51 protein-coding genes and 3 pseudogenes (1 of these 54 only partly in view) are annotated in these 56808 nt (G+C 68.3%); 25 read left to right on the top strand and 29 right to left on the bottom strand.

Going from position 1 to position 56808, the window contains the following annotated elements:
• Positions 1 to 1171 carry the 5' portion of a phosphotransferase family protein gene (locus tag ACFVT5_RS15150; RefSeq protein WP_389886476.1) on the bottom strand. The gene continues 119 nt to the left of window position 1, outside the view, so only the first 1171 of its 1290 coding nucleotides appear in the window; the start codon lies at positions 1169 to 1171; the stop codon falls past the left edge of the window.
• A gap of 30 nt (positions 1172 to 1201) precedes the next feature.
• Complete coding sequence (locus tag ACFVT5_RS15155) at positions 1202 to 2716, bottom strand: AMP-binding protein (RefSeq protein WP_389886479.1); 1515 nt, start codon at positions 2714 to 2716, stop codon at positions 1202 to 1204.
• Between the two features lie 293 nt (positions 2717 to 3009).
• Between ACFVT5_RS15155 and ACFVT5_RS15160 the strand changes: the two genes are divergently transcribed.
• The 3 genes from ACFVT5_RS15160 (at position 3010) to ACFVT5_RS15170 (ending at position 4319) form a co-directional block, all read left to right on the top strand.
• Positions 3010 to 3441, top strand: coding sequence for a nuclear transport factor 2 family protein (locus tag ACFVT5_RS15160; protein ID WP_389886482.1), 432 nt, complete (start codon positions 3010 to 3012; stop codon positions 3439 to 3441).
• A gap of 172 nt (positions 3442 to 3613) precedes the next feature.
• Positions 3614 to 3805 carry a 4Fe-4S binding protein gene (locus ACFVT5_RS15165; protein ID WP_389886696.1) on the top strand — a complete coding sequence of 64 codons (192 nt, stop codon included), beginning with the start codon at positions 3614 to 3616 and terminating at the stop codon, positions 3803 to 3805.
• Between the two features lies 1 nt (position 3806).
• On the top strand, positions 3807 to 4319 hold the full coding sequence (locus ACFVT5_RS15170; RefSeq protein ID WP_389886485.1) for an FAD/NAD(P)-binding protein: 513 nt from the start codon (positions 3807 to 3809) through the stop codon (positions 4317 to 4319).
• Here ACFVT5_RS15170 and ACFVT5_RS15175 read toward each other — a convergent pair.
• Genes ACFVT5_RS15175 through ACFVT5_RS15185 form a run of 3 tightly spaced genes read right to left on the bottom strand, consistent with a single transcriptional unit; the run spans position 4250 to position 6915 of the window.
• A complete protein-coding gene (locus tag ACFVT5_RS15175) occupies positions 4250 to 5359 on the bottom strand; it encodes an acyl-CoA dehydrogenase family protein (protein ID WP_389886488.1) in 1110 nt (369 codons plus the stop codon). The two genes, ACFVT5_RS15170 and ACFVT5_RS15175, sit on opposite strands and share 70 nt — an antisense overlap.
• A 24-nt stretch (positions 5360 to 5383) precedes the next feature.
• The gene (locus ACFVT5_RS15180) at positions 5384 to 6151 is read right to left on the bottom strand and encodes a crotonase/enoyl-CoA hydratase family protein (RefSeq protein ID WP_389886490.1); all 768 of its coding nucleotides are present in this window, start codon (positions 6149 to 6151) and stop codon (positions 5384 to 5386) included.
• Positions 6148 to 6915, bottom strand: a complete 768-nt coding sequence (locus tag ACFVT5_RS15185; protein ID WP_389886493.1) for an SDR family NAD(P)-dependent oxidoreductase — start codon at positions 6913 to 6915, stop codon at positions 6148 to 6150. The genes ACFVT5_RS15180 and ACFVT5_RS15185 overlap by 4 nt, the downstream gene beginning before the upstream one ends.
• A gap of 181 nt (positions 6916 to 7096) precedes the next feature.
• Here ACFVT5_RS15185 and ACFVT5_RS15190 point away from each other — a divergent pair, with 181 nt between their 5' ends.
• From ACFVT5_RS15190 to ACFVT5_RS15200, 3 genes are all read left to right on the top strand, one after another.
• Positions 7097 to 8263, top strand: a complete 1167-nt coding sequence (locus ACFVT5_RS15190; protein ID WP_389886496.1) for a CaiB/BaiF CoA transferase family protein — start codon at positions 7097 to 7099, stop codon at positions 8261 to 8263.
• A gap of 122 nt (positions 8264 to 8385) precedes the next feature.
• Entirely contained in the window at positions 8386 to 10047 is a 1662-nt protein-coding gene (locus ACFVT5_RS15195) for an AMP-binding protein (protein ID WP_389886498.1), read from the top strand.
• The gene (locus tag ACFVT5_RS15200) at positions 10044 to 10646 is read left to right on the top strand and encodes a PaaI family thioesterase (protein WP_389886500.1); all 603 of its coding nucleotides are present in this window, start codon (positions 10044 to 10046) and stop codon (positions 10644 to 10646) included. Before ACFVT5_RS15195 ends, ACFVT5_RS15200 begins: the two co-directional genes overlap by 4 nt.
• Positions 10647 to 10772: 126 nt before the next feature.
• Here ACFVT5_RS15200 and ACFVT5_RS15205 read toward each other — a convergent pair whose 3' ends face one another.
• The 3 genes from ACFVT5_RS15205 to ACFVT5_RS15215 form a co-directional block, all read right to left on the bottom strand.
• The gene (locus ACFVT5_RS15205; RefSeq protein WP_389886502.1) at positions 10773 to 11513 is read right to left on the bottom strand and encodes an SDR family oxidoreductase; all 741 of its coding nucleotides are present in this window, start codon (positions 11511 to 11513) and stop codon (positions 10773 to 10775) included.
• Entirely contained in the window at positions 11513 to 12445 is a 933-nt protein-coding gene (locus tag ACFVT5_RS15210) for a hypothetical protein (protein WP_389886504.1), read from the bottom strand. Before ACFVT5_RS15210 ends, ACFVT5_RS15205 begins: the two co-directional genes overlap by 1 nt.
• A gap of 70 nt (positions 12446 to 12515) precedes the next feature.
• Complete coding sequence (locus ACFVT5_RS15215) at positions 12516 to 15203, bottom strand: PEP/pyruvate-binding domain-containing protein (RefSeq protein ID WP_389886506.1); 2688 nt, start codon at positions 15201 to 15203, stop codon at positions 12516 to 12518.
• A 385-nt stretch (positions 15204 to 15588) separates the two neighbouring features.
• Between ACFVT5_RS15215 and ACFVT5_RS15220 the strand changes: the two genes are divergently transcribed.
• From ACFVT5_RS15220 to ACFVT5_RS15230, 3 genes are all read left to right on the top strand, one after another.
• Positions 15589 to 17448, top strand: a complete 1860-nt coding sequence (locus tag ACFVT5_RS15220) for an AMP-dependent synthetase/ligase (RefSeq protein WP_389886508.1) — start codon at positions 15589 to 15591, stop codon at positions 17446 to 17448.
• Between the two features lie 224 nt (positions 17449 to 17672).
• Positions 17673 to 18500, top strand: a complete 828-nt coding sequence (locus tag ACFVT5_RS15225; protein ID WP_389886510.1) for a mycofactocin-coupled SDR family oxidoreductase — start codon at positions 17673 to 17675, stop codon at positions 18498 to 18500.
• Between the two features lie 160 nt (positions 18501 to 18660).
• Entirely contained in the window at positions 18661 to 20157 is a 1497-nt protein-coding gene (locus tag ACFVT5_RS15230; RefSeq protein ID WP_389886512.1) for a carotenoid oxygenase family protein, read from the top strand.
• A gap of 124 nt (positions 20158 to 20281) precedes the next feature.
• On the opposite strand, the gene ACFVT5_RS15235 is transcribed toward ACFVT5_RS15230, so the two are convergent.
• Both ACFVT5_RS15235 and ACFVT5_RS15240 read right to left on the bottom strand, forming a co-directional pair.
• Entirely contained in the window at positions 20282 to 20701 is a 420-nt protein-coding gene (locus ACFVT5_RS15235; RefSeq protein ID WP_389886515.1) for a nuclear transport factor 2 family protein, read from the bottom strand.
• Positions 20698 to 21126, bottom strand: a complete 429-nt coding sequence (locus tag ACFVT5_RS15240) for an ester cyclase (RefSeq protein WP_389886518.1) — start codon at positions 21124 to 21126, stop codon at positions 20698 to 20700. The genes ACFVT5_RS15235 and ACFVT5_RS15240 overlap by 4 nt, the downstream gene beginning before the upstream one ends.
• 226 nt (positions 21127 to 21352) lie before the next feature.
• On the opposite strand from ACFVT5_RS15240, the gene ACFVT5_RS15245 reads away from it, so the two are divergent.
• The 3 genes from ACFVT5_RS15245 to ACFVT5_RS15255 are packed head-to-tail and all read left to right on the top strand — an operon-like array spanning position 21353 to position 24437.
• Positions 21353 to 22453, top strand: coding sequence for a hypothetical protein (locus ACFVT5_RS15245; RefSeq protein WP_389886521.1), 1101 nt, complete (start codon positions 21353 to 21355; stop codon positions 22451 to 22453).
• A complete protein-coding gene (locus ACFVT5_RS15250; RefSeq protein WP_389886524.1) occupies positions 22437 to 23576 on the top strand; it encodes an LLM class flavin-dependent oxidoreductase in 1140 nt (379 codons plus the stop codon). Before ACFVT5_RS15245 ends, ACFVT5_RS15250 begins: the two co-directional genes overlap by 17 nt.
• A gap of 45 nt (positions 23577 to 23621) precedes the next feature.
• Positions 23622 to 24437 carry an SDR family NAD(P)-dependent oxidoreductase gene (locus ACFVT5_RS15255; protein ID WP_389886527.1) on the top strand — a complete coding sequence of 272 codons (816 nt, stop codon included), beginning with the start codon at positions 23622 to 23624 and terminating at the stop codon, positions 24435 to 24437.
• A 70-nt stretch (positions 24438 to 24507) separates the two neighbouring features.
• Here the strand turns inward: ACFVT5_RS15255 and ACFVT5_RS15260 are convergent, their stop codons facing one another.
• Positions 24508 to 25410 carry an SMP-30/gluconolactonase/LRE family protein gene (locus ACFVT5_RS15260; RefSeq protein WP_389886529.1) on the bottom strand — a complete coding sequence of 301 codons (903 nt, stop codon included), beginning with the start codon at positions 25408 to 25410 and terminating at the stop codon, positions 24508 to 24510.
• Positions 25411 to 25482: 72 nt separating this feature from the next.
• Entirely contained in the window at positions 25483 to 27096 is a 1614-nt protein-coding gene (locus tag ACFVT5_RS15265) for an AMP-binding protein (RefSeq protein ID WP_389886532.1), read from the bottom strand.
• Positions 27097 to 27415: 319 nt separating this feature from the next.
• Between ACFVT5_RS15265 and ACFVT5_RS15270 the strand changes: the two genes are divergently transcribed.
• Positions 27416 to 28573 carry an acyl-CoA dehydrogenase family protein gene (locus tag ACFVT5_RS15270; RefSeq protein WP_389886534.1) on the top strand — a complete coding sequence of 386 codons (1158 nt, stop codon included), beginning with the start codon at positions 27416 to 27418 and terminating at the stop codon, positions 28571 to 28573.
• Here ACFVT5_RS15270 and ACFVT5_RS15275 read toward each other — a convergent pair.
• Positions 28558 to 29175, bottom strand: a complete 618-nt coding sequence (locus tag ACFVT5_RS15275; protein ID WP_389886537.1) for a TetR/AcrR family transcriptional regulator — start codon at positions 29173 to 29175, stop codon at positions 28558 to 28560. The genes ACFVT5_RS15270 and ACFVT5_RS15275 overlap by 16 nt on opposite strands.
• A 137-nt stretch (positions 29176 to 29312) precedes the next feature.
• Here ACFVT5_RS15275 and ACFVT5_RS15280 point away from each other — a divergent pair, with 137 nt between their 5' ends.
• The gene (locus tag ACFVT5_RS15280; protein ID WP_389886540.1) at positions 29313 to 30209 is read left to right on the top strand and encodes an enoyl-CoA hydratase; all 897 of its coding nucleotides are present in this window, start codon (positions 29313 to 29315) and stop codon (positions 30207 to 30209) included.
• Positions 30209 to 31357, top strand: a complete 1149-nt coding sequence (locus ACFVT5_RS15285; RefSeq protein ID WP_389886543.1) for a CaiB/BaiF CoA transferase family protein — start codon at positions 30209 to 30211, stop codon at positions 31355 to 31357. Before ACFVT5_RS15280 ends, ACFVT5_RS15285 begins: the two co-directional genes overlap by 1 nt.
• Before the next feature lie 63 nt (positions 31358 to 31420).
• Here the strand turns inward: ACFVT5_RS15285 and ACFVT5_RS15290 are convergent, their stop codons facing one another.
• Positions 31421 to 31834: a nuclear transport factor 2 family protein gene (locus ACFVT5_RS15290; RefSeq protein WP_389886546.1), complete on the bottom strand. Its 414-nt coding sequence runs from the start codon at positions 31832 to 31834 to the stop codon at positions 31421 to 31423.
• A complete protein-coding gene (locus ACFVT5_RS15295) occupies positions 31831 to 33762 on the bottom strand; it encodes a flavin-containing monooxygenase (protein ID WP_389886549.1) in 1932 nt (643 codons plus the stop codon). The genes ACFVT5_RS15290 and ACFVT5_RS15295 overlap by 4 nt, the downstream gene beginning before the upstream one ends.
• A 609-nt stretch (positions 33763 to 34371) precedes the next feature.
• On the opposite strand from ACFVT5_RS15295, the gene ACFVT5_RS15300 reads away from it, so the two are divergent.
• Positions 34372 to 35757, top strand: coding sequence for an MFS transporter (locus tag ACFVT5_RS15300; protein WP_389886552.1), 1386 nt, complete (start codon positions 34372 to 34374; stop codon positions 35755 to 35757).
• A gap of 63 nt (positions 35758 to 35820) precedes the next feature.
• On the opposite strand, the gene ACFVT5_RS15305 is transcribed toward ACFVT5_RS15300, so the two are convergent.
• The 4 genes from ACFVT5_RS15305 to ACFVT5_RS15320 form a co-directional block, all read right to left on the bottom strand.
• Positions 35821 to 37002, bottom strand: a complete 1182-nt coding sequence (locus ACFVT5_RS15305) for a thiolase family protein (protein WP_389886555.1) — start codon at positions 37000 to 37002, stop codon at positions 35821 to 35823.
• Positions 37003 to 37123: 121 nt separating this feature from the next.
• Positions 37124 to 37918, bottom strand: coding sequence for an enoyl-CoA hydratase/isomerase family protein (locus ACFVT5_RS15310; protein WP_389886558.1), 795 nt, complete (start codon positions 37916 to 37918; stop codon positions 37124 to 37126).
• A 157-nt stretch (positions 37919 to 38075) separates the two neighbouring features.
• Entirely contained in the window at positions 38076 to 38717 is a 642-nt protein-coding gene (locus tag ACFVT5_RS15315) for a TetR/AcrR family transcriptional regulator (protein ID WP_389886561.1), read from the bottom strand.
• Between the two features lie 107 nt (positions 38718 to 38824).
• Positions 38825 to 39586: an enoyl-CoA hydratase/isomerase family protein gene (locus ACFVT5_RS15320; RefSeq protein WP_389886564.1), complete on the bottom strand. Its 762-nt coding sequence runs from the start codon at positions 39584 to 39586 to the stop codon at positions 38825 to 38827.
• Between the two features lie 83 nt (positions 39587 to 39669).
• Between ACFVT5_RS15320 and ACFVT5_RS15325 the strand changes: the two genes are divergently transcribed.
• Positions 39670 to 40401, top strand: coding sequence for a hypothetical protein (locus ACFVT5_RS15325; RefSeq protein WP_389886567.1), 732 nt, complete (start codon positions 39670 to 39672; stop codon positions 40399 to 40401).
• Positions 40296 to 40592 (top strand): annotated as a pseudogene (locus tag ACFVT5_RS15330) (transposase); the annotation flags it as partial. The gene ACFVT5_RS15325 and the pseudogene ACFVT5_RS15330, both read left to right, overlap by 106 nt.
• A gap of 52 nt (positions 40593 to 40644) precedes the next feature.
• Here the strand turns inward: ACFVT5_RS15330 and ACFVT5_RS15335 are convergent.
• Positions 40645 to 41274: a TetR/AcrR family transcriptional regulator gene (locus tag ACFVT5_RS15335; RefSeq protein ID WP_389886570.1), complete on the bottom strand. Its 630-nt coding sequence runs from the start codon at positions 41272 to 41274 to the stop codon at positions 40645 to 40647.
• Between the two features lie 75 nt (positions 41275 to 41349).
• On the opposite strand from ACFVT5_RS15335, the gene ACFVT5_RS15340 reads away from it, so the two are divergent.
• Both ACFVT5_RS15340 and ACFVT5_RS15345 read left to right on the top strand, forming a co-directional pair.
• A complete protein-coding gene (locus tag ACFVT5_RS15340) occupies positions 41350 to 41844 on the top strand; it encodes a Dabb family protein (protein WP_389886573.1) in 495 nt (164 codons plus the stop codon).
• 341 nt (positions 41845 to 42185) lie between these two features.
• Positions 42186 to 42518 carry a protein kinase gene (locus tag ACFVT5_RS15345; protein ID WP_389886576.1) on the top strand — a complete coding sequence of 111 codons (333 nt, stop codon included), beginning with the start codon at positions 42186 to 42188 and terminating at the stop codon, positions 42516 to 42518.
• 725 nt (positions 42519 to 43243) lie between these two features.
• Here ACFVT5_RS15345 and ACFVT5_RS15350 read toward each other — a convergent pair.
• From ACFVT5_RS15350 to ACFVT5_RS15360, 3 genes are all read right to left on the bottom strand, one after another.
• Positions 43244 to 44032 carry an IclR family transcriptional regulator gene (locus ACFVT5_RS15350; RefSeq protein WP_389886579.1) on the bottom strand — a complete coding sequence of 263 codons (789 nt, stop codon included), beginning with the start codon at positions 44030 to 44032 and terminating at the stop codon, positions 43244 to 43246.
• Between the two features lie 127 nt (positions 44033 to 44159).
• Positions 44160 to 45263, bottom strand: a complete 1104-nt coding sequence (locus ACFVT5_RS15355; RefSeq protein ID WP_389886699.1) for a mandelate racemase/muconate lactonizing enzyme family protein — start codon at positions 45261 to 45263, stop codon at positions 44160 to 44162.
• A gap of 155 nt (positions 45264 to 45418) precedes the next feature.
• Entirely contained in the window at positions 45419 to 46828 is a 1410-nt protein-coding gene (locus ACFVT5_RS15360) for an MFS transporter (RefSeq protein ID WP_389886581.1), read from the bottom strand.
• A 228-nt stretch (positions 46829 to 47056) separates the two neighbouring features.
• Between ACFVT5_RS15360 and ACFVT5_RS15365 the strand changes: the two genes are divergently transcribed.
• Genes ACFVT5_RS15365 through ACFVT5_RS15380 form a run of 4 tightly spaced genes read left to right on the top strand, consistent with a single transcriptional unit; the run spans position 47057 to position 50833 of the window.
• The gene (locus ACFVT5_RS15365) at positions 47057 to 47851 is read left to right on the top strand and encodes a ribonuclease activity regulator RraA (protein ID WP_389886584.1); all 795 of its coding nucleotides are present in this window, start codon (positions 47057 to 47059) and stop codon (positions 47849 to 47851) included.
• Positions 47848 to 48345: a nuclear transport factor 2 family protein gene (locus ACFVT5_RS15370; RefSeq protein WP_389886587.1), complete on the top strand. Its 498-nt coding sequence runs from the start codon at positions 47848 to 47850 to the stop codon at positions 48343 to 48345. The genes ACFVT5_RS15365 and ACFVT5_RS15370 overlap by 4 nt, the downstream gene beginning before the upstream one ends.
• Positions 48346 to 48377: 32 nt before the next feature.
• Positions 48378 to 49913 (top strand): aldehyde dehydrogenase (NADP(+)), encoded by a 1536-nt coding sequence (locus tag ACFVT5_RS15375; protein ID WP_389886590.1) that lies wholly within the window; start codon positions 48378 to 48380, stop codon positions 49911 to 49913.
• The gene (locus ACFVT5_RS15380; RefSeq protein WP_389886593.1) at positions 49910 to 50833 is read left to right on the top strand and encodes a fumarylacetoacetate hydrolase family protein; all 924 of its coding nucleotides are present in this window, start codon (positions 49910 to 49912) and stop codon (positions 50831 to 50833) included. The genes ACFVT5_RS15375 and ACFVT5_RS15380 overlap by 4 nt, the downstream gene beginning before the upstream one ends.
• Here the strand turns inward: ACFVT5_RS15380 and ACFVT5_RS15385 are convergent.
• The 3 genes and pseudogenes from ACFVT5_RS15385 to ACFVT5_RS15395 all read right to left on the bottom strand — a co-directional run bounded on the left by ACFVT5_RS15385 (position 50762) and on the right by ACFVT5_RS15395 (position 52918).
• Positions 50762 to 51816, bottom strand: a pseudogene (locus tag ACFVT5_RS15385) (Nramp family divalent metal transporter). The gene ACFVT5_RS15380 and the pseudogene ACFVT5_RS15385 sit on opposite strands and share 72 nt — an antisense overlap.
• Before the next feature lie 178 nt (positions 51817 to 51994).
• A complete protein-coding gene (locus tag ACFVT5_RS15390) occupies positions 51995 to 52696 on the bottom strand; it encodes a class II aldolase/adducin family protein (protein WP_389886596.1) in 702 nt (233 codons plus the stop codon).
• 3 nt (positions 52697 to 52699) lie between these two features.
• Positions 52700 to 52918 (bottom strand): hypothetical protein, encoded by a 219-nt coding sequence (locus tag ACFVT5_RS15395; RefSeq protein WP_389886599.1) that lies wholly within the window; start codon positions 52916 to 52918, stop codon positions 52700 to 52702.
• A gap of 879 nt (positions 52919 to 53797) precedes the next feature.
• On the opposite strand from ACFVT5_RS15395, the gene ACFVT5_RS15400 reads away from it, so the two are divergent.
• Positions 53798 to 54028: a helix-turn-helix domain-containing protein gene (locus tag ACFVT5_RS15400; protein ID WP_389886702.1), complete on the top strand. Its 231-nt coding sequence runs from the start codon at positions 53798 to 53800 to the stop codon at positions 54026 to 54028.
• Between the two features lie 40 nt (positions 54029 to 54068).
• Here ACFVT5_RS15400 and ACFVT5_RS15405 read toward each other — a convergent pair whose 3' ends face one another.
• From ACFVT5_RS15405 to ACFVT5_RS15415, 3 genes and pseudogenes are all read right to left on the bottom strand, one after another.
• Positions 54069 to 54644 carry a hypothetical protein gene (locus ACFVT5_RS15405; protein ID WP_389886601.1) on the bottom strand — a complete coding sequence of 192 codons (576 nt, stop codon included), beginning with the start codon at positions 54642 to 54644 and terminating at the stop codon, positions 54069 to 54071.
• Between the two features lie 379 nt (positions 54645 to 55023).
• Positions 55024 to 55374, bottom strand: coding sequence for a hypothetical protein (locus tag ACFVT5_RS15410; protein WP_389886603.1), 351 nt, complete (start codon positions 55372 to 55374; stop codon positions 55024 to 55026).
• Positions 55375 to 55682: 308 nt separating this feature from the next.
• Positions 55683 to 56506, bottom strand: a pseudogene (locus ACFVT5_RS15415) (LysR family substrate-binding domain-containing protein).
• Positions 56507 to 56808 lie beyond the last annotated feature (302 nt).

Here is a 56808-nt window from a genome sequence, read left to right on the forward strand (position 1 = left end):
AGCCGATGTGCCGCCAGACGTGGGCCCACACCTCGAAGAACCGCATGGCCGGCGGCGCCGGAGCTGCGCCGCCGGATGCCGTGTACCGGTCGAGGAAGTCCTCCCACGGCAGCACCGGCTCGACCGACGGACGGAGGTAGGCGAGTTCCTCGGCGGGATTTCCGATGTGCGCGGCCTCCCAGTCGAGAACGGCGGTGACCTGGTCGTCCTGGATCAGGAGGTTGGAGAACGCCGCGTCACCGTGGAGGAGCGACCGGCGGGGCGATGCCTCGGGCACGTGGGCACGCAGCCAGCTCAGCAGCGCGGCGAGCACGGGCTCGACCACGATCCCGCGCTTGGCGAGCGTGGCTTCCTGCCAGTCGATCATCTCGTGCAGCTCGGCGGAGGTGCCGCGCGGCGAGACCGGTGTCGTGATGCCCGCGGGGTCGAGCCGGTGCAGCCGCGCGTAGATCGAGGCGACTTCCAGGCAGACGTCCTTGGACACCGTGCCGGCCCCCCACACATCGCCGACGTTGCGTCCCGGAGCACGCCGCGTCACGAAGAACGCTCCGCCCAGCGCGTTGTCGTCCGGCTCGATCCACAGCGGCTCCGGTACGGGCAGGCCCGCCCCGTGCACCGCCTTGACCACCTCGAACTCCGGCTGAAGCGCTCGCGCCCTGCGACCGGCGGGGATCTGACGGAGCACGATGTCCTGGAGGATCCCGTCGATCGTGGCGGACACCAGCAGAGTCCGCTTGGAGTACCCGCCGAGGATGGCGCGCACGTCGTGTGCCTCGTCGCCGGAACCAGGTCGGAGGGTCCGCAGGTAGCCGGTGACCTCGGCGGGTGTGAGCGGCTGGTCGCTCGGCGGCTGATCGGTCGCGTCCGACTGGCCGGACCGCGTGGTGCGGTCCGCCGCGAGAAGGCGGTGCACGGCGGCCGAGAGAGGAGCGGTGCCCTCCTCGTCGACGGAGTGCGTCAGGCGCGTCACCTCGCGGGCCATGCCGGCGACCGTTTCCTCGTCCGCATCCAGGCGTCCGCGTACCCAGTCCAGCAGGACCGTGGCGCGTTCGAGGCGGGCGGCGACGCCGGTGTCACCGACGGTGGCGGCGAGGGCGGCCAGTTCCTCGGCCACCGAGCCGAGCAGCCTGCTCGTGACCGGTGCCGGGGACTGCGGTGCGGGGACAGACACGTCGAACTCCGTTCAGTGGATGGTGCGGGTTCAGCGGCGGCGGGGGCGGATACCGGCGGTCTCCCGGTCCCAGGTGTCCTCGGTGACCCCGTCCTGGCGAAGCCTGTATTTCTGGATCTTGTTCGTGGGCGTACGGGGAAGCTCGTCGCGGAACTCGATGTAGCGGGGGACGGCGAAGTGGGGGATGCGGTCGAGCGCCCACCGGCACAGCTCTTCCTCGGTGAGGTGGTGCCCTTCGTTCAGCACCGCGGTGATCTTGAGGCTGTCCTCGGCCACCCCGCCGTCGGCGGGGTGGGCGGCCACCTCTCGCAGTGCGGGGTGCGCGAGGAAGGCGCGTTCGACCTCGAAGCTGGAGATGTTCTCCCCTCGGCTGCGGAGGTAGTCCTTCTTCCGGTCCACGAAGAACAGATAGCCGTTCTCGATACGGCCGTAGTCACCGGTGTGCATCCACAGGTTGCGCCAGGCGTGGACGGTGTCGGCGGGGCGGCGCCAGTAGCCGGCGAACATGACGTGGGGCCCGCGGGGGCGGAAGGCGATCTCGCCCAGCTGGCCGTCGGGCAGAAGGTTGTCGTCCTCGTCGAGGACGGCAACCTCGTAGGAGTCGTCGGCGATACGGCCGCAGGAGTCCTCCGGTGGCAGTGGGTCGCCGAGGCGGTGCATGCTCAGCCGCACACCCTCGGACTGGCCGTAGGCGAAGCTGCTGGCGAACTCGACACCGAACCGTTCCTTCCAGACGCGGCGCAGTTCCGCCCAGAAGTCGGTGACCGAGAACCGCTCCGCGATGGCCACCCGCGTGTGTGAGAGGAGGGCGCTGAGGGCCACGTCGAGTGCTGCGGTATGGAAGAGCGGCAGTGGGGTGTACATGACCTCGTCGGGTCGCGGAGGGATGCACTCGTTGGACTGGCGGGCCTGGTTGCAGATGTAGTTGTGGCTGATCATGCAGCCCTTGGACGGTCCCGTGGTGCCGGAGGTGTAGATCAGCAGCGAGGGGTCGCCAGGCCGCGCGGTGACGGGGATGGGGGTCTCGTCGGTGCCGCGGTGGTCGTCCAGGCTCTTCACGGGTACGAAGCAGGGCGGCGGGTTGTCATTCTGGCTGGAGCCCCGCCGCAGGACGAGTCGCAGGTGGGGCAGCTGCTCGCTGATGTCGGCGACGTGCGTCAGGTACTTCTGGTCGACCACGGCGATCGATGCCAGTGAGTCGTCCAGTTGGTGGCGCAGGAACTCTCCGCGGTAGGCGGTGTTCAGCGGGACCCACACCGCGCCGGCCTTGTTGATCGCGAGCCAGCTGACGATCTGGTCGATGTTGTTGTCCAGTACCGAGGCGACGGTCTGCCCGGGGGTCACACCCAGCCGCAGCAGCTCGTGAGCGAAGCGGGTGGCTCGCCGGTCGACGTCGGCGTATGTGTGCAGTTCGCCGGAGAAGTCCAGGAACACCTGGTCCGGGACCGTGGCCAGGGCTCGTGCCAGAGCGTGCAGCACGGTGTCCGTATGCGGTACGGGCGGGATGTGACCGGAGCGCCGCTGGGATGCGAGAACCTGCTCCACCACGAACCTCCTCGTTCGATGACGGCCTGCCGCTCCGGCGTCGCCGAAGTGTGGAGAGACCGCTGCAGAGTTTTTGTCTTCCCTGTCTCAGAAACTTAGGCGGTGTCGGTCCGGCTTGTCCATGCTCGCGTTCCGGTGAGTTTCCGGGACGTTGTCGATCCTCGGCTGACGGTTCGGGTGGTGCTGTGTCGGGTGTCTTGACCGTACCCTGACTCACATTTACTGTCTCAATCGTCTCAAAAAAAGGCCCCGACCCGGACTGGGGCCCGGCAACGAGAGCAGGTGCTGCCACCATGACCGAGATTTCGCCAGAGGTGACGCCCGAGTCGGTCGTCCTCGGGTTCTACGACGCCTGGAACACCATAGGTTTCGACGCCGCGTACAAGAAGTTCCTGCACCAGGACGTCGTGGTGTGGAACCCGGGGCTGGGGGACTGGAACGGGTTCGACGCCGTCATCGCGGGGCTCACCGCGTACTTGGCGGTCTTCGGCCGACCGTACGCGTCGGTCGACCTCAAGCACATCGCGGTCAACGGCGATGTCGTGCTCACCGAGCGCGTGGAGACCAACCGCAGCGAGGACGGACAGGACACCTACCAGGGTCCGCTGATGTCCCGGTTCGTGGTGGAGGGCGACAAGATCGTCCAGTGGGCCGAGTACTACGACCCGGCGCCCTACCAGTTCGGTGCCGCACTGCCGACCAAGCAGCTGGCCTGGAAGAACTGAGGACGCAGGACGGTCGGGCGGCTGCACGGAACCGCGCGGTGCCCGGCCCGGTACATCACGTTCCCGGCTCCGTTGCGGCGGTGATCCTCGGCCGGAGCGTCATCGCGAACCAACACGACCATGAGGAAGTGAAGCGGACACATGGCGTACGTGATCGCAGCCCCTTGTATGCATCAGTCCCGCACCGCACGAGGACGAGTTCGACGCGGCCGAGCAGATGTACATCAACCCTGACGCCTGCATCAACTGTGGAGCGTGCCGGGACGTGTGCCCGGTGCTGGCCATCTACGCGGAGGGTGGCCTTCCGCCACAGTGGGCGCACTACGCCGAGGTCAACCGTGAGTACTTCACGGTGAGGGGCTGACGTGGTCGGGCGGTCCTTACGCGTCGCCGTCGTCGGGTGCGGCCCCGCCGGCCTCTACGCCACCGAGCACCTGCTCGAACAACGGCGCGTCGCGGTGGAGATCGACCTGTACGAGCGCCTGCGCACCCCATGGGGACTGGTGCGGTCGGGGGTGGCACCGGACCATCCGGAGAAGCGGCTCGTCATCGACCGGCACTTCGTCTTCCTGCTACGGGATCCGCGGGTGAGGTACCTCGGCAACGTCGCGGTCGGCACCCACGTAAGTCATGCCGAACTGACCTCGTGGTACGACGTCGTGCTGTACGCCTCTGGAGCCACCGGCGACGCCCGGCTGGACCTCCCGGGAGAAGACCTCCCGGGATGCTGGTCGGCGCGGGAATTCGTGGGGTACTACAACGGACACTGTGATAGGCGGCGTCCGGACGGGCTTGCGACGGCACGTGTTCACAGCCCCAGCCCGACGGCCAGGACCTCCTTCATGTCCTCGCTGCTGCCGCCGTGCAGCCGCAGATAACGGGCGTCCGCGTACGCCTGCGCGATCGGGTACTCGCGCATGTAGCCGTAACCGCCGTGCAGTTGCATGCCCTGGTCGACCGCGCGTCCGAAGAGTTCGGTGCAGCGCAGCTTGGCGGCCGCGGCCCGTCCGCGGCTGAACCGCCCCGCGAGGCGGTCGCGGGTGCAGGCGTCCAGATAGGTGTCCGCCAGGGCGATATCGGCGGCCACGTCCGCCAGGGCGAAGCGGGTGTTCTCGAACTCGGCGAGGGTTCTGCCGAACACCTTGCGCTGCCGGACATGGTCGAGGGTCCAGGCCAGTGCCGCGCGGGCGCCTTCGACGCCGATGGTGGCCAGGGCGAGATGCTCGTCGGCACACAGCGCGCGGATCTGCTCGACGGCGTCACCCCGCAGGACACACGCGGCGGACACCTTGACACCCTCCAGATGAATGTCGGCCAGGTCCGCGCCGTGCATGCCGAGCAGCTCCGGGCCTTGCTCGCGGCTCACACCCTCGGTGGCGGCGTCGACCACCACGACGGCGCACTCACCGGAGCCGGAGCGTGCGGCCACGACCAGCAGGCCCGCCGTGGTGCCGTTGACCACGCCTTTCGCTGTGCCCTTCAGCCGCAACCCGCCGGTGCAGGGCTCGTACGGTATGGGGTCCGACGTCCCGACGACGGCGGTGAGTGTTCGGCCGGACGCCAGATCCGGCAGCCAGGTGCTCTGCTGACCGGTGTCGGCCCAGGAGGTCAGCACGGGAACCGCCACATTGGTGTGGGCGGTGAACGCCAAGGCGGCGCCGACCAACCCGGCCCTGGTGAGTTCCGCCGCGGCCACGAGTCCGAAGCGGACGTCGTCCACCCCGCCGCCACCGTGCTCCTCGGGGATCTGCATCCCGAGGAATCCACTGTCGGCCGCGGCCAGGAAGACCTGGTGCGGCATACGGGCGGACCGCTGCCGCCCTTCCCGGCCGGGCAGCACCACACGGTCGAGGAACTCCCGGAAACTCTCCCTGAAGGCTTCGTGATCCTCGTCGAAGACCTCACGCACATCTGGCACTTGAGTCATCTCCCCTCGGCGATGTCAGGTTCCGGTCCACTCGGGCGCGCGCTTCTCCACGAAGGCCCTGGCTCCTTCGGCCGCGTCGTTCGACGAACGTACGGCGTCGGTGTACGGGGCCTGTCGCGCGAAGGCTTCTTCGGCCGGCCAGTCGGCCGAGCGCCCGACGAGCAACTTCGCGGTCCGCACGGCGAGCGGGGCGTTCGCGGCGATGACGGCGGCCAGGGTCCGGGCCTCATCGACGGCGGCGCCGGGCCTCACGACCCGGTTGACCAGGCCCAGTTCGAGTGCGCGGGCCGCGTTCACGGGCTCGCCGGTGAGCACCAGTTCCATCGCGACGGAACGCGGGATCCGGCGAGGCAGCCGCAGCGCGCCGCCGGCCGCCGCGACCAGCCCGCGCCTGACCTCCGGCAGTCCGAACCAGGCGTCATCGGCGGCCACGACGAGATCGCAGGCAAGCACCATCTCGAAGCCGCCGCCCAGTGCCTTGCCCTCCACCGCGGCGATCAGCGGTTTGGCGGGCGGTGCTTCCACGATGCCGAAGCCACCGCGGGTTCTGGAGACCGGACGTTCTCCGGTCGCGCTGAAGGCCCTGAGGTCCATGCCCGCAGAGAAGACCGCTCCGGTACCGGTGAGGACACCGACACGGATGTCCGGGCGGTCGTCCAGTTCGTCCAGGGCGGCGGCGATCGCCTCGGCCGTGGGCTGGTCGATGGCGTTGCGGACTTCGTGGCGGTCCAGGGTGATGACCGCGATGCCGTCACGGACGTCCATACGGACGGGCGCGCTCATCGGGGTGCCATCCGGATGGCACCGTCGAGCCGGACGGTCTCGCCGTTGAGTATGCCGTTGTCGATGATGTGCAGCGCCGTCTTCGCGTACTCGTCCGGGTGGCCGAGGCGGCTGGGGTGGGGCACGGTCTTGGCGAGTGAGGCACGGACGTCGTCGGGGAGCCGGTGCAGGATCGGGGTGTCGAAGGTGCCCGGGGCGATGGTGCAGACCCGGATGTTCCTGCTCGCCAGATCGCGGGCCGCCACGATGGTCATGCCGACGATGCCCGCCTTGGCGGATGCGTAGGGGATCTGGCCGATCTGCCCTTCGAAGGCCGCTACTGAGGCGGTCAGGACACACACCCCGCGGTCGCCGTCGAGGGGGTCGTTACGGGCCATCCGGGCCGCCGCGAGGCGGAGCACGTTGAACGTGCCGATGAGGTTGATCCCGACGACCTCGCTGTACAGCTCCAGCGATCCTGGTGTGCCGTCCCTGCCCACCAAACGCATGGCGCCGCCCCGGCCGGCACAGTGCACGAGCACCCGCAGCGGGGCGATGGCCTCCGCCGCGTCGAACACCGCGTTCATCTCCGCCTCGTCGCGGACATCGGCGGGGTTGAAGTGCGCCCGCTCGCCCAGCTCCTGAGCGACCGTCTCTCCCCGGGAGGCCGGGAGGTCGGCGATGACAACACCGGCGGCACCGGAGTCGAGCAGACGCCGGACCGTGGCCAGCCCAAGCCCCGAGGCCCCACCGGTGACAACGGCCGAGATTCCGTGGACATCCATGTGTGTTGCGTTCCGCCTCTCGGAGCCGCTGCGCGGGGGAACCCTCCCCGTATTTTGAGCCTTGCCGTCTCAAAGATATCTGGCAGGATGGGACAGGTCAAAACCTTGTCGGCAAGGTGAACGGCGACGACCAACTGCTGTGAGCGATCGTTCTCATGACTACGGAGCACGGGAGGCGAAGATGCCGGACAAGGACGGAACGGCCACCGCGGCGAGAGGGCCACTGGCCGGACTGCGTGTGGTGGAGCTGGCCGGCATCGGACCGGGGCCCTTCGCGGCGATGCTCCTGGCCGACATGGGCGCCGACGTCCTGCGGATCGAGCGCACGGACGGCTCACCGAGCGACATACCGCCCGAGCGGGACGTGACACGGCGCAGCCGCCGCTCCGTGGCCGTGGACCTCCGCTCGCCCGACGGCGTCAGGACGCTGTTGCACCTGGCCGAGCGCGCGGATGTGCTGATCGAGGGCTTCCGGCCCGGGGTCACCGAGCGGCTCGGAGTCGGCCCGGAGGACTGCTGGGCACGCAACCCCCGCCTGGTGTACGGCCGGATGACCGGCTGGGGCCAGGACGGGCCCCTGGCGCCCACCGCGGGCCACGACATCGGCTACATCGCCGTCACCGGCGCGCTGCACGCGATGGGGCGTGAAGGCGAGGCCCCGGCCCTCCCGCTCAATCTCGTCGGCGACTTCGGCGGCGGCTCGCTCTACCTCGTCATCGGTGTGCTCGCCGCGGTCTTCGAGGCGGCGCGCTCCGGACACGGCCAGGTGGTCGACGCCGCGATCGTCGACGGCGCGGCATCGATGACCGGCCTGTTCCACGGCATGATGGCGGCCGGCCTGTGGCGCGACGAACGTGGCGTCAACATGCTGGACGGAGGCGTCCCCTGGTACGACACATACGAGACCGCCGACGGTGCGTGGATGGCCGTGGGGGCGATGGAGCCCAAGTTCTACGCGGAGTTCATGACCCAGCTCGGCCTCGACCCGGACGAGGCCCGGCGGCTGAACAGGCGGGCCTGGCCCGCGTTGCGGGAGGAGATCGCGGCGGCTTTCGCGCGGCGCACCCGCGACGACTGGGCGAAGGTCTTCGAGGGCACCAACGCGTGCGTCGCACCCGTCCTGGGCCTGACCGAGGCCGCGGCGCATCCGCACCTCGCAGCCCGGGGTACCTTCACCGAGGTGAACGGTGTGACACAGCCGGCCCCCGCTCCACGCTTCAGCCGCACCCCGTCCGCCGTGCAGTCCCCGCCCGCCCGGCCCGGCGAACACACCCGTGAGGCACTGCGGGAATGGGGCGTACGGGACGTGGACGCGCTCCTCGAATCCGGAGCGGTGGCCCAGCCATGACCACCGGCAGACCTTGGGGCGTAACCGCATGCGTACGCGTGATGTGAGACGCGAGACACGAAGACCAACATCATCGGCCGGCGGGTACCACTCCCACCGCACCTGCGCAGGAGGTGGCAACGATGCCACAGGCTCAGGCAGTTCACAGCACAGCCGACAGCACGTGCGCGCCGGGCCGAGCCAGGCCCAGGACAACCGTCCTGGAAGCCCTGGAGCGGGCCGTCGCGGCCGGAGGGGACGACGACTTCCTGGAGTTCACGGGGACGCGGTACACGTTCCGCGAGGTCGACCGGCTGTCCACACGGTTCGCTCACGCCCTGGCCGCCCTGGGGGTGACTCAGGGACAGACGGTGTCGACGGTCCTCGACAACAACCTTGACCAAGTCGTGTGCTGGTTCGCCGTCAACAAGCTCGGCGCGATATGGGTGCCCCTCAACACCGCGTACCGGGGCGAGTTTCTCCGTCACCAACTCGCCGACTCGTGTGCCGAGGTCGTGGTCTGCGAGTCGGACTACCTTCCGAACGTACTCGGCGTACTCGGCGGAGCGACGGAGGTACGCACGATCCTGTGCAGGGGAGACCTTCCCTGCGTGGAACCGCCGGTGGGAGTCCGGGTCGAGCCGCTGGAGGCACACCGAGGCACCGACGAAACCCCGCTGCCGTTCACGGCGCGCCCCGAAGACCTGGCCCTGCTCATCTACACCTCCGGGACGACCGGCCCGTCCAAAGGCTGCATGATCAGCCACAACTACATCTGCCACCAGGCCGCGCAGACCAACCTGGCCATCCCGCCGATCGACGGCGACGTGCTCTACACCTGTCTGCCGCTGTTCCATGTGTCGGCCATCGACACCTTGGTCAGCGCACTGCTGGCACATCTGAGGATCGCGATCGCGCCCCGGTTCTCTGTCAGTACGTTCTGGTCGGAGATCGAGCAGTCCGGAGCCACCAACGCACGTCTGATGTCCGCGATTTTCCCGCTGCTTGCGAGCGCTCCCGACGATCCCGCGATGCGGCGCTGCTTTGGGCAGATCCGCGCCGTGAGCGGGTCCCCCATAACGCCCGAGGTACGCAAGATCTGGAGCGACCGCTTCGGGGTCCCGTTCCTCAACAACTACGCGTACGGGCAGACCGAGGGTGTCCGCCTGAGCATGTCGCGCATCGGCGACACCGACACCCCCGAGGACTCCGTCGGCCGCATCGACACCGAGGCGTTCGACGTCGTCGTGCTGGACGACGACGACAACACCCTGCCCGACGGTGAGATCGGGGAGATCGCGTTCCGGCCGCGCCTGCCGCACGTCATGTTCGACGGGTACTGGCGCCGCCCCGAGGACACCACGGAAGCCTGGCGCAACCTCTGGATGCACACCGGCGACCTGGGACGAGTCGTCGGCGGCTTCCTGTACTTCGTGGACCGCAAGAAGGACTACCTCCGCAATCGCGGTGAGAACATCTCCAGCTTCGAGGTGGAGCGCGCGATCCTGCGCCACCCCGACATCGTCGAGGCGGCGGCCCACCCGGCGGGAAACGGAATCGCCGAGGGCACCCTCAAGATCACCGCGGTACTTGCGGACGGCAGCCAATGCACCGAGGAAGCGTTGTGCCGATGGGCGGTGGACCACCTGCCGCACTTCGCCGTCCCCCGGTACATCGAGTTCCGCGACCGGCTGCCGAAGACACCGACCAACAAGGTACAGAAGTTCCGGCTGCGCGACGAGGGCGTCACGGCTACTACCTGGGACCGGGAACTGTCCACGATCGAAGTGCGGCGACGCCGGTGAGCGCGCAGGAGGACCACGCCGCAGCGGCAGTTCGGGCGCTCGGACATGCGATGGTCGCCCACGACACGGGGGACCCGGACCTGCTGGACCGGATCACCAAGATACTCGGCGAGTTGACGGCGGAGGTCACCCGGTGCGCACCGCGCCACCGGGACCACCAGGCCGACCTCCGGGCCATGTTGGGCGCGCCGCCGGCCGACGGAGCCGAACTCCATGTGGGCGGTCTCTGTCCGGTCACCGGCGCCGCCAACCCACTGGGACTGGCGGCGCGCGCACACCGTAGCGGCGACGAGGCGGTGGCCGCCGTGACCTTCGGAGCGGCCTCGGCGGGAGCCCCCGGCGTCGCCCACGGCGGTCATGTTGCCGCGGTGCTCGACGGCCTGATGGGGATGGCTCTGATCCACCTCGCCGGTGTCCCAGGAGTCACCGCCAACCTGCGCATCGACTACCTCGCGCCGGCGCCGGTGGACCGGGAGGTCACCTTCCGGGCAAGGGTCACAGGGCACGAGGGCCGCAAGGTCACCATCACGGCCGCCGGTTGGGACGGCCAGGTCTGTCTCGTACGAGCGGAGGCCCTCTTCATCGTGCCCCGCCAGTGAGCACACCACCCACACGACGCGAACGACTGTGGCGAAAGTGCTGAAGCCCAGCAGGATCTCACCGACTCAAGAGGTCCGGCCCCCAACGCGGTTACGGCGGGGGCCGGGCGGTCTTCCGTAGAGGAATCAGCAGTCCGCAGGCGTCCCCGTCGGGCGCAGCACGATCTCGCCGATGTCCACGGAGGTCGGCTGGGCAAGGGCGTACAGGACGGCACCGCTCACCGAACCGGGGTCCAGCATCGGCCGGGAGCGCAGGTCTTCCCGCAGCAGTCCGGTGTCGATGACACCCGGCTGGACGAGTGTCACCCGGACACCGGTGCCGACGGCCTCCGCGCGGATCGACGCGGCGAGCGCGGTGACCGCCCACTTCGTGGCCGAGTACAGCCCGGGACGGGTGATCCGCCCGGACACCGAGCCCATCAGGAGGAGATGCCCGCCCGTGCGCTCCAGCTCCGGCAACGCCGCCCGCGCCGTGAGGGCGGTGCCGTACACGTTCGTCAGCACCATCTCCCGCCAGTCCTCCGGCTCGGCACCGCCGCGGCCGAAGAACGAGGCCGGGGCCACCATGCCGGCATTGGCGAACACGGCGTCCACGCGGCCGAACCGCTCCCGCGCGGCATCGACGGCCGGCGCCATCTCCTTCCAGTCGGTGACGTCCGCGGAGACACACAACACCCGGTCTGCTCCGATCTCGTCGGCCAGCGGCCCCAGTCGCTCGGCCCGGCGGGCGACCAGCACCAGGCGGTACCCGGCGTCGGCGGCCCGCCGGGCCATGTCCCGGCCGACGCCCCCCGTCGCCCCCGTGACCATCAGAACGCGGCCGGCGCCGGCCCCCCGGGCCGACGCCGTGTCGTCCCTGCCGCTCATCAGTGGATGCGCCGGATCGCGCCGTACTCGGACTGGCCGAAGCCGGTGCGGCCGTCACTGGTACGTAGACTCAGGATCTCGTCGAAGGCACTGAACGTCGGCCCCTCACGGCGGGGCAGCCCGATGGGGCACCAACCACCCCAGACCCGCTCCTGGTCGACCAGTACGAGCTGGGAGCCGTCGGCGAGTTCGTAGCGGGTCTCGATGGCGAAGCCGGAGGCGTCCTTCGGCATGTGGACGTCTACGACGGGCACCGTGCCCGCGTCGCTGATCATGCCGCCGCCGGTGCGCTGCACACCGTCCGGGTGTAGATGCTTGATCACCGCGATGTCGATGTCGTCGAACGTGGCCCAGAGGTAGTAGTACTCGGGGAACTGCACCGAGTCGTCGCGGTAGCCCCAGGTGCGGGTGCGGTAGCCCGTGGCGGCGATCGTGTGCTTCTCACCGTCGAGCACCAGCTCGCCGTGCATGGTCAGCGGGTGCTGGAAGTGTTGCAGCGGTTCATGGTCGGCGAGCCGGGGGATCGAACCGCCCGAGCCGAAGTCGATCGGGCCGCGGCGCGGCGAGAGCGACAATGCGCCCTTCAGCCGTGGATGGTCGATGGTGATCGTGCTGTGCAGGTCGAAGGAGATCGACTCGCTGTCGAACCGGTCCACCCGGGCGGGCAGCTCCTCCCGCAGGTCGAAGACCTTGTCCCCGACGGCAAGGTTGAGCTGCGCCTTGGTGGTGGGGTGGTTGGGCGAGGAGTTCCAGTGGAAGAAGCCGTACGTCCGCGCGGTGATGTCCCAGAACGCCAGGTAGACGTGGTCCTTCCACGGGGGCGAGCCGGGCGCGATGGTGTCCTTCGCCGGGTGGCTGTTGGGCCCCCAGACCGGGTCACGGTCGTAGAACGCCGGGTCGACCGGCGGGGCGAACGGGCTGTTGTTGGTCACAACTCCTCCTGCGATGGGTGGTGTTGAGGTACGCACGTACTGCGGAAGCGAAGGTTCAGGGGGTCGGGGGTCATCGCGGCTCGCGCGCGCGCTCAAGGATCTCGACGGTGCCGGCGGCGCCGTCGATCCGTACGCGGTCACCGGTGCGCACATGCCGGGTGGCGACCTTGGTATTGACCACGCAGGGAATGCCCAGCTCCCGGGCGACGACCGCTGTGTGGCTCATGACACCGCCGATGTCGGCGACCAGCGCGGACGAGAGGAACATCAGTGAGGCCCAGGCGGGGTCGGTGTCGCGGGCGAACAGGATCTCGCCCTCCTCCACGTGGGCGTCGCCGGGATCGAGTACGACACGGGCGAGGCCCTCGGCGATGCCGGGGCTCGCCGGCGTACCGGCGACCGTGGCCACCGCCTCGCCGGGTTCGACGGAGTACGGCTCGGGCACACCCCGCCAGGCGTCCGGCACCTCGACCGTCTCGTAGCGCCGACGCAACTCCTTGCGCTCGCTTACGAGTTCACGACCGTGCGGCACCCGCAGGTTCCGTACTTCGTCGACCGTCAGATAGAACACGTCGTCCGCCTCGGCGATCTCACCCTGAGCCGCGAGATGTTCGCCCATCCGTCGCACGGCTGCCCGAACGACGTCCAGTGCCTGGGAGAACGCCGCCTTGGAGACCCCGCGCATCGGCCCGTAGTACGTTGTGGCCGCCATCACCGCGCGGGCGTACGGGCGGCGCCGCGGCGGCAGTGCCGCGAGGAGTTTCCGGCGCAGCGCCCGGCTCTGCTCGCCGTGCTGCTTCGCCGACCTGCGCGGATCGTCACTGTCCGGGCGACTTCGGTAGGCATCGAGCTGACGTCGCACCATGGTCGGGTCCTCGCGCCAGCTCCGGTGGGACAACTCGCCCTCGCGCCAGCCGTGGTAGCCGTGCCGGTCGAGGAATTCCTCCAGGGTCTTCCGGCCACGGGAGCAGGCCCACAGGTCCTCGACCATGGCGGACTCCTCGTGCCCGCCCGAACCGCCCACGATGCCGTTGGGCGAGACCCCGGTACCGGCGGCCAGGTCGCCCAGCGCTTTCGACGTGGCGAGGAAGGCGCCCTGGGTGAGGTTGACCTGGAGTGCCAGGCTGCGGGTGAACAGCTCGATCGCCTCGTCCAGGATGCGCATCGTGCGTGCCGCGTCCGCCCCGGGCAACTCGGCGACGGCGGTACGCCAGTACCGTTCGACGGCCGCGCGGTTGGCCCGCATCCGGCGGGGGACCAGCAGGAACACCGCGGGCTTGCGCACCAGCGTGCTGAGGTGTCGCTTGCGTGCGGAAGAGGTGCCGAGCGAGCCGGGCAGCGAGGAGAAGAACTGGTTGATCACGTCCTGGCCGGACATGCCGGGAATCCGGTCGGCCCAGTCGGCCAGCAGGTCGACGCGCAGCGCGAACCGCCCGTAGAACACGCCCACGATCCAGTCCTGGGTACGGTGGGGGAGCTGTGCCTCAAGGCGGGAGAGGGCGCCGATGAACCGGTAGTGGCTGCGATTGACGAACTCGGCGGCCGGGAGCCACACCGACCAGGTCATGGGCGTCGACACACCGGGTATCGACTCGGCCATGTTGGTCACGGTCCACAGACCGTCCCGGGCGGAGTGACCGTGCAGCAGCGTCGTCTCATCGGGATCGACCATCGCCGGTGCCGCAACTGCCCCCTTGTCTTGGGCCGTTGGAGTGTTCTTGCTGCGGCTCCAGACGGTCTCCGCCCTGGTCTGTAGCAGGAACAGCTCCCGTGTGGTGCCCGGCCCGCCCGCGAACGCCCATTCGACGTCCTGCGGGCCGCCGAGCGCGTCTTCGAGGAGTCGGCCGAGGGCGGCGATCCGCAGCGTTTCCTTCTCGGTGAGAGCCGGCCGGTCCTGGAGTGCGTGTGCGACGGGGACCCGCCGGACCTCGCCCGCGGACTCGTCGAACTGGTGTGCGTGCGTCTTCCTGCGGACCTCGGAGCGGACCGGGCCGGCCGCGCCAGGTTCCAGGACCGTGTCCGAACCCGTGGCTGTACCCGTGCCCGTACCTGCGACCGAACCCGAGTCGGCTCCCGAGACCCAGTAGCTGTCCGATGTCACATCACCCTTGACGACTCCCTCTCCCAGACCGTAGGCCGCCTCGATGTACACCGAGGCGCGGTCACCGGTGGCCGGGTCGAGGGTCATCATCACGCCCGCCGCGTCGGCCGGCACCATGCACTGCACCACGACCGCCATGGCAAGATCGGCCGTGTCGATGTCGAAGCGGCGCCGGTACTCGATGACCTGGGCGGTGAAAAGGCTTGCCCAGCATCGCACCACGGCGTCCACGACCGAGGACGCGCCGCGGATCCACAGATAGGTGTCCTGCTGGCCGGCGAACGACGCCTCGGCGAGGTCTTCGGCGGTGGCGCTTGAACGCACCGCGACCGCGGTCGTGTCGGGGTCGCCCAACTTGCTCAGCGCCCCGACGATCTCGGCGCGCAGGGCGTCGTCGACCAGGTCGGCGGTGAACAGGTCACGGATCCGTGCCGATGCCTCCCGTAGTTCCTCGGCCGACTGCGCGCCGGCCACCAAGGCTTCGATCGTCGCCCGGAGTTCGCCGGCCACGGCCGTACGGTAGGCGCGTGTGGTGACGGCGAATCCGGCCGGGACATTGAGTCCCAGGGCGAGCATCGCGCCGAGCCCGGCCGCCTTGCCGCCGACAGCGTGACGAATGTCGTGGCCGCACCTTTCCAGTCCGAGTACGTGTTGCATTGACACCTCCGTCGCCAGCGCCGGCTGGGAAGACCGCACGGCAGGGCCGCCGCTTTGAGGCCCGCCTCTCGGACATTAGAGATGGTAGATCTCAAAAGCAATGGGTCGTGCGGCGCTAAGTGCGGCGGCCGTTGGGCGGGTGTTCGGAAGGGTGGCAGAGCGGTGTCGGCGTGACCGTGGACACGGCAGTGTTGACCGCTTACGTTAAGTGAGACGACCAGGCTCAAAACATTGGTTTCGGGTGCCCGTCCGGCCATCGGGGTGGTGCTGCGGGGCCGGCGGCGACCTGTCGGCGCGCACCAACCGCCCACACACCGCACCTCGCGCAACCGCCGCCCCAGCGCCGACGGTTGGGCCGCGCCAGTCATCGACAAGGAGGCTCGGCATGCAGGATCCGACCGCGAACGCGGCGACATGGGAAGGGGAGCAGGGGGCGACCGCCACAGGCGCCTTGCTCGCCGCGCCAGTTGACGCCCCGACCGTCCCGGAGGCGTTCCGCCGCACAGTGGCCCGCCATCGCGACCGGATCGCGCTCCGCACCATGGGCGGCGGCACGCAGCTGACCTGGGGCGAGTTGGACCGCCGGGTCCGCTCGGTCGCCGCGGGTCTTGCGACACTCTCCCTCGGGCACGGCGACACGATGGCTGTCCTGCTGCCCAACACCGTCGAATGTCACCTGGCCGACTACGCGGCAGCACACCTCGGGGCGATCCCGTTCACCATCTTCAACAGCTCCTCGGTCGAGCAGATCGCGTACCAGATCGGCAACGCCGGGGCTCGCGTCGCGATCACCGAGCGGCAGTTCGCCGACAAGGTACGTGCCGCCGTCATGATGCTCGACGGCCAGGTGGAACACCTGATCGTCATCGGCGGTGGCGAGGGCGTGGACGAACTCACCCTCAGCGCACTGGAGATGGCGGGCGATCCCGCCTTCGACCTCGACGCGATGGTCGACGCGATCGACGCCGACGACATCGCGACCATCATCTACACCTCCGGCACGACCGGACCTCCGAAGGCGGCCCAGTGGTCGCACCGCACCGTGATGGCCCAGCAGCGCGGCCTCGACGCCGCCCTCCCGATGCCCCGCGTCGGCATCATCTCGTTCCTGCCGATGGCCCACGCGGGCGGCCGGATCAACGCCCACTACTCCAGCCTGCTCCACGGCGCGACCGTCACGGTCTGCCCGGACATCCGTGACCTGCCCGACTGTCTGATCGAAGCCCGCCCGGACGCCCTGTTCTCCACCCCGCGGCTGTTCGAAAAGCTGAGGGTGTCGATCGAGGGTCTGATCGAGGCGGAGACGGACGCGACGCTACGGGAGACCCACCGGAAGACCCTGAGGCTGGGCCTGCGCCGGGTCACCGCCGAGGACAACGCCACCGACATACCTGCCCGGGCCGCACAGGAGCTGGTCGAGGAGCACACGCGCGGAACGGAGTTGCTCAAGCCGCTCCTCGCCGAGCTGGGGCTGGACCGGATCAGGGCCGCCTACATCGGCGGCGCACCGTGCCCGCCGGAGATCGTCCGCTTCTTCCGCGCGGTCGGCATGCCCGTACTTGAGGCATATGGTGCCACCGAGGTGTCACTGAACATCTTCAACCGGCTGGACGACTTCAAGACCGGATCCGCCGGCAAGCCGCTACCCGGCGTGGAGATCATGGTTCTTGACGACGGTGAACTCCTCACCCGCGCCGAGATGAACATGGTTGGCTACCGCAACGAGCCGGAGAAGACCGCGGAAACGATCGACGCGGACGGTTGGGTGCACACCGGCGACATCGTCACCGTCGACGCCGAAGGCTTCGTCAGCATCGTGGATCGCAAGAAAGAGATCATGATCGACGGGGCGGGCAAGAATCTGTCGCCCGCCTACATCGAGACGACGATCTCCGGGCAGAGTTCGCTCATCGCCCAGGTCGTCGCGATCGGCGAAGGCCGCCGCCATGTCGCGGCCCTCATCACCCTCGACCCCGAGGCGCTGCGCACCTTCGCCCACCGGAAGGGCCTCGACGGCATGTCCCCCGAGGAATCGGCGGCCTCGCCCGAACTGCGGTCCGAAGTGCAGGCGGCGGTGGACCGCGGCAACGCGCTGCTCAACGGCAACGAGCAGGTGAAGCGGTTCGTGCTGCTCCCCGCCGCCTGGGTACCGGACTCCGAGGAACTCACCCCGACCGCGAAGCTCAAGCGGCGCGTCATCCACGCCAAGTACGCAGCGGAGATCGAGAGCATGTATGCCTCCTGAGCGGCGATGCCGTACCGGCGGTCATGGCCGTTGCCACGGAGGGCCGCTTCAGCCGGGCGGTGTCCGCGCCGTGGGTCGCCCGCGCCGCGCGTCGCCCGTCCCGCAGCAGTTGGTGAGCCCCGGACGGTTGTGGTCGCCACTTACCAGGTCTACATTTGAGATTTGAAGTCGCATAATACGCATCGGATCAACGCCCGAGATCAGGGCGGACGCGGAGGCGGGCAATGGGCAAGCTGGACGGCAAGGTCGCGTTCATCACCGGGGCCGCACGAGGACAGGGTCGAAGCCACGCGGTCAAGCTGGCGGCGGAAGGTGCGGGCGTCATCGCCGTCGACACCACCGCGAAGGTCGACAGCGTCCCGTACCTGCTCGCCACGGCCGAGGATCTGGCTGAGACGGTCCGCCAGGTCGAGGCAATCGGCGGCCGGATAGTGGCCCGCGACGCCGACGTGCGGGACTCCGAGGCCCTGGCCGGCGCGGTCGCCGACGGTCTCGCGGAGTTCGGCAGGCTCGACATCGTGCTGGCCAACGCCGGCATCTCCAGCCCGGCACCGACGCTCGGTATGTCCGACCAGGCGTGGGAGGACATGATCGGCATCAATCTGACCGGTGCGTGGAAGTCGCTGAAGGTGTCCGTGCCGCACATCATCGAAGGCGGACGCGGTGGCTCCGTCGTCATCACCAGCTCACTCGCCGCGGTGTACGCCAACCCCAACACCGCGCACTACGCCGCCGCCAAGGCCGGACTGGTGATGCTGATGAAGGTCATGGCCAAGGAACTGGCACCTCACGGTATCCGGGTCAACACCATCCACCCGACCACAGTGGCCACCGAGATGATCCTCAACGACGCCACCTACCGGCTCTTCCGGCCGGACCTGGAGAACCCGACACGTGCGGACTTCGAGCAGGCCGCACGCACGCTCAACCGCCTGCCGGTCGCCGCGCTCGAAGCGGACGACATCTCCGAGACCGTGCTTCACCTGATCTCGGACAGCGGCCGGTTCATCACGGGCACCACCCAGCTCATCGATGCGGGCGGTGCGCTCTAGCCCTCGTGCCTTGACGCTGTTTCGCGTGAGCGATTATCTTTGAGACAGGCTGAATCAAAAATAGACTGAATCACTGTGTTGGGGTGCGGCCGGACGATGGTGCGCACATGGTTCAAGCGGGCCTTGATCTTGGAGTGGCACCGGCGAAGAGGAGATGGACATGGGGTATCCGGTTCCCGAGGACGCGCGTCTGAAGGGCCCGTTCCAGCCCATGCGCTTCGAGGCGACGGTCGACGAGTGCATCGTGACCGAGGGCGAGATCCCCAAGGATCTCGCGGGCGGTTTCTACCGGGTCGGCCCGACCTGGAAACGGCCGAACGCGCAGGGCACCAACGGCTTGCTGTCGATGGACGGCATGGTCCAGGGGCTGGTGCTGGAGAACGGGCGCGCGGACTTCCGTAACCGGTGGGTGCGCACGCCGAAGTACCAGCTCGAACAGTCCCAGGGCAAAGGCATGTTCCGCTGGGCCGACGGCGACTGGCACGACTGGCGCAACTTCGGCCTCGGGGAGGTCGAGCGCGAGGGACTGACCTGCGGCGTCCCGGCCGGCACCAACAACGTCAACATCTTTCCCTTCCAGGGCAAGATGATCGCCACGGCGGACTCCCTGGGTGCGCCGATCGCGATCGACCCGATCACCCTCGACACCGTCGGTGTCGTCTCGTGGTCACCGCAGCTGTCCGCCGGGTTGCACGAGAAGGCGGCCTTCGGCGACGCCGGTTTCACCGCGCATCCGAAGTGGGACACGGACACTGGTGTCCTCTACGGCTGGACCTACCGTGACACGGCGCCGTACGTGACCATGCATTTCGTCCATCCGTCCGGGACCGTGGAGTCCCGGGACCTGCATGACGCGCCGTACAACGCGGTGGCGCACGACGTCTGGCTCACGCAGGACCACGTCGTGATGCCGTTCCAGCCGTTCCTCGTGGACAAGGCGCGGATCGCCCAGGGGCGCAGCGTGTACGCGTGGGAGCCGGAGTTGCCGATCGTGCTGGGCCTGATTCCGCGCCATGACCTGCACGGTGAGGTCCGCTGGGTGACCCTCGACGCGGAACCGCAGTACGTCATGCACACCATGTCGGCCAATGTGTCCGGCAGCACGATGACGCTGGACGGGCCGATCTTCAACCGGCCGCCGTTCCCGTTCGAGCAGGACTTCGCCGACGGTGACGATGTCGCCCTGTTCTTCAGCATCGCCAAGAGCCACCTCGGCCGATGGAGCGTCGACCTGGAGACCGGCAAGACCGGCGTCGAGCAGTTGTCGGACCGGCCTTCGGAGCTGCCGAAGGTCGACGAGCGCTTCTACGGCAAGGGCTATCGCTGGGGCTACCAGGTCGGCGGGATCGTCAAACGCGACGGGATGTCGATGAACAGCCTGGTGGTGACGGACATGAGCACGCTGTCGGACCAGGAGTACGTGATCCGCACCAGTCAGCCCGCCGCGGTGCTGGAGGCGACCTTCGCACCGCGCCGGCCGGACGCGCCGGAGGGTGACGGCTACATCATCGTGCCGGTGTCGTGGTGGGCGGAGAACCGCGGCGAGTACCTGATCTTCGACACCGACGACATTAAGCGGGGCCCGATCGCGCGGATCGAGCTGCCGTTCCGACTGGGCTGGACCGCGCACGGCCACTGGATGGACTTCCGGTCCTGAAACACCGGCGACCGGGGTGGCGGCGGACGAGCCCACTCCAGCCAGGCGCTGACGAACGAAGACCTCCGTGCGGAGGGGACCAGGTTCCCTCCGCACGGAGGTCTTCGCGCGGTGACGCGGTGTGTCAGCCGGACGTGATGCGGAGCTGCCGGTCCAGATCGAGGCTGTTCCAGAAGTCCTGGACGCGGATGACGCGCCGATCCCGCACGCGCACCATCGACGCGCCCGGGATGGTGAAGAACTCACCCGTGGCCGGGGCGCCCGGCAGGTCCTGGTCATGGATTCCGCCGATGTGCCAGGCCATGCCGAAGCCCTCCGCGGTCGCATAGACCTTGTCGACCAGCCATCTGTTTCCCGCGGTGCGCGGCGACTCGGTGAAGAACCGCCGCACCTCGTCGATGCCGCGATGGGTGAGCCGAAGAGCCGTGTCCTCGTAGACGACGTCGTCGGTGAAGAACGACATCACGGCGGCGACATCGGCGGTACCGAGCGCCTTCGCGTAGTCGACCGCCAGCGTCATCGTGTCCGCGTCGTGCCCGGTCATCGGCTCACCTTCCCTGTGCGGAATCCGAGCTGCTCCAGCAGGTCGGCGTTGTTCCAGAAGTCGCGGTTGCGAGCGATCTTCCCGTGCCGGACGTCCGCGATCGACGCGCAGGCGACCTTGAACTCACGGTCGGTCGCCGGCATCCCGGGCAGGTCCCGGACGTGCCGGCCCGCCATGTATCCGCCGATACCGAAGCCGCTCCCGGTCGCGTACATCTCCTCGACCACCCAGTGGACGTCGAGCGCTCCCATGGTGGTGACGTAGAACTTCTTCGTCTCCTCGATCCCGTAGTAGATCTGATGCACCGAGGTGTCCTCGTAGACGATATTGGGTGCGTAACAGGACCAGATCCGTTCGTGGTCACCCGCGGCGGCGGCATCCAGATATCGCCGGATCAGTGCCTCGGTGCTGGGGTCGTTCGGCATAGGTGCCTCTCCAGGGGGCGGCGGAACGTTTTGAGCTTACGCATCTTGAAATTATGTTCACGAGCCCGGGGCGTCAAGCCTCGATCTCATGCACCGTATTGACCGGCCAAGCATGGCTGGTTACCTTATGAGACCGGGAGGCTCAAAACGTCATGGTTGACTGAGAGCGGATGTCCCCTGACTGGCGTTCCCGCGAACGCCGTCGTGTCCCGCGGAAAGGACGAACATGTCACTGCTCGGCCCGCTCGACGAGGAACTCAACCACCAGACCTCGTCCCCGTTCCGGGTGCCGGGGACCACCGACCACCGCTTCTACGACCGCCACTGGTTCGAGGCGGTGCACCCGAGCGGCGAGGTCATGCTTCTGTCCGGCCTCGGCATCTACAAGAACATGGGCGTGGCCGACGGTTTCCTCGTGGCGCAGCGTGATCGCCGGCAGACCAACGTCCGCGTCTCCCGCCCCCTGGGGAACGACCTGCGCCCGGTCGTCGGTCCGCTCCAGGTCGAGATCCTGGAGCCCTACGAGAGGATTCGCCTGACGCTCGCGCCGGGTGAGTATTCCCTCCGTGCCGAACTGATGTGGCACAGCACGTTCCCTCCCTATCTGGAGGCGCCGCACCACACCTTCCGCGACGGCCGAGTCATCCAGGACACCAGTCGGTACGACCAGACCGGGCGCTGGGAGGGCTGGATCGAGCTGGACGGTACCCGCTTCGAGTCCGACGACTGGTGGGGTGTCCGCGACCACTCCTGGGGTGTCCGCCCTGATGTGGGCGGCTTCGAACCGAAGAACGGGCACCGGCGGGAGCCGATGCTGTGGCTGTGGACGTTCGCCACGGCCGGCGATGTGTCGGTCCACTTCCAGCTCAGGGAGAGCGGGGCGGGCGCCGTGCGGCACTTCGACGGCGAGGTCCAGTACGCGCCGGGCTCGGGCCGCGAACCGGTGCGCATCGACCGGGTCGACCACGACATCGTCTTCATCGAAGGCACCCGGGACTGGACCACGCTGCGCTACGACCTGTTCCTCTCCGACGGCCGGAAGATGGTGCTGGAGGCCGAGGCGGTGCAGAGCGCGTGGGCCTACCGCGGCACCGGCTACGAGAACGGCTACGACGACAGCCGGGGAGTGGGAGTTCCCCGCGGCGAACTCGTCGAGACCGACCATGTCGACCTGTCCGTTCCGGGGAGGGTGACCCGCGAAGGCGAGCCATGGTTCCCGGGCCACCGTGAGCAACCGGCCAGAGTCCGGATCGACGGTGTTCCCGGTACGGGTCACCTGCCGGTGATGAGTTCGGGGCGGGTGGAGCGGTATGGCCTCGGACGCTGACGCCAGGTCCTCTGCGGCGCCGGATGCCGCGTCCCAGGTCACCCCTGACGGGCGTGCGGCGCGGCGCCCCCTCAGCATCGGTGTACTGCTCGCGCTCCAGGCTCCGGCAGGAGGGGCGCTCACGCCGGCCGAAGCGTTCTCCGCCGTGCCGGCGCTGGCGCGGGAACTGGAGGAGTGGGGATTCGACTCACTGTTCTTCACCGAACACCACGGCAGCCTGATCAACGAGGTGCCGTCACCGTTCGTCCTGGCGGCCGCGGCCGCGGCGACGACGGAGCGCATCCGGGTCGGCAGCGCGGTGGCACTTCCCGCGTTCTACCACCCACTCCGGCTCGCCGAGGACGTGTCGACGCTGGACAACCTGTCGCGCGGCCGGGTGACGGTGGGTGTCGGGATGGGGTACCGCGACGAGGAGTTCGCCCGCTTCGGGATCGATCCCCGGTGGAAGGTGTCCCATCTCGTCGAGTCCGTGCGGATCCTGCGACGCCTGTTCGCGGGGGAGGAGTTCGATTTCGACGGCCGCGTACACCGCCTGTCGGCGGCGCGCATCGCTCCCCTGCCGGTGCGGCGTGAAGTGCCGGTGTGGATGGGCGCGCAGAAACGGCCGGGTTTGACCCGCGCGGGAGAGATGGGGCTGACGCTGCCGCTGTCGGGTGCGCCCCTGCCGATCGCGGTCAAGCAGCGCGCCATCTACGACGACGCGCTCGCCGGGGCCGGTCACGATCCCACGTCGGTGGAGTACCCGGTCGTTCGCGAGTGCTTCTGCGCCGCGACCGACGAGGAGGCGTGGTCCGTCGCGGCGCCCTACCTCGAAACGCTGTTCGCGGATTACTCGGGACACATGAAGCTCCCGTCGGTGGGGCGGGACGGTGCATACCGGGCCGACGCCGACGAGGGAGCGTTGAAGGCGGACACCCTGCGGGAGTTCGGCCGCGACCGGATGTTGATCGGCAGCCCGGAGACGCTCGCCGCCGAGTTCGCTCGGCACGGCGCCACACTTCCCTGCGACCACTACGTGCTGCGGATGCACTTTCCCGGAATGCCGCTCGACATCGCGCGGGCGTCGATGCGCCGATTCGCGCACGAGGTGATGCCCGCACTGCGCAAGGGATTCGCGGCCTGATTCTCGGCCCGACGCGCTCTCATCGAGAGGATGGAACGAACAAACATGCCCACATTGGACGGCAAAGTCGCGATCGTCACCGGTGCGACAGTGGTCGAGCCCGGTGGCCTCAACATCGGCGGCGCGATCGCCACCGAACTGGTACGTGGCGGTGCCCGGGTCGTCCTCGCCGACGTGAACAGCGACGGCGCGCAGGCCCTGGCCGGACAGCTCAATGCGGATGGAGACAGGGTCGCGCTGGCGGTGCCCACCGACATCCGGCGTGAGGACGACATCGCACGGCTGGTGGCGGAGACGGTCGCGGCGTTCGGCCGCATCGACATCGTGGCCAACAACGCCGGCATCTTTCCGGGCGGCGACGGAAAAGTCGCCGACCTCGCGATCGACGTATGGGACGACGTGATCGCTGTCAATGTGCGGGGCGCCATGCTTCTGACCAAGCACGCGATACCCCATCTCCTGGCCGCGGGAGGCGGGGCGATCGTCAACACCTCCTCGACCCATTCGTTCGCCGGTGATCTGCAACTGACCGCCTATGGAGCGTCGAAGAGCGCCGTGAACGCACTCACCGTGTATACGGCCACGCAGTACGCGCGCCAGGGCATCCGCTGCAACGCGGTGTGCCCGGGCACCACCCTCAGCCCGCCCGTCCAGCAGGCCCCCGAGCAGTTCCGGGGCACCTACGAGCGGCATACGCTCAACCCCCGGCTCAACGCGCCGGAGGATCTCGCCAAGGTGGTCGCGTTCCTGGCGTCCGACGACTCTCGCGGAATCAACGGAATGATCGTACGAGCCGACGGTGGCCTGCTCGCACACCAACCCTTCACCGCCGACTTCGCGGACAACGGCGCGCCGCGCTGAGTCAGTCCCGGCACAAAGGAGTCGAGGTGGCCACCCGTACGGTGACCACCTCGGCTCCTTGTGTACTGGGTCAGGGGCGCCCGGCGCCCGGCACCGCGACCTGGACGGTCTGGAGCGTCGCGGCGAGCCCACCGAGCCGGTCGTTGTCGACCAGCCCCGGTGCGACGCACAGCAGCAGGGTGCGGCCGTCGTGCCCGCCGAGCATGCAGGCGAAGATGTTGTGGCCCTCAGGAGCCTTGATCTCGTCGACTATGTCGCCCCCTTCACGCACCCGGATGACGCGCGCGTTCTGGACGTCGGCGGACCAGAGCATCCCCTCGGCGTCCAGACAACACCCGTCGACGAGAACGTCCAGACTCGTCAGCAGCGCCTGGAAGGAGGCCATGTCGGGGGCTTTGGACAGCGCGGCCCACGTTCTGCGCGGACCGAGCGAGCCGTCGTCCTCGATCGGGAAGGCGGTGTACGCGCCCGCCATACCCTCACCCACGATCAGGGTGCGGCCATCGGCGGTGATCACCGAGCCGTTGGGGAAAAGGAGATCGTCGGCGGCCAACCGATGACCGCCCCGGGGATCGACTCCGATGACGCCCGCCTTGGCGGGCTTCTCAGCGGCGAAGGGATTGAAGCCGAAGTAGCCGGCGTACGCGTAGCCCCGCTCGTCGACGACCAGGTCGTTGAGGTCGCCGACGCAGTGCTCGGACAGGTCGGCATGAAGGGTGACGGTGCCGTCGTCGGCCCGGCGGTAGATCCGCTGGTCCTCCTGGCTTACGTAGAGCAGGCTGCCGTCCGGCATGAAGCCCAGGCCCGAGGGCTGATGTTCGAGCGCGACGATCTGCTCCTCCTCGCCGGCCGTCGTGTACGTGTAGATGCCCTTGCGGTACAGGTCCGAGACCCACCACCGGCCGTCGTGCCAGCGCGGTGCTTCGAAGTAGGCCCCGCCGGTGGCGAGCGTGGTCAGTACGTGATCGGCCATGACGTTGTCTCCTTTGACAGGTGGGCATTCCGATCCGAGGCCGGTGTCCGAGCCGGCGGCGTGACGCGAGTGTCAGCGGCGGCGCACCTGGACGCCCGCGGCTTCACGGTCCCAGGTCGTCGGCGTACGGCCTTCCTCGCGGAGCTGGAACTTCTGGACCTTGTTGGTCGGGGTGCGGGGGAGTTCCGTACGGAACTCGATGTAGCGCGGCACCGCGAAGTGGGGCACGTGGTCGAGTGCCCACAGGCACAGTTCCTCTTCGGTCAGAGTGTGCCCCGTGCGCAGCACCGCCGTGATCTTGAGACAGTCCTCGGTGATGCCGTCGTCCGCGGCGTGGGCCGCGACCTCGCTCAGGGCGGGGTGCGCCAGGAAGGCCCGCTCGACCTCGAAGCTGGAGATGTTCTCCCCACGGCTGCGCAGGTAGTCCTTCTTCCGGTCCACGAAGAACAGATAGCCGTTCTCGATACGGCCGTAGTCTCCGGTGTGCATCCACAGGTTCCGCCAGACCTGGTCAGTGGCCTCGGGCCGCCTCCAGTAGCCCTGGAACATGATGTGCGGCTTGCGCGGCCGGAAGGCGATCTCGCCCATCTGCCCATCGGGAAGCACCTGGTCCTCGTCGTCGAGGACGACGACCTCGTAGTCCTCGACGACGATGCGTCCACAGCACGCTTCCGGCATGGTCTCGTCGCCGAAGCGCGACATGGCCAGCCGGACCCCTTCGGACAGGCCGTAGTTGTGGCCGTCGGCGAACTGCACGCCGAACCGTTCCTTCCAGATCCTGCGCAGAGCCGGTGGGAACGGGGCCCCGACCACCGCGCGCAACTGGCCGCGGCAGCGTTCCATCTCGGCGGAGTCGGGAGCGTTCGCGACCAGCGGGAAGATGGACGCCATCAGCCGGGCGTTGGTGGCGCCGGAGCGTTCGATCTCGGCCCAGAAACCCGACACCGAGAACCGGACCGAGATCGCGACCCGGGTCAGCGAGAGAAGGCCGCTGAGAACCACGTCGAGAGCCGCCGCGTGGAACAGCGGCAAGGGGGTGTACATCACGTCGCTGGGGAGCGGGGGGACGGCCTGATTCGACTGCCTGCCCTGGTTCAGGATGAAGTTGTAGCTGATCATGCAGCCCTTGGAGACGCCCGTCGTGCCCGATGTGTAGATCAGCATCGAGAGGTCGCCGGGCCGGGCGGTGATCGCGATCGGTGTGTCGTCGTTGCCGCGGTACTCATCGAGTGGTTCGACCGGGACCGAGGCCGGCACTTTGCCGTCCTCCGGTGCGGGCCCGCGCCGGAGCAGCAGCCTGAGATCTGGCAGGTCGGCCGTGACACGTGCCACCTCGTTCACGTACTTCGTGTCGGCAATGACCATCATGGCCAGGGAGTCACCGAGTGGATGCCTCAGGAACTCGCCCCGGAAGGCGGTGTTGAGCGGCACCCAGATACCACCCGCCTTGTTGACCGCGAGCCAGCTCACGATCTGGTCCATGCAGTTGTCGAGCACGGTGGCGACCGTCTGGCCCGGCCGGAGGCCGAGCCTGATCAGCTCGTGCGCGAAGCGCGTCGCCAGCCGGTCCGTCTCCGCATGGGTGTAGAGGTCTCCGGAGAAGTCGAGGAAGACCTGATCGGGTGCCGCCTCCACGGCTCGGGCCAGGGCGTGCAGGGCGGTATCGGTTCGGCACTCCTGGCTCACCGGGCGGCCTCCGGCTGCGGCGCGAAAAGCTCCTCCACCACGAACCTCCTCGTTCGGCGATGGTCTGGCCGATCCGGAATGGGTACGGCATCGTCAGGCCGGATGGTTTTTAGCTTACTAGTCTCAGAACTCTAACTCCCGGCCTCGTTCGTGTCTACGCCCTTGGCGGGGCCGTCGTCGTGGGCACCGCAAGCGTCGTGGTTGACGGTCGGATGCTGCGAAGTTATATATAAGACGAGCAAGCTCAAAATGAATGAGATGCCGGTTTCACCGGCCGACAACCCCTGGATCACCGGTGTGATACCCCGTGGGAGAGGCGATGAGTGCGGTGCACGGCTTGACCGATGAACAAGTGGCACTGGTGAAGGCATTGCGGGACTTCTGCCGGCGCGAATGCGGCACCCGCGAACAGCGTGACGCGTTGACTCGGGGCGGCCGTGAGGCGCACAGCGAAGCCGTGTACGCGAAGCTGGCCGAGGCCGGATACCTGGGAATCTCCCTCCCCGAGCAGTACGGGGGCGCGGGCGGTGACCTGATGGACCAATGCCTGCTGCACGAGGAGCTGTACCGGGGCCTGGCACCCGTACACGCCATCGGCGGGACACACACCGTCGCCGGCATCTACAAGCGCTACGGCACAGAGGCGCAGAAGAAGGAGGTGCTCGGCCTGATCGCCGGCGGGGCCCCGATGGCGATCAGCATCTCCGAGCCCGAGGCGGGTTCCGACGCGGCGAACATCGCCTGCCGGGCGGTGCGGCGCGGCGACGACTTCGTGCTCGACGGCCAGAAGACATGGTGCTCTGCGGCACAGCACGCGACCGGCATCCTACTCGTGGCGAGAACCGCGCGCGCGAGCGGCAGGCACCAGGGCCTGAGCATGTTCTTCGTGCCCGCGAACGCACCCGGACTGGAGATCCGTCCCATCGAGACGATGGGGGGTCCCCTGGTCAACGACCTGTACTTCACCGATGTCGTGGTCCCCGCGTCCGCCCTGGTGGGGGAGGAGGGCCAGGGCTGGCGGCAGCTGATGGCCGGACTGAACGGAGAGCGGCTGGTCGCCGCCGCCGAGTCACTCGGGATGGCGCAGCGGACGTTCGACGACCTTCTGGAGTACGTGAAGGTGCGCAAGCAGTTCGGCCGGCCCATCGGGTCGTTCCAGGCGCTGCGTCATCGGATCGTCGATCTGGCGATCGAGATCGAGGCCGCTCGGGCGCTGCACTACTCCACGGTGCGGCGCCTACAGGCCGCCGAAGAACCGGAGGAGGTTCTCGTGCGGCTCACCTCGATGACGAAGGTGAAGGTCACCGAGACGGCGAAACGGACCGCCATCGAGGGCGTGCAGTTGATGGGCGGGTACGGATACGCTGTCGAGTACGGCATGGAGAAGCATCTGCGCGACGCGGTGGCGCCCACCATCTACGCCGGCACCAACGAGATCCAGCGCGAGGTCATTTCCTCTTCCTACGGGCTCCGCTGATCCAGAAGCCGAGTGGCGATCCTCGTGATGTCATCCTCTGTGTAGGGCTCGTCGGGCCGGTACCAGCGGGCCACCCAGATGACCATGCCGAGCAGCAAGCGCGTGGTGAGTACGGGGTCGTCCTTCGGGATCAGCCCGGCGCGCATGGCACGGCCGACCGCACCTGCCCACAGCCGCTCGTAGCGACGGCTGAAACCCTGCCACCGCGCCAGCACATCCGGAGGCAGCCCGGCGCCGCCGAAGAAGATCGCCATGTGGCGCCGGGTCCGGATAGCGGCCCCGATGTGCAGGCGCATCAACTCGAACAGCTCCTCGGACGGGTCCCGGCCTTGCCGGACCAACGCTGTGGCGGCCCGGTCGAGTTCGTCGGTGCTCCGCTCGAAGAGGACGGCCAGGAGCTGGTCCTTCGTCGACACCGTCCGGTACAACGTGGCCCGCGAGACGGCCATCCGCTCGGCGACCGCTTCGATGGACACGGCGTCATAGCCACCCTCATCGAAAAGCCTCGCGGCATTGTCGGCCACCTCCCCGAGGTCGATCTCCTTACGAGGGCGCCCTGGTGGGCGCGCGCTCACTGTCGGCCGCACAGACTTCCCCACCATGGCCGCTCACCACCTCGACAGAATTTAGATACTGACCGTCTCTATGATAACCGAACGCCTTGACATGACATCGAGTCGGCGATGGTATTGAGACGATCAGAATCATTTTTTCGCTCTACTGTAGGAGGCCGAGCCGAGTGGGTGGCTACCGATACATCGAGTACGAGACCCTCGATCAAGGCCGCATCGCCCGTATCGCCCTGAACCGGCCACGCACACACAATGCGCAGAACCGAGGGCTTCTGGTCGAGTTGGACGAGGCGTTTGGACGGGCCGAAGCCGACGACGACGTACGCGTCGTCATCCTCAAGGGGAACGGACCGTCGTTCTCCGCGGGGCACGACCTCGGCTCTCACGACGCGGTGGCCGAACGTGAGCCGGGACCGGGCCGACACCCCTCCTACATCCGCAACGGCGCCACCGCCGGCCCGATCGAGAGCCGGCACCGGCAGGAATACCACTACTACTTCGACAACACCCGGCGCTGGCGGAACCTCCGCAAGATCACCGTCGCTCAGGTGCACGGCCAGGTCCTGTCGGCGGCCCTCATGCTCACCTGGTGCTGCGACCTCGTCGTGGCGGCGGAAGACACGACCTTCGCCGATGTCGTCGGCACCCGCCTGGGTATGTGCGGCGTCGAGTACTTTGGGCACCCCTGGGAGTTCGGACCCCGGAAGGCCAAGGAGCTGCTGCTCACCGGGGACTCCATGGACGCGGACGAGGCCCACCGGCTCGGCATGGTCAGCAAGGTGTTCCCGTACGACGGGCTCGACGACGGCGCACTCGCCTTCGCGCGGCGGATCGCGACGCTGCCCACCATGACGGCACTCATGATCAAGGAATCCGTCAACCAGAGTGTCAACGCGATGGGTTTCACCACCGCTCTCGACGCGGCCTTCTCGATCCACCAGCTCAACCACGCCCACTGGACCGTGGAGTCCGGAGGGAAGTCCATCGTCGGGACACCCGAACTGGGACTGCCCGACTGGCGTCACGCACCGGCGATCCGCCCCGCACAGAGGGATGAAGCCTGATGTCCGCCCAGCCCCGCGCCTTGCACGGTGTGCGCGTTCTCGACCTCAGTCGCGTGCTGGCCGGGCCGCACGCGACCATGCTGCTCGCCGACCTCGGCGCCGACGTCATCAAGATCGAGAGGACCGGCGTCGGCGACGACACCAGAACCTGGGGACCGCCCTGGTACGACGGGGAAGCGACCTACTTCCTCGGCACCAACCGCAACAAGCGGTCGGTTTGCCTCGATCTCACGGACGAGGCCGACCTGGCGCGCCTGCACACCCTGGCCGCCGACTGCGACGTCCTGGTCGAGAACTTCCGTCCCGGCACGCTCGACAAGTACGGCCTGGGCTACTCACAGCTCGCGGGGGACCACCCCGCCCTCGTGTACTGCTCGATCACCGGCTTCGGGTCGGGGAGAGGGGCGCACCTGCCGGGCTACGACCTGATCGCACAGGCCACCGGCGGACTCATGAGCATCACAGGAACCCCGGACGAGCCAATGAAGGTGGGTGTCGCACTCGTCGACGTCATCACGGGGCTGCACGCCACGATCGGCATACAGGCAGCCCTGCGCCACCGCGACGCGACCGGCGAGGGCCAGCTCGTCGAGGTCAACCTGCTCTCGTCGCTGCTCTCGGCCCTGTCCAACCAGGCGTCGGCGCATGTGCTGACCGGTGCCGTCCCCGCCGCCCTGGGGAACGCGCATCCCAGCGTCGCGCCGTACCAGCCGCTGCGCACGGCCGACCGTCCCTTGGCGGTCGCGGCAACCACCGAGCGCCAGTTCCAGGCGTTGGCAGACGCGATCGGCAGAGGCGACCTGTGCGCTGACCCCCGGTATGCGTCCAACTCCTCACGCGTGGCGAACCGGGAAGACCTGATCGCGGAAATCGAGGCCACCTTCGTCACCGCGGACGCCGACCACTGGTTCGAGCTGCTGACGTCGCGAGGCGTTCCGTGCGGCCCGATCAACGACCTGGGTCAGGCATTCCGGCTCGCCGAGGAGCTGGGCCTGGAGCCCGTCGTCCAGGCCGGGACCGGAGACGATCGCCGAGTCGCGCAGGTGCGCAACCCCATCGGTCTCTCGCACACACCTGCCACCTACCGGCGCGATCCACCGCGTCTCGGATCGCGTTCCGGCGCGGTCGAATGGCTCGATGAACGATGAGTGAGGGCGCGTCGCCGTCCGCCGGACCGCGACGCGCCCTGAGGTACCCGTGTGTGGTGTGTGTCAGGAGGACGCCGCGACACAAGCGGCGGTGTCCCAGTAGTAGGCGCTGACGTCCTGGACCCGGTCTTCGGAGAACGACCAGACCTCCACGGCCCCGGTCCCGACTACGACCTGTCCGCCGGGGGAGTGCCAGTCGAACTCGACCACAGCGGCGATCTGTTCACCCCCGTCGACGAGGTCGACAAGACGGAGTCCTTGGACACCCGCACGCGCGGTCGCCGCGCCGGCCAGCACGCGCTCCAGCTTCGCTTTGCCGGCCATGGTCCCGCCGTAGGGCAGCGAACTCGGCCAATGGAAGGCGACGTCGTCGGCGAACCGTTCGCGGACCAGAGTTCTGATCGCATCCGGGTCCTGGACGCGGACCGCCTCGTAGAACGCGCTCACGATCGAGCCGGGCCGCGAAGCGTCGCTCATGACGCCTCCCTGGAGATCTCTTCGTAGTCCCCGGGGTCGAACTCCTTGGTACGAGCCCAGTAGTCGACGTATTTCCAGGGGCTGGTGACCACGATGCGCCCGGCTCTGTTGCGGTAGTAGGTGCTGGTCTTGCCATGGGACCAGATCATTTGGGACAGCGCGTCGTCGAGTTCCTTGTTGTAGTCCCGGAAGACATCCTCGCGCACCTCGATGCTGGCGAGATCCGATTCCACGAGACGGCGGACGGCCTGCATTGTGTACCGGACTTCGAGTTCGGTGGCGATGATCGCGCTGCCACCGTGACCGGTGAAGGTGTTCGGTCCGTTGATGATGAAGAAGTTGGGGAAGCCGGGCACGGTGATACCCAGGTAGGCGCGGGCATCGTCCTCGCCCCACGTCTCACGCAGCGTGCTCCCCCCGGTCCCGCGGATCTCCATCGGCCACAGGAACTGAAGGATCTTGAACCCGGTCGCGAACACGACCACGTCGACCGTGTGCTCGACGCCGGACGAGGTCACCACACCGTCGGCGGTGAGCGCACGGACCCCGTCCGGGATCAGGTCGACATCGGGCCGCGCGACGGTCCTGAACCAGCCGTTGTCCAGCAACGGCCGCTTCACGTACGGAGGATAGTCCGGCACACAGAGATCGATCAGGTCGGTCCGCTCTCCCAGCTCCCGCTCGATGTGCCGGGTCAGGAAGGCGCGGTGTCTGTCGTTCGCCTTGTTGATGGAACGCTCCGGGTGCGGCCAGTCCGGGTCGATCCGCAGGGGCTCGTGGAGACGGTCGCCGAAGTTCCAGAACGTGCGGAGCCGGTACCACCCGGCGTAGAGCGGGACCCGTTCCATGAGGTACCTGACAGCTTCGGGGACCTCGCGGTGGTAGTTCGGGTGCGGGATCGCCCACTGCTTGGTGCGTTGGAACACCAGAACACGCTCGGCGTCGTCCACGATCGACGGTACGAGCTGCATCGCGCTGGCTCCCGTGCCGATCACCGCGACCCGCTTGCCCCGCAGATCGACCTCGGGCCGCCAGTGCGCCGTGTGCATCACGGGTCCGGCGAAGTCGTCGAGCCCGTCGATCGCTGGTATCTGAGGGCGGTTCACCTGACCCACCGCGCTGATCAGCACCGGGGTCTCCAGGACGAACTCGGTGCCGTCCGCGTCCCGTCCGCGCACCCGCCACGTCGCGGTCGGCTCGTCGTAATCGGCGCCGATCACCTCGGTGGAGAACCGGATCCGGCCGCGGATGGCATAGGAGTCCGCGACCTTCGAGAAGTAGCTGAACACCTCGTCGCGCTTCGGGAAGTAGCGCGACCACTCGGCATTCAGGGCGAAAGAGAAGGAGTAGAAGTGGCTGGGTGTGTCGACGCCACAGCCGGGATAGGTGTTCTCCAGCCATGTACCGCCGAGGTCCTCGTCCTTCTCCAGGACGACATAGTCGACACCGGCCTGTTCGAGCTGGACCGCCATGCAGATGCCGGACATGCCGGCCCCGATCACGACCACCCGGAAGCCCTCGGGAGGCGGAGGAACGTCCACGGTGCGCGACACGAGCGCCAGTTCCTCGGCGAGGAGGTCGCCATACTCCTGCGGTACCTCCTCGGCCAGCACCGCGCTCAGCATCTCCGCGATACGCCCGACCGAGATGCGTGCCGGGTCGTGATCACCCCGCTCGTACTCAAAAATGGCCTGACAGGCCGCCTCCCGAACCTCTCGCTGCACGTGTTCCGGGAGCCCACCCGTGTCGTTGTCGCCGAGCGGATCGGCCTGCTCGGGCCGGTACGGCCGGCCGAGCCAGCGCTCGTCGCCGGTCAGATGTGCCAGGACCAGGAGCAGCGTCGGAATGTTGGCGACCTCCAGAGCGGACCGGAGTCGCTCCGCGTCGGCCCGACTCGTCGGGCTGTGGTCGGTGCCCGCTGCGGACATCGAACCCCCTTCTCCGGGTAAGCCGGCCGTTCCGGCATATTATTGAGCCTACATGTCTCAGAATATGCCGACGCGGATGTATGTCAACCAGACCGTGGTGTGATCCGAGCCTGATCCGGTGAGCCTGTTCCGGACCTGTGGAGCCGCAGACCGTCCGGGGCGCCGAGCTGCCGTCCAATTTTTGATTGACAAGGTCTCAAATCTAGGAGACGGCTCCGGTCGAGGTCAAGGAGCCGTGGTCTGTCCGGTACGGCGGGGTGCGGCAGGGTCCAGCAGGGGTCCGGCGGAGCTTCGGACGCAAGGGTGGACTTCCTGGAACCGGGTGCCCTAACTTAATGAGACGCAACTTGTCAAAATCTCAGGTTGACATCTCCGGTGGGACTCCGTGAGGTTCGGAGCCGCTTCCGCCAGGGCCCGCCGCCGGTGGGTCCGCTACCGCCGCGTCCACGGGCCGACAGCCCGGCTCGCGGCTGCCGACCTGCGGAAACACAGCCCGGCGGACCGCTGGGCCATCCTCTCGTGATCTCCATCGTCACAGGTCACAGCAGCAACTTCACGGAGTCCTCCTAGGTCTGGTCGCAGAGACCAGCTGGCCACAAGGACGTTGCCATGAACCCACCCCGCACTGTCTCCGTACAGGACGTCGTCGATCGCGCGCCGATCTCGTCGCTACAACGCAAAGCACTCGTCGTCAGTACGCTGTTCGCGCTCGTCGACGGCTTCGACTCACTGATCGTCGGCTTCCTCGTCCCCGCGATCGCCAAGGACTGGGGAGTCAGTACCCCCAGTCTCACGTTCGTGGTCGTATCCGGAACCGTCGGCACGATCGCCGGAGCCATGCTGATCGCACCCATCGCCGATCGAGTGGGCCGCCGACCGGTCATTCTGGCCGGTGCCACCGTCTTCGCCGTCTTCACCTTGCTGGGATCGACGGCGTCCAGCGTCGAATCGCTCAGCGTTCTCCGGTTCTTCGCGGGCATCGGGCTCGGCGCTGTGCCGTCCACACTGATCGCGTACGTGTCGGAGTACACGCCGCTGCGGCTGCGGGCGACTCTGGTGACCGTGATCGGCAGCGGCCTGGCGGCCGGCGGCTTCTTCGGCGGCTTCGTGGCGGCGTTCCTGATCCCGCGTGCCGGTTGGCAGTCCGTGCTGATCGCCGGCGGTGTCCTCCCCCTGTTGCCCGTCCTGCTCGGGCTGCGGTGGATGCCGGAAACACCACAGCTGTCCGTGATCCGGGGCAGAACCGAAGTCGCCGCACGACGCCTGGCGCAGATCGACTCCTCGTTCTCCGCCACGGACTTGCCGCCGAGAGCCAGCGATGACAAGTCGACACGCGGCGTGCCCGTCACCTCGCTGCTCACCGAGGGGCGTGCGCCGATGACGGTCCTCGTCTGGGTGCTCTACCTGGCGCAGTTTCTCACCAGCTTCTTCATCTTCTCCTGGCTGCCGTCCGTACTGGCCTCCGCGGGTGTCGCCTCCACTGCGGCGCTGATGGCGACCTCGATCTGCACGCTCGGCGGGATGGTCGGCGGTGTCACGCTCGGCTTCTGGATCGACAGGTTCTCCTCACGGTTCAAGGTGCTGGCGACTACATACGCGATCGGAGCATGCGCCGTCGCGGCCGTCGCCATGGCACTGGGCACCTCGACGGTCGCCATGTTCGCCGCACTGTTCGTCGTCGGGTTCGGCGCCATCGGCAGCGGCGTGTGCGTCAACGCGGTGACCGCGAGCCTCTACCCGGCGGAGATACGATCGACCGGCCTCGGCTGGGCCCAGGGATTCGGACGTATCGGATCCGTGCTCGGCCCCGCGCTCGGTGGGCTCCTGCTCGGCGCTCATCTCGGTGCCCGCGCGATCTTCCAGCTCTCGACCATCCCGGTCGCCGTCTGCGTGGCGGCGATCATCGGAATCGGTATGACCAGGCGGGGCGGAGGCGACCCCGAGCACGCGGGCAGCCAGAAGACGGCGCACCCCGTGCCTGCGGCCGAAGTCTGACCCATCAACACGCGCTGCCCCGCCGGCGTCTACCGGCGGGGCAGCACCGCCTGACCGGTTCGCCTACGCGCGGCCCGCCACGTCGATGACCACCGCCCCACCTTGGCCCCCGCCCGCGCACATCGCGGCCACCCCGACACCGCCACCGGCGCGGCGGAGCTGATGTACGAGGGTCGTGAGCATCCGGGCGCCGGAGGCCGCGACCGGGTGGCCGAGGCTGCAACCGCTGCCGAACGGATTCACGATCGACTCGTCGATGTCCAACTCCTGGCACGCGGCCACCGGCACGGAGGCGAACGCCTCATTGATCTCCCACAGGTCGACATCGCCCACCGACATACCCGTGCGATCGAGCACCCGCCGGATCGCCTCGATCGCTCCGGAACCGGTCACGTAGGGATCCACTCCCACCGCGGCCCAGGCACGCACCGACGCCAGGGCTGTCAGACTGTGCTTCCGCGCGAAGTCCTCGCTCGTCAGCGTGAGTGCCGCCGCCCCGTCGTTGATGCCCGACGCGTTGCCCGCCGTGATCGAGAAGCCTTCGATCTCCGGATGCAGAGGCTTCAGCTGCCTCAGCCGCTCGACACTCGTGTCGCGGCGAGGGTGCTCGTCGACGCTGAACTCGGTGAGACTGCCCTCCGATGTGGTCACCTCTACGGGCACGACCTCCTCCGTGAAAACGCCGCTGTCGATCGCGGCGCAGGCGCGGGCGTGCGACCGGGTCGCCCACGAGTCCATCCGTTCGCGGGTCAACCCGTACTTCAGCGCGACATTCCACCCGACGGTGAGAGTCACGTCGTCGCCCGGACCGTCCGTGTAGGGATACGTCGGAGCCATACCCTCACGTGAGGTTTCCGGCTGTCCCGGGACCGGCCACGTGAGCACCGGCGCTCGTGACGAGGACTGCACACCGCCGGCCACCATCACCTGGGCCATGCCTGACATGATCGCCGCCGCGCCATGCGCGACACTGGTGAGACCGCCCGCGCAATGACGGTTCACGCTTTGGCCCGGAACCGAGATCATTCCGGCCTCGATAGCGGCGTACCGTGCGATGTCGCCGCCGCCCTGGAGGCTCTCCGCCATGACGACGTCGTCCACGTCGCCCGGCGATATGCCCGCACGGCGAATCGACTCCTCCAGCACACGCGTGGCGAGCCGCTCGGGTGGTGTGTGCGCGAGTGTGCCCTTGAACGATGTTCCGATCGCGGTGCGCACCGCGGAGACGATCACAGCCTTCGACATGACACTTCCTCAGTCCGCGGAGAGCGCTTCGATCTCCCACGCGCCCTCAGGTTGGTGAACTTCTTGATCAGGCTCCGGATCGACAGCTCGACAGCCCGACCGGCTTGGTTGCCCTTCCGCCTCATCGCCCGGCGTACGAACCAGGGCGCTTCTCCTTGAACGCGGAGATCGCCTCGACCAGATCCGCGGACGCGAGTGTGGCCCCCTCGGCCAGGAGCGCGGCTTCGACAACTTCCCCCGCGCGCTGCCGAGTCAGCTGGTTGAGGGCGGCCTTCGTGCCCTGAACGGCCAAGGGCGCCAGTCCGGCGATCTTCGTCGCGATCTCGCGTGCCTCAGGCGCGACATCAGCGGGTTCATCCACCAGATCCGTGACGAGGCCGAACTCGTAGGCCCGCGTTGCCTTGAGTGGATCACCCGTGAGCAGGTGGCGACGTGCGCGCAGCATCCCGGCCGACTGCGGCCAGAACAACGCACCGCCGTCACCCGCCGCCAGTGCCACCCCCACATGTGTGTCGGCGATGATGGCGTTACGCGAAGCCACCACCGCATCGCTGCCGAGCGCAACGGTCGCGCCGAGACCGATGGCTGCCCCCTGCACACCCGCCACCAACGGCTGGGGCAGGTGCAGGATCGCGTTGAGCAGGCCGCGCGCACGGCGCAGCGCCGCTTGACGCTCGACCGGATTGACGTTGACCTCAAGCATCAGGTCGAAGTCGCCTCCGGCGGAGAACGCGCGGCCCTCCGCGAGCAGAACCACCGCACGCACATCGTGATCGGAAGAGAGGCCGCGCAGTACGGCGGCCAGTTCGGATTCGCCTACGGCGTCGAACCGGTTCAGCAGATCCGGGCGACTGAGCGTGATCTCGGCGACGCCGTCCTTCTCGGACACGGTCAGCGATGCGAAGGTGTCAGGCACGTCAGCCCCTTTTTATGAGTCTATGTATCTCATAAAGTAGCCCGGGGGGTGCGCCCGGTCAAGGCGCCGCCGACCGCCTGGAAATGAAGCGCCCTCCCCTGGTGAACCAGGGGAGGGCGGTATCGCGGCGCCAGGTAAGGGCTGTGGGCGGCGGCAGTCAGCCCCGGCGGACCAATCGGATGGCCGCTTCGGCGATCTGCTCCGAGGTGAGCCGCTCCGTCGGCCGGTACCACCGCGACACCCAGATCACCATGCCAAGCATGAGCCGTGTGGTCAGTTTGGGGTCGCCGGGCTCGATGACGCCCGTTTTCATGGCCTGACGGACGACCTTGAGCCACACCTTCTCGTAGTCACGGCTCCACCGGTGCCACCGGGCATAGACCTCCGGCGGCAGGCCCGCACCGCCGAAGAACACCGCGAGGTATCCCCGCATCCGGATCGCCGCGTCGACATGGGCACGGATCAGCGCGTCCAGGGCCTCCCCGGCGTCGAACTGTCCCTTCACCACCTCGCGGGCGGCGTCGTACAGCTCGCTCGTGCTCCGCTCGAAGAGTATGCCGAGGAGGTCCTCTTTCGTGGGGACCGTCCGGTACAGGGTCGCCCTCGACACCGACAGCCGTTCCGCCACGGCTTCGATCGACACCGCTTCGTGTCCACCCTCGGCGAAGAGAGCCGCGGCCGCGTCGGCGACCGCGTCCGGGTCGATGTTCTTCTTCGGGCGCCCACGAGGACGGGTCTGCGTCGGCGCGGTCGGGGCCGACTCCTCATCCGAACGGAGGACATCCTTGCGTAGAGGCATGTACGGCCAGCTCCTCACGTACGGTGCGCGCGGTCAATTGAGAGACTACCCGTTCCATCTGTGCCCATGGCCTCAGGGACCGCTCCGTACGGCGTGGCCGGAGCCACTCAGGCGAAGCGCGGCGCCCGCTTTTCGGCGAAGGCCCGGCGTGCCTCCAGGTAGTCGGCGCCGTGCTGTGCGCGGCCCTGCGCCGACGCCTCGCGGTCGAGCTGATCACCGAGGCCGATGTCGAAAGACCGGTTGAGCAGCTGCCGAGTCGTTCCCACCGAACGGGACAGCGCCGCCAGATCGGCCGCCACCGCCAAGGCTCTTTCGCGCACAGTGTCCGCCGGCGTGACCTCGTTGACCAGACCCCATGCCAGGGCCTCATCGGCCGGAACGCTCCGCCCGAGCAGTGCCATCTCGGCCGCGCGTCCCGCACCCACCGCCCGTGGGAGCAGCCACGTGGCGCCCGCGTCCGGCACGAGGCCGACCTTGACGAACGACAACTGGAAGGAGGCGGACTCCGACGCGATGCGGAGATCGCACGCGAGTGCCAAGGACACCGCCGCGCCGGCGGCCACACCGTTGACCGCGGCCACGACCGGGGTGCCCAGTGACAGCAGCTCGGTCGTCAGCGGGTTGTACAGGGTGCGGACGACCTCCTCGGCGTCGCGCGGCTCCCCACGCAGGTCCGCGCCCGAGGAGAACGCCCTGCCCTCACCCGTCAGCACGATCGCGCGAATGCCGCTGTCCCGGTCGGCGTCCCGCAGCGCCCGGCGCAGGTCCACCAGCAGGCTGTGGCTGAGCGCGTTGAGACGGTCGGGCCTGTTCAGGGCGATCAACGCGACCTGCCCGGCTTCCGATAGGTGCAGGTTCTCCTCCGGCATCACGAACCCCCTGATGTTTCACACTGGGCGACGCTTGGAGCATCACCCTCTCTTTGAGACGCGACGCATCAAAATAGCAGGTGATGTTCACATGGCTGTCCGCCATGTATTCCACGAGGACTGGATCGCCACTGTTCGGCGGCGAATGGCGACGTGCTGACGGGGCAGTCGATGCCCGCCACCAGGGCGATCAAGAGGTCGCTGAGGCGATGACCACGAGGTCCCGGCCACTGAAAGCGCGCTACGAAGCGGTCGGCTTCGCCGGCCACTACGACTTCGACAGTGGCGTCCTGGCCGCTTACCGGACCACAGGCAAGTGCCGCGCCGAGGAACGCCAGGTACTGATCGTCCGTTACCGCGTCCTGGCCGGCAGGTCTTTCTTCTCCGTCGAGAAGATGGACGCCGCCTTCGAAGCCTGGATGCCGCAGCGGCGATCCCAGATCCACAAGACGTACCGGGAGGCCATCGGCGAGCGGGTGGCCCGTGACCGCGCGGCTCTCAAGTTGCTGCCGCCGATGCCCTATCTGGTGGCCGAGCGGCACCTGCGGCCGGTCGGCAAGAGCTGCCCGGTCGCCTTCGGCGGCAACCCCTACTCGGTGCCTGCCCGCAAGGTCCGACCGCGTCAGCTGGTGGAGAACCGGGTCGCGAAGTCGCGGGTCATGCTGCCTTCCACCGTGTTCCGTACGCCTACACGCGCGGTCGCAGGGACGGCGGAACGCCGGATACGCCTGATGAAGTGCTGTTCGCTGCCATCGTCTACGTCCTGGTCAGCGGATGTGCCTGGCGCCAACTGCCATGCTGCTTCGGCGTATTGAAGTCGACGGATCACCGCCGGTTCCTGAATCTGGTCGAGATCCAGTGTTTGAGGCCGCCTGTACGAAGCCGTGCCGCACCGGTTCGACAACGCCGGCCTCATCGACGTCACCGCTTCGTCCTCGACACCGCCCATGTCAGGGCTGAGAAGGGGGTGAAATCACAGGTCCGAACTCCACGACCGGTCTTGAGGGTTCGGGGCTGTCGTCTGCGCCGGGGGCATAGGCTGCCGCGCTCGGCCTTGCTTACCGGTCGTTGCCAAAGGCTCGCAGGAAGGTCGTGACCGCGTTCTCAGTGACTTCGCGCAGCTCGGATTGGGGGACTTTCCTCGTTCCTAGACGAGAGCGGTTTTCCAGCGGGCCGGTGAGGAGGGCGCCGAAGTGCTCGGCGGCGACCGCAGGGTCGCCGCCGAGTGCCAGTCGGCCGGCCAGCGCCAGTCTGGCCAGACGCGCAGCCAAGGCGTCGTTGACGCGGTCGGTGGCCCTGTCTCGGACGATGTCGAGCAGTTCCGGCCTGCCCGATGCACTTAGCAGTCGCCGCAGAGCCACGGTTCGCTCATCGCAGTAGCACTCGGCGAGCCTGAGCCCGGTCGCGGTCAGCGTTGCGGTGAGATCGCCGCCGCCGAGCAGTTCGACCGCGGCGAGGTTGCGAGTCAGCGCCTGGTCGGACAGAGCGGCGATCACCTCTCGGAAGAGATTCTCCTTGTCGCCGAAATGGCTGTAGATCGTGTGCTTAGCGACGCTCGCCTCGGCGGCGATCGCGTCGACGCCTGCCTGGTGATACCCGTCTCTGGCGAAAATGGTGAACGCAGCGTCCAGGATCGCTTGCCGTTTGTCGATCCGCCCCGTGTTGCCGTTCGGCTTCGCTCCGCGCACCAGGCAACAATAGCCTCGATACTCACCAGTGCGTTACACTGCACTAGTGAGTGCAGTGCAGACGGGAGCGAGTCAATGATCATCAGCCTGCTGCGGTTCAGCTTCAAACCGGACGTCAGCGAGGAGGAGAAGGCGGAGGCGTTGGCCGCGATGCGGCGCACCGCATCGGTCGAGTCGACGGTGTTCTCCACGGTCGGCCGAGACCTCGGGGACCCGGCGGAGGGTTTCACTCATGCCTCGGTGACGGCGATCCCCGACCTGGACGCCCTTGAGCGGTACATGCACGATCCGGTGCACGTGGAGGGTGACAAGTACATCCTGCCGCGATTGGCCAAGCAGTCCGCGGTGCGGCTGTCCGACGATCCGGACGCTGAGTTGCCGCGAAAGATCTTCGCGATCTACGCGCGGCGGGTCGAGGGGGATCCCGAATGGGGCCGCGAGGTGGAGGCGCTCTTCGCCGCCGCTGGGACGAAACCCACGCCCAAGGGCACAGCTGTCGACGAGGACGACGCCCGGGTGGACCAAGGGACCCCGACTCCTGACAACGACACGCCGACCGCACATCGGTGATCGTTTCTAGGTCGCGCTCGCGGCATCCCGCGGGGCCATTCCAAGGTGTCGACCACTCCTGTGTCGGCGAGTGTGGGCTGACTGACGCTTGAATCTCCCTGGATGTAGTACGCGTGCCCTGGACGCGACGATGTGCTCGCGGCAAGTCGGGGACACGTGCCGGTTCCCACAGCGGTTGTGACAACGGAGCCGCAGGTCACATCCCGACTGCCGGATTCGCCGATCCGATCGCCCAGCTGTCCGCGCCGGACTCACTCCTGTGACGTGGACACCGAGACGCGACCGTCCTGGCTGGTCACCGCCTACGTCCCCGGTCCTTCTCTGCGTGAAGCTGTCACGGGGTGCGGTCCGCTCCGGGTCGCACGTTCGGGCCGCTGGCGGAGGGCCTGGCGGCTGTGCACGCCTGCTCGTTGGTCCACCGCGACCTCAAGCGGGGCAATGTGCTCCTCGCCGCGGACGGGCCGCGGGCAATCGACTTCGGGATCGCGCGGGCCGTGGAGGACATCCAGTTGACCGGTACGGAACTGGTCATCGGCACACCACGGTTCATGGCCCCCGGAACAGGTGACCGGAACGAGGCCGAGTCCGCGGCGGACTTGTTCGTGCTCGGCGCCGAACTCGCCTACGCGGCAACTGGCGAGACACCCTTCGGTCGGGCGCGCCCCACGCGGTGAACTATCGAGTCGTCCACGAGAGCCCCGACCTGTCCGACGTCCCAGCCCTCTTCATGGACATGGTCGCCGCCTGCCTGGCCAAGTATCCCGCGTCCTGCCCCGAGTCGGCGGACATCGTCTACAGGTTCTCCGTCCCCGGCGGAACCGGTGGGCGGTGGCTCCCGATGACGATCACCACGCTGATCGACGAGCGCTACGGACGCCACTGCCTCCCGCCACGACGGCGGCCGAACCGACGCCGGTGGCCTCGCGTCGTCGGCGCCTGCCCAGTCTCTTCCTTCGGCCCCGGCATCCACACCTCCGGCATCAGCTCTGGACTTGCCGGCTTCCCCCCAGCACACCCCGCTCGACCGACAAGCCGTCGACGGCGCCCTCCGGGAGGATCTCGATGCCCTGGTCAGCCACGACATGTCAGCCCTCCGCCGAGCAACCTGCCCCCGGCGCCGTGGTCCACGCACGGTCGCTGACGACGGTGTCGACCGATCCGTCGGGCCGCACTGCTGGGCAGTCCGCACATCCTGGGCGGCGAAGCCGAACCCGGCGACAACGCCGTGCGGTTCGCCACCGTGGCCGGCATCGGCTATACCCTCACCCTGCGGGCCTCCCGGCGGACGTGGACTGGGCACTGGAGGTCGCCGACGAACTCACAGAGGCCCGGCAACGGGCGGCCGAGCGGTATTGCGGGGCGAGCGAATTCGATCCCCGGGTCGCGATGCTTTCAGCGGTCATGCCCGCTGGGCGTGGCCGGGAGCCGGGTTGTACCCCAGGCGGCGCGAAATGGCGTCCGCTGTGGCGACGACCAGGGGGCCGAGGCTTCCCAGGGCCGGTTCCACTCGCTCTTTGAGTCCGGCGACGCTGATGGCCGCCACGACGTGTCCGGTGTGGTCGAAGATGGGTGCCCCGCAGCAGGCGCTGGCGAGGTCGAATTCGCCGTGCTCTTCGGTCCATCCTCGGCTCTGGGATTCGGCGATGTCGCGTTCGAGGGCTTCTGCGGTGGTGAGTGTCCGCGGGGTGAAGGAAGTCAGGGTGAGGGTCCGGACCAAGTCGTACCGCTCGCGGGTGTTCAGGCCCGCGAGGTATGCCTTGCCGACGGAGGTGGCATGCAGGGGCCTCCGGGCGCCGAGTTCGGCATTGACGCTGACCGACTGGGGGCCGCGTTCCCGGTAGATGAAGACCATCTCGTCCCCGCTGAGGACGCCGAGGCTGACGGTCTCGCGAGTCTGCTGGACCAGCACGCGGAGCAGTTCCGGGGCGACATCGGATACATCGGTGGAGTGGACTGCGGCCATGGCGAGCCGGGCCGCTGCCGGGCCCAGCCGCCAGCGGCCGTTGGAGGTGGCGTGCAGGAAATCGTACTGGCTGAGTTTCTCGACAATGCGGTACGCGGCGCTCCGGCTGATGTCGGCGGCGGTCGCCAACTCTGCTGTCGAGGACTCCCGCACATCGGCGAGGTGCACCAGGATGCTCAGTCCTCGGTCGAGCGCGCCCTTGCGCCCCTCGTCCTGCTCGCCCACGCCGCTGTTCCTCTTCTCGTCCTGGCCACGGGTAGGCCCGCCCGAAGAGGTCGGGCGGGCGGTGTCCGCTGTCAGTCTCCCACCCCTCCGCAGCGTGGACGCCGCCGGTGGGGTGGGGTTGGTCATCTCAGACCGTGACACTCTCGTGGGTCCAGGCGCGGGCCTGGTCGCTGAGGCTGAAGCCGAGGCCGGGGCGGTTGGGCACGATCATTCGTCCGTCGCGGATCTCAAGGCGTTCGTTGAACATCGGTTCGAGCCACTCGAAGTGCTCCACCCAGGGGTCGATCTCGTAGGCGGCTGCGAGGTGCAGGTGGATCTCCATGGCGAAGTGCGGTGCCATCCGCATCTTCGCCTGCTCACCCATGGCCATGATCTTCAGGAAGGGGGTGATGCCGCCCACGCGCGGCGCGTCGGGCTGGAGGAAGTCGACCGAGCGTTGACGGACCAGGTCGGCGTGCTCGGCGACGCTGGTGAGCATCTCTCCGGTGGCGATCGGGGTGGCCAGTTCCGCGGCGAGGGCGGCGTGGCCTTCGGCGTCGTAGGCGTCGAGCGGTTCCTCGATCCAGGTCAGGTTGAATGCCTCAAGGCGCCGGCCCATGCGGATCGCCGTGCTGCGGTTCCACTGTTGGTTGGCGTCGACCATCATCGGGAACTCGTCGCCCAGTTGCTCGCGGATGGCCGCGACGCGATCGAGGTCGATGCTCGTGTCGGGCTGACCGACCTTGATCTTGATGCCACCGATGCCGCGCTCGACCGACGCCCGGGTGTTCTCCACGACCTGCTCGATGGACATCGACAGATAGCCGCCCGAGGTGTTGTAGCACTGCACCGAATCGCGGTGGGCGCCGAGCAGCTTCGCCAGCGGGAGGTCGGCGCGCTTGGCTTTGAGGTCCCACAGGGCTATGTCGATGGCGGCGATGGCCTGGGTCGAGAGGCCGCTGCGGCCCACGGAGGCGCCGGCCCAGACGAGCTTGGTCCAGATCCGCTGGATGTCGTTGGGGTCTTCACCGATCAGCTCGGGTGCGATCTCCTTCGCGTGCGCGTACTGAGCCGGTCCGCCGGCCCGCTTGGAGTAGCTGTAGCCCACGCCCGCGAATCCGGCCTCGGTGTGGATCTCGGCGAAGAGGAAGGCGATCTCGGTGAGGGGCTTCTGGCGACCGGTCAGCACCTTGGCGTCGCTGATGGGGGCGGCCAGCGGCAGGCTGACGAGGGAGAGCTTGACCGAGGTGATGGCGTCGGTACTGGCTTCGCCGCGTTCGAGCGCGGCGAAGTGGCGTTCGTTGGTCCGGCTGGTGACCGTGGCGCTGGTGCGGTCGAGGAAATCGGTGCTCACGGACGGGTGTCCTCTCGTAGATGCAGGGGGAGTGGTACGGGCAGGCGTCTGTGTCAGCGTTGTTTGTGGGCGGGTTCTTCCAGAACGGCGCCGGTCTTGATCTGCGGTGCCTGTAGCCCGGACTGGTCGAGGTCGGCCGGTTGGATGGCGGACGGGGCGGCCATCGGCCGGCGGGGGATGCGTCGCACCAGGAGGGTGGCCCCGGCCGCGATCACGATGACCAGCCCCAGCCCGAGCATCGCCAACTCGGTGTTTCCCGTCGAGTCCTTCACCAGACCGAAGCCGTACGGTGCGACGAAGCCGCCGAGATTGGCGACGGAGTTGATCAGGGCGATCGCGGTCGCTGCGGTCGCCGGGTCGGTGCGCTCCCGCAGCAGGGGCCAGAAGATCGGTGCGACGGTCTTGAAGCCGAGGGTGGCCAGGACGATGAAGGCCAGGCCCAGCCACGAGCCGATGAGCGCCGCCGCCAGGGTGCCGACCGCGGCCAGCACGAACGACGTGGTCATCAAGGTGGCGCGCTGCTCGGGATGGCGGTCGCCCCGCCGGGAGACGTAGAACAGGTAGGGGATGGTGCAGAGCCAGGGAAGGGCGGAGAGAAGGCCGACCATGTTGTCGCTGCTGACCCCGATGTCGCGCACCACGCTCGGTAGCCAGAACGTCGTCGAGTAGATGGACATCTGCACGGCGAAGTAGATCCACATGAAGAGGTGGATGACGGGGCTGCGCAGCAGGCCCTTGACTGTTTGCACGGTCGAGCCATGTCCCGTGTCGGTGGCCTGTTCCGTGGCGATCTGCAGGCTGAGCTGTTCGCGCTCCTCGCTGGTGAGCCACTTCGCGTCGCTGATCTTGGAGTCGAGCAGGAAGTAGCCGACGACGCCCAGTCCGATGGTGACCAAGCCTTCGATGAGGAAGAGCCACTGCCAGCCGTCGAGTCCGAGGAAGCCGTGCATCGAGAGCAAGGGTCCGGAGACGATGCTGCCGACGGAGTAGGCGAACAGGGCCCCCACCGCCCAGGTGCCGGTGGCCCGGCCCTGGTAGCGGTTGGGGAGCCAGGAGGAGATGTAGAACAGCACCGCGGGGACGAAGCCGGCCTCGGCCACGCCGAGCAGGAAGCGGAGCACGTAGAAGCTGGTCTCACCGCGGACGAAGATCATCGAAGCGGAGACGGCGCCCCAGGTGATGCAGATGCGGGTGATCCACAGCTTCGCACCCACCTTCTGCATCAGTGCGTTGCTGGGGATCTCGAAGAGGAAGTAGCCCACGAAGAAGAGGCCGGCGCCGAGGCCGTACGCTGCCGCGCCGATGCCGAAGTGGGCATCGAGGTCCTCCTGGACGAAGCCGATGTTCGAGCGGTCGATCTGGTTGAGCATCATCATCAGCGCGAACAGCACGATGATGCGCCCGTAGATCTTCCTGCTGGCAGTGGCGACTGCCGGGTGTTCGTCTGGTACGGCGGTGGACATACGTCTGGATCCTCTCGCAACGTTGCGCCTCGGATGCTGCCAGCGAACGAATAGTCGTCCCATTGAATGAAACGCGCCACTGAATGACGGGCTGCTGACGTGGGGACGCTAGGTGCCCACCTTCGGACAAGTCAATAAGTGTGCGCCATTTAGTGGGACACTTGTTCGCTAGCTGGGACGTCATCTAGGGTTCTGGGTGTTCATCCCAGTCACCCAGGAAGGTGGACCGTGACAGCGCTGGATCTTCCCCCTGTTCCCCCGGACGTATGGGCCGGGCTGGCCCGCGTGAGCACCGCGACGCTCGCGACGCAGCTCTACCGACGTGGGATCCGTCAACCCTTCCTGGTGGGCCTCACCCCCGTCGGCACGCACATCGACGGCTTCGTCGGCCAGGCACGCACGATGCGCTTCATCCCTGCCCGCGAGGACGTCGACCCGATGAGCGACCCCTACCGCACGGGCAACGTCCTTCAGTGGGAGGCGGTCGAAGGGCTCCAGTCCGGCGACGTCCTGGTCGTCGACTCGCGCGGCGACATCACCGCGGCTTCGGCAGGGGACATGCTCGTGACCCGGGCGATGAAGCGCGGCGCCGCCGCCTTCGTCACCGACGGCGCTTTCCGCGACGGAGCGGCGCTCGCCGAGTTGGGTTTCCCCACCTACTCACGGGCGATCACCGCCACGACGCGACCGGCTTCCTTCCACGTCGCGGACCTCGACGTCCCGATCGGCTGCGCGGGAGTCGCCGTCTATCCGGGGGACATCCTCGTCGGCGACCGCGACGGCGTCATCGTCGTGCCGCGCGCCCTTGCGGCCGAGATCGCGGGCCCCGCGGTAGAGCAGGAACGGCTTGAGTCCTACCTCAGCGCCAAGGTCAAGGCGGGAGAGACGCTCTGGGGAACCTATCCGCCCAGCGAGGAGACCATCGCCTCCTATCACGCCTGGCGGTCGGCGAACGCTGAGGCAGAACCTCCGGGAGGCCCCCGGCCGGCCGATCGCGCCAACGGGGCGGAGGCCGTGCGATGACCCGTTTCGCGGACCTCCCGCGCGAGGAACAGCGCACCCGTATGGAGGCCACGATCAGGGCCTACTTCCAGGGCTGCAACGACGCGGACGTCGACGCCATGGCCGCCACGTTCCACCCCGACGCCGTTCATTACTTCCCGCCCGGGATCGGCGGCCCCTGGCGCGGCGCCCGCACCATCGGGGAGAACTGGCGAGCACTGGTCATGCGCATCGGTTCGGCATGGAGCATCGAGCGTCTGATGGCCGAACCCGAGTCGCTGCAGGCAGTCATCGAATGGACCCACTGGAAGACCGCTCTCGGCGGATACCTGCGCGGTGACGAGTGGTACCGCTTCGATCCGGAGACCGGACTGATCACCGAGATCAGGGCCTTCTACGCCGCCACGTCCGACGGGCGCGACGAGGTCACCCTCGAAGGCTTCGACTACGAGGCGGAGGGCTACCACCTCGTACCGCCGGTCGACCGGCCGCACCCGGACGCGACCGACCGATAACGCCCCGACCCCGCCAACAGCACAGGAGCACCATGCCCGCCGAAACCACTGTCAGTATCGACCCGACCACCGGAGCCGAGGTGGAGGAAGTCGCCACCGTCACCTCGGTCCAGGAGCTGGAAGAGGTGTGCCGCTCCGCCGCGGAGGCGTTCATCGAACTCAAGGACCGGGACCGCGCCTTCCGCGGCGGACTGCTGCGCGCCATGGCGGACGCTTTGGAGGACCGGCGCGCGGACATCGTGGCGCTGGGTGTCCGCGAGACCGGGCTGCTCCCGGCCCGACTCGACGGCGAACTCACCCGTACGGTTCACCAGGCCCGCCTGTTCGCCGACGTCGTCGACGAGGGCAGCTACCTGGAGGCAACGATCGACCACGCCGGTGACACCCCCATGGGGCCGAGGCCCGATCTGCGCCGGATGCTGGTCCCGACCGGGCCGGTCGCGGTCTTCGGCGCAAGCAACTTCCCTTTGGCGTTCTCGGTGCCCGGAGGCGACACGATGTCCGCCCTGGCGGCGGGCTGCCCGGCCGTGGTCAAGGCCCACGACTCCCACCCCGCCCTGTCGGTCCTGGTGCACGACATCCTGAACGCGGCGGCGTACGCGGTGGGGGCGCCCGCAGGGACGATCGGGCTGGTACACGGCCGTCAGGCCGCAGCGCACCTGGTGCGGCACCCCGCCGTCAGCGCCGTGGGCTTCACCGGGTCGCTGGACGGCGGCCGGGCGCTGATGCGGCTCATCGAGCAGCGCCCGACACCGATCCCGTTCTTCGGTGAACTCGCGAGCCTCAACCCGGTCGTCGTCACACAGGCGGCAGCCTCGTCCCGGACAAAGACGTTCGCTGAAGGGCTCGTGACGTCTCTCACCGGTTCCGGCGGCCAGCTGTGCACCAAACCCGGGCTGGTGCTGGTGCCGTACGGTCCCGCGGGTGACGAACTCGTCGAGGTGGCAGCCGAGTTGGTCGCCGCGCAGCCCGCCGCGACGCTCCTCAGCGCGCGCATCCGGGACGGATACGAGCAGACCAGCGCGGAACTGCGGCGCATCCCGGGCCTGAGCGTGGCGGCCGAGGGAGGGCAACCGGCGGGGAGCGGCTTCGCCGTGGCACCGCGACTGCTGACCATGAAGGCCAGTGAACTGATGGAGTCGCAGATCGGGGAGTGCTTCGGGCCCACAACGATCATCGCGCGGTACTCCGAAGCGGAGCTGGTCGACATCATCCGGACCCTGCCGGGCTCGCTCACCGCCACGGTCCACTCCGAACCCGGCGAAGACATCCGTCCCCTCGTTCAGGAGCTGTTGCCGAAGGCAGGCAGGCTGCTCTTCGACGGCTTCCCCACCGGCGTGTCTGTCTCGTGGGCGCAACACCACGGTGGCCCCTGGCCGGCGACCAACACGCAGCACACCTCGGTGGGCCCCACCGCGATCAGGCGCTTTCTGCGCCCCGTCACCTGGCAGTCGGCCCCGGCGGACGTACTTCCCCGCGAGCTGCGCGACACGTACACGTCCATTCCGCGACGCGTTGACGGACACCTCACCCTGGAAACCGCGACCGCCCGGAAAGGTGTGCGATGAGGATCGCCACCGCTCGTCTCGACGGCATTGTCACCACAGTCGTCGACCGCGGAGACGGCTGGCGCACCAGCGAAGTCCCCGCCCTCGACATCGTCGCCGGAGCCGACAGCGAGCCCGGCCGCCGGGTCGCCGAGGACCAACTGCACTACCTGCTGCCCTACCGCCCCCCGACGATCCACGGCATCGGCCTCAACTTCGCCGACACCGTCTCCGAGATGGGCTGGCAGACCCCGGCAGCACCGTATCTCTTCCCGAAGCTCTCATCCTCGGCGTGTGGCCCCACCGACGACATCGTCGTGGACTTGGCCCTGACCACCCGAGTGGACTGGGAAGCGGAACTCGGCGTAGTCATCGGCCGTCCCGCCAAGTGTGTTCCCGCCGAAGAAGCCATGTCGTACGTCGCCGGCTACATCGCGGCCAACGACGTCTCCGCCCGCGATCTGCAGGAGCGGGACGGCCAGTGGGTGCGCGGCAAAGGTCTCGACACGTTCTGTCCCCTGGGCCCCTGGATCCTGACGAAGGACGAGGTGGCGGACCCACAGCGGATCGCTATCCGTACATGGCTCAATGGACAGCTGGTGCAGGACGGTTCCACCGCCTCGATGATCTTCAGCGTCGCCGAACTCGTCTCCTACTGCTCGGCGTTCTTCACCCTGGCGCCGGGAGACGTCATCCTCACCGGGACACCGGCTGGTTGCGGCGACTTCAGATCTCCGCCCGTCGCACTCCGACCGGGTGACGTCATCGAGGTCGAAGTCGCCGGCCTGGGCCGCCAGCGGTCCCACGTCTCTGCTTCACAGTGGGCAGGATTGCCACGGGACGGCGGTGAGTGGTGGCGTGCTGCCGGGTCAGTCGGCGCCTGCGGCCAGGGCGATCAGGAAACCGTTGAGGGCGACGACCACGAGGCTCGCGGCCACTGAAAGCGCGCTGGTGAGTCGACGGTTCACCCAGTCACCCATGACGTCCCGCCGCCGGGTGAGGAGGACCAGCGGTACCAGGGCGAAGGGGATGCCGAACGAGAGCGTCACCTGGCTGAGGACCAGGGCCTGGGCCGGGTCCATGCCCAGCGTGAACAAGCTGAGGGCGATCACGAGGGCGAGTGATCTGCGAAGAACTGGAGGGACACGGCGGCGGAGGAAACCGTCCATCACCACCTCTCCGGCGTAGACCCCGACGCTGGTCGAGGAGAGGCCCGCGATCAGCAACGACCCGGCGACGAGGAAGGCGGCGGGTGCCCAGGCCGCGGCGAACTGCTGGTAAGCGCCGTGCAGAGTGGGCTCCGTGCCAGAGCCGTGGAGCGTGGCGGCGGCTGCCACCAGCATTGCTGTGTTGGCCAGTGTCGCCACGCCCATGGCCAGTCCGAGGTCGAGCCGCAAGGCGCGCAGCAGCGTGGCGCGGGGCAACCTCCCCCCGCGGTGCAGTGTGTCGCGGGCCAGTGAGGAGTGCAGATACACGGCATGCTGCATGACGGTGGCACCGACGACGGCGGTGGCCAGAAGCAGGCTTTGGCCGCCTTCGAAGCCGGGGACGAGCCCCGCGGCAACGGCGCCCGGCGCTGGTCGTGCGTGCAGGATCAGCACGAGGAAGGCGCCCGTTACCGCCGCGAGCATCACCGTCAGCGCGGCCTCGAAGTGCCGGGTGCGCCTCGACCGTACGGCCAGTAGGAGGAACGAGGCCATGGTGACCAGCAGGGCGCCCGGTAGCAGGGAAGGCCGAAGAGAAGGTTCAAGGCGACGGCGCCACCGATCAGTTCGGCCAGATCCGTCATCACGATGACGGCCTCGGCCCGGAGCCACCGGCCCCACACGACGGGACGCGGGTACCGTTCCCGGCACAGCTCGGGCAGGCTGCGGCCGGTGGCCGTGCCCAGCTTCGCCGAGAGGTACTGGAGCAGGACCCTCATGCCGCTGGCCGCCACCACCCACAGCAGCAGGTAGCCGAACCGGGCGCGCTCTCCACCCCGGTGGCGAAGTTCCCGGGATCGACGTACGCGATTGCCGCGACGCAGGCGGGCCCCAGTAGACCGCGGGTGCGGAGACGTGGGCCCGAGGTGGCGGTCGCCCGGGTGTCGAGACGTTGGTTCACCGGGCGGTCCCCCCTGCCTCGGTCAGGCGGCACAGATACGCGTAACCGGCGTGCAACTGACGGACGGACCACGTCTCCTGGCGCTTCTGCGCGACCGCGGCCGGGTCGGACCACCGGGCAGGACCGCCGGCCGCGAGGGCGTCGAGTTGGGTGCGGCAGGCGCGTTCGAGGAGTACCGCGTACATCACCGCCTCGGCGAGGTCCCCGCCTGCGTGACCAAGCCATGTCCGGGCATCAGGCACCCTGCGGCGGTGCCGAGTGCGGCGGCGAGCGAGGCGCCGTGCCAGCGGTCGCTGACCAGCCGCCCGGAGGGGTAGCGGGGAATGTCGGGTACGACGAAGGGCACCGCGTCGTGGGAGAGCGGTAGCAACGGAACGCCGAGAGAGGCAAGCAGTTGCCGCCCTGCCGTGGGTGTGCACCACGGCACCGACGTCCGAGCGCGCGGCCATGATCTCGGTGAGGATCGGGAATTCCAGGTGCGGTGTGCCGTCCCCGGACATGGCCTTGCCCTCGGGGGACACCAACAGGACGCGTTCCGGGCCTACTTCCTCGAAGCCCCAGCCAGACGCCTTCATCCATACGCCGCGGCCCCCGGGGTCGCGCCGTGAAACGTGCCCCCACACCAGATCGGACTGACCGGCTGCGGCAAGGGCCCGGGTCGCCAGGGCGACCTCGGCGGCGAGTTGACCGTCCGGCATCGGTCATCCCGCCACGGGCGCGGCGGACAGCGGGTACTCGCGGCGGACGGCCCACTCGGCCTCGGGCTCGTACCCGTAGATCCAGCTCATCCCCAGCGGAGTGTCACCACCGCGCTCGCGTGCCCGGAACTGCTCCCGTCGCCGCTCCCAGTCACCGGCGTGCACCAGGCGGCTGTTGGCGAGGGACTGCCGCTGGACGGCATGGGCGCGCGGGATACGCACATCGCGGAATCCGGCGAGCGCCGCCGGGAGGTCGTCGCGCCGGGAGTCCAGCCAGCGGGCGAGCGCGTAGGCGTCCTCGAACGCCTGCGCCGCGCCCTGGCCCGGCGTTGGGAAGCATCGGGTGCGCGGCGTCCTTGATCAGCTGGATGCGGTCGCGTCCCCAGTCGGCGGAGGGCTCGCGTCCGAACAGGCCCCACTTCGAGCACGCGGTGACCGCGTCGAGCAACAGCCCCAACTTCGGCGCCGCACTGGGAAAACACGCGCGCATCTGCTCCGGGTCGCCGGGCATGGACCAGCCCTCCTCCACCCAGGTGTCGGCGTCGGACTGGGTGGTGATGTTGGTGACGTCGGTGCCGCGATCGAAGAGGTCGACGTCCTTGACCGTGCCGTTCTGGCCATCGGCACCGACTACCCGCCCGGCCACCTGCTGTCGTACCACGAGCACCACCGGGCCCAGGTGCTGTACGCCGCGACCGGCGTCATGGAGCTGGCGACGGCGGAGGGCACGTGGACGGTACCCCCCGGATCGCGCGGTGCTGATCCCGGCCGGGACCCGGCACCAGGTCTCCATGCCCGGGGTCAGCACCCGCAGCCTCTACATCGAGCCCGCTGCCGTGCCGCCGTTTCCGACCCGCTGCCAGGTCGTCGAGGTCTCCGCGCTGCTGCGCGAACTCCTTCTGGCAGCAATCGACATGAAGCCGCGCTACCCGGAGCACAGCCGCGACGCGGCCTTGGTCGGCCTGTTCCTGCACGAACTGGCTGATCTGGCGCCGCTGCTCTGGACATTCCGTTGCCGCCGACCCGGCACTTCGGCGACTGTGCGACGCGTTCCTGCGCCACCCCGACGTCCACGATCCGCCCGTCCGCTGGGCCGCCGCCCTGGGCGTCAGCGAACGCACCCCGGGCCGGCGGTTTCGCGGCGCTACCGGGCTGAACTTCGCGCAGTGGCGGCAACGGGCCTGTGTCGTGCACTCCCTGCGGCACCTGGCCGCCGGCACGCCGGTCACCCGGATCGCCGCCGACCTCGGCTACGACGGCCCGGCGGCGTTCACCACCGTTTTCCGCACCCTGCTGGGCCGCCCGCCGAGCGCCTACCGGGCCGCCGAATAGGTCAGCGACGTTCGCGACCTTGTTCCGTGCCCGGTAAGGGTCAGCCCTGCCCGGTAGCGCGCATTGCTACGGCGATGTGGCTGTATCCGGGGAGGGGTGACCCGACGGCCTTCTCGTAGCGCACGGCGTCTGCGATCCCGAGTTTCTCTCCGGTGGAGAGGGTTCGGTTCGCCGTCCACAAGAGTGTTCTCAGCTGCTCGTTCTGGATGTCAAGAAGCGGGGCTACGGGCTCCAGCGGCATGCCGGTACCGACCCGCCAGTCTGTCACGGCGACCCAGAAACCGGTCAGGCTGTCCCAACAGATCGTGCTTCGGGGCCCGAGCAACGGGCGTATCTCGTCGGTGGACCGAAACGTGTCGAGGCCGTGGGACACCAGGTTCTGAAGGTTCTCCAGGACGGTGACGACGAACTCGTACTCGGTCTCGTCCTCCAGCAGTTCTTCGACAACCGTCAGGACCTCGGCGGTCGCGCCGTGGTCGCGTCGGGCTGCCCGAAAGGCGACCTGCCGACAGACCTCCAAGTCGTCAGTGGTGTCCACTGATCCGGGCTTGATACCGACAAGGTCGAGGAGCCGCCGGGACCGCCCGACCGGCCGTCGGCGCCATGGCATTCGCATCAAGTCTTCCCTCACCTGCGACTGTGGCGACTGTGTCGCCCGTGGTCGCCCAGCATGACAGGCGTTCCCAGCAGGCCATTCGCGGGGATCGGCGCCGACGCGAGCACCGTTGCAGCAGGCCGGACTTCGACGCCTCCAGGTCTCCGGCTCCTCGGACCACCCGACATCACGTTCGGCGACAGAGCCGAAGTACGTGACGGCGACACATGGTGGCCGAGCGTGCTGACGAGCCTGTTGCGCCAGATCCGGAAGACGGTAAGAGCCGCCGAACTCGCCACCGCCAAGACCCGTCGAACAACCGCGGCATGCCGCGAGGGCCTTGTTGACAGCTGGTGCGGCACGATTGCCACCCGCGTCGAACTCGCCGCAGACGGCTCCCTTACGGCTGCCTCCGCGATTGCTGTAGCCCACCAACCCAGCCACGCGCATTAATACACTCGACCAGATGGTGCCGCGAGACCACATTAAAGGCCACATCCAGCCTCTCCACGTCATGCAGCGCACGCAAACTCGGACTCATCGCCTGTAATCCGCCGTCTCTAAATCCAGCATCCGTCAGCGACGAGTCCAAATCCTTCGGAAGATGTCCCCGCCTACGCCCATTAAGCGTGTCGATGCCCGCCTGCTGTCCGCCGTCACGGGAGATGAAGACCTGAGCGTTCCCCGTGTCGTAGAAGGCGCTGTACGCGACACCGGACGACTTGGAGATCTTTTGCATCAGATGCGGCATGCATCCCAACCACCCCGTCATGCCGTCAACCTCGATCGCTGCCGACCAGCCCTCAGAGACCCTTCCGCACACCACAAGCGGAGCTTCGAGTTTGGTGCGCGTGGGGCACATCTCGCGGGACTGACGGGCGTTGTCACCGCTGGAGTGTTGTCGTGCTGGGCGTTCTGGTCTGGGTGGGCAGGTGCCATCTGAGCGGCCGGTGGCACCTACGCGACGGCGCAGGGGCTGCTCAAGCCGCGACGGTCAGGGCGCTGCGTCCCGTGAGCGGCTGGCACCCCGGCTGGGTCCGGCCCGGCCTCCGCACATCCCTATGCCGCCGAAACGATCGAGGCGATGATGCGGGCCACCTCCCGGGCAGCGGGCTGCGGCTCGCCGTGACGCCGCCCGAGCAACAGGTCCAGCCGTGGCGGATCAATCAGTTCCATGTACCGGACGCCGGCGAGGTTCAGGGCCATCACCGGGTGCCGCACCACGGCGACGCCGATGCCCGCAGCCACGAAGTTCACGAGGGTAGCCGTCTCGGCCACCTCGACGATGTCCGCCGGAGTGAACCCCACCGCCCTGCACGCCCCGACGACCGCGGCATGGACGGCCGAACGCCTGCCGGACGGGTGCAGGACGAACACGTCGTCACGCAGGTCGGCGATGTCGACACAGCCGCGAGCCGGTGGTCCGCGGGCAGCACGGCCACCAGCCGCTCCGTGCGCAGCCGCGACACCGCGATCCCGCTCTCCGGACCCGGATTACGCATGACGGCGAGGTCCAGTTCCGACGCGAGGAGTTCGGCGGCGAGGGCCGGGCTCAGCTGCTCCCCCCCATTACCTTCGTGATCGGCCCCGCAAGGGATTCCCGGCCTCCGGGCCCGGCATGACCCCCTGTTGGCCATGATCTTGGGAGGCACCGGATCTGGAGGCACTGGGAGACCGCTGATTACTGAGGTTGTAGGCGTGGTGTCGTCAGTGTGAGTCCAGTCGCCGTGAGGCATTCGCCGATGACGCCGCTGCGGTACTGGATCTGGCGGAGGCCATGTCGTAGTCGGCGGATAGGACCCGCGAAAAGGCTCACGAGGCGGACGACCACCGGGCTTCGACGAAGCGCGGTACAAGAAAGGCAACACCGTTGAACGGGCCATCAACCGCCTCAAACAGCACCGGACGGTGGCCACCCGCTACGACAAGCGCCGTTACGTCTACCTTGGCACCGCCACCGCCGCAGCCCTCGTCATCTGGCTCCGAATATGATCGCCCGGACAAGTCCTCATCGCCCAGTTCAGTCACCCGCGTGCCTTGACTTCTCCATGGGGAAGCCAGTTGAGAAAGGGTGGCGCGCTCACACCGTCCGCCCAGCCGGACTTGCTGTCAGCGCTCTGTGTCATGATGCGGACGCGTCCCGGAGGGAGTGGGCCGCGGTCTGCTGATTGCCAGGGGGTATTGG

Origin of the sequence: Streptomyces sp. NPDC058001 (assembly GCF_042886315.1) — a bacterium.
Classification (GTDB): Bacteria; Actinomycetota; Actinomycetes; order Streptomycetales; family Streptomycetaceae; genus Streptomyces.

Coding starts and splice junctions, on each gene's coding strand:
- ACFVT5_RS15160 (WP_389886482.1), top strand. CDS start 3,010: ATGACCGAGATTTCGCCAGAGGTGACGCCCGAGTCGGTCGTCCTCGGG.
- ACFVT5_RS15180 (WP_389886490.1), bottom strand. CDS start 6,151: ATGAGCGCGCCCGTCCGTATGGACGTCCGTGACGGCATCGCGGTCATC.
- ACFVT5_RS15185 (WP_389886493.1), bottom strand. CDS start 6,915: ATGGATGTCCACGGAATCTCGGCCGTTGTCACCGGTGGGGCCTCGGGG.
- ACFVT5_RS15190 (WP_389886496.1), top strand. CDS start 7,097: ATGCCGGACAAGGACGGAACGGCCACCGCGGCGAGAGGGCCACTGGCC.
- ACFVT5_RS15195 (WP_389886498.1), top strand. CDS start 8,386: ATGCCACAGGCTCAGGCAGTTCACAGCACAGCCGACAGCACGTGCGCG.
- ACFVT5_RS15205 (WP_389886502.1), bottom strand. CDS start 11,513: ATGAGCGGCAGGGACGACACGGCGTCGGCCCGGGGGGCCGGCGCCGGC.
- ACFVT5_RS15215 (WP_389886506.1), bottom strand. CDS start 15,203: ATGCAACACGTACTCGGACTGGAAAGGTGCGGCCACGACATTCGTCAC.
- ACFVT5_RS15220 (WP_389886508.1), top strand. CDS start 15,589: ATGCAGGATCCGACCGCGAACGCGGCGACATGGGAAGGGGAGCAGGGG.
- ACFVT5_RS15225 (WP_389886510.1), top strand. CDS start 17,673: ATGGGCAAGCTGGACGGCAAGGTCGCGTTCATCACCGGGGCCGCACGA.
- ACFVT5_RS15230 (WP_389886512.1), top strand. CDS start 18,661: ATGGGGTATCCGGTTCCCGAGGACGCGCGTCTGAAGGGCCCGTTCCAG.
- ACFVT5_RS15235 (WP_389886515.1), bottom strand. CDS start 20,701: ATGACCGGGCACGACGCGGACACGATGACGCTGGCGGTCGACTACGCG.
- ACFVT5_RS15240 (WP_389886518.1), bottom strand. CDS start 21,126: ATGCCGAACGACCCCAGCACCGAGGCACTGATCCGGCGATATCTGGAT.
- ACFVT5_RS15245 (WP_389886521.1), top strand. CDS start 21,353: ATGTCACTGCTCGGCCCGCTCGACGAGGAACTCAACCACCAGACCTCG.
- ACFVT5_RS15250 (WP_389886524.1), top strand. CDS start 22,437: ATGGCCTCGGACGCTGACGCCAGGTCCTCTGCGGCGCCGGATGCCGCG.
- ACFVT5_RS15255 (WP_389886527.1), top strand. CDS start 23,622: ATGCCCACATTGGACGGCAAAGTCGCGATCGTCACCGGTGCGACAGTG.
- ACFVT5_RS15260 (WP_389886529.1), bottom strand. CDS start 25,410: ATGGCCGATCACGTACTGACCACGCTCGCCACCGGCGGGGCCTACTTC.
- ACFVT5_RS15270 (WP_389886534.1), top strand. CDS start 27,416: ATGAGTGCGGTGCACGGCTTGACCGATGAACAAGTGGCACTGGTGAAG.
- ACFVT5_RS15275 (WP_389886537.1), bottom strand. CDS start 29,175: ATGGTGGGGAAGTCTGTGCGGCCGACAGTGAGCGCGCGCCCACCAGGG.
- ACFVT5_RS15285 (WP_389886543.1), top strand. CDS start 30,209: ATGTCCGCCCAGCCCCGCGCCTTGCACGGTGTGCGCGTTCTCGACCTC.
- ACFVT5_RS15290 (WP_389886546.1), bottom strand. CDS start 31,834: ATGAGCGACGCTTCGCGGCCCGGCTCGATCGTGAGCGCGTTCTACGAG.
- ACFVT5_RS15295 (WP_389886549.1), bottom strand. CDS start 33,762: ATGTCCGCAGCGGGCACCGACCACAGCCCGACGAGTCGGGCCGACGCG.
- ACFVT5_RS15300 (WP_389886552.1), top strand. CDS start 34,372: ATGAACCCACCCCGCACTGTCTCCGTACAGGACGTCGTCGATCGCGCG.
- ACFVT5_RS15305 (WP_389886555.1), bottom strand. CDS start 37,002: ATGTCGAAGGCTGTGATCGTCTCCGCGGTGCGCACCGCGATCGGAACA.
- ACFVT5_RS15315 (WP_389886561.1), bottom strand. CDS start 38,717: ATGCCTCTACGCAAGGATGTCCTCCGTTCGGATGAGGAGTCGGCCCCG.
- ACFVT5_RS15320 (WP_389886564.1), bottom strand. CDS start 39,586: ATGCCGGAGGAGAACCTGCACCTATCGGAAGCCGGGCAGGTCGCGTTG.
- ACFVT5_RS15325 (WP_389886567.1), top strand. CDS start 39,670: ATGTTCACATGGCTGTCCGCCATGTATTCCACGAGGACTGGATCGCCA.
- ACFVT5_RS15340 (WP_389886573.1), top strand. CDS start 41,350: ATGATCATCAGCCTGCTGCGGTTCAGCTTCAAACCGGACGTCAGCGAG.
- ACFVT5_RS15360 (WP_389886581.1), bottom strand. CDS start 46,828: ATGTCCACCGCCGTACCAGACGAACACCCGGCAGTCGCCACTGCCAGC.
- ACFVT5_RS15370 (WP_389886587.1), top strand. CDS start 47,848: ATGACCCGTTTCGCGGACCTCCCGCGCGAGGAACAGCGCACCCGTATG.
- ACFVT5_RS15375 (WP_389886590.1), top strand. CDS start 48,378: ATGCCCGCCGAAACCACTGTCAGTATCGACCCGACCACCGGAGCCGAG.
- ACFVT5_RS15380 (WP_389886593.1), top strand. CDS start 49,910: ATGAGGATCGCCACCGCTCGTCTCGACGGCATTGTCACCACAGTCGTC.
- ACFVT5_RS15390 (WP_389886596.1), bottom strand. CDS start 52,696: ATGCCGGACGGTCAACTCGCCGCCGAGGTCGCCCTGGCGACCCGGGCC.
- ACFVT5_RS15405 (WP_389886601.1), bottom strand. CDS start 54,644: ATGCGAATGCCATGGCGCCGACGGCCGGTCGGGCGGTCCCGGCGGCTC.
- ACFVT5_RS15410 (WP_389886603.1), bottom strand. CDS start 55,374: ATGCCGCATCTGATGCAAAAGATCTCCAAGTCGTCCGGTGTCGCGTAC.